The following is a 43,494-nucleotide window of genomic DNA, read 5'->3' on the forward strand; positions in this document are numbered from 1 at the left end:
AGCCTCCTGTTTCTTGGACTTTAGTTTTGTTGTCCAAGAAACGGGAGGCAGTTCATTTTTCAGCGGGGGCTTTTCGTGAACAGAACGCTGCTGCATTCGGTGCTGCAGCTTGTTTCTCCCACCCACCCTCACGACTGACGGGTGGGAGAAATCTTGGGGTACGCCCCCAGCGAGCTGGACGCTCGGGTAGACGAGCTAGGGGCGTACCTGGGAGGCGCGCACACCGGTACGGATACCGGCTACCTCCATGCGAGCAGACTCGTAGCTCACCGCACGCAAACCCGAAGGTGCGTTGGTGGCAATTTCCTTCGCTCGCGGCTTTTCCTGACTCTGGGCGGGTAGAAAAACCCAGCGGCGCTGGACCGCGAAGCTGACCGGAATAAGGATCAGCTCGGTCAGGATCTTGGCGACCAGCAGGGATACTCCCAAGCCGGTCAGGGTTTCCATCAGAGCCGCGTTGGCTGCGAGGATACCCACCGCCAGCACGGCGTACCGTACCAGCGAGGAGGATGCCGAGGGGCGTGCGCCTCCGTCGTGCATGAGCATTCGGTTGACGGTGAAGTTCGTCAGCGCCGAGATGACGCGCGCACCGACCACGGCTGCCAGTAGCGGAGCACCCAGGCCCACCAGGACGAAGAGGGCGATAGCATCCACGAGGAAGCCGGTCAGGAAAGACGATGCCAGGAAGGCGAGCAGCGGTGCGTAGATGAGCGCAGAGTCCTGCAGGGGCCTAAAGTGGCTGGTCGGGTTGCCCGGCTCGTAGACCTTCACGATGGGTACCTGCACCAGGTCCACGTCTGCGCGGGTTGCACGCAGCAGCATGGAGAACTCGTACTCGTACTTATCACCGGGAATCTGCAGCAGCCAGTCCAGGATCTGCGGGGTGAAGCCGCGCAGACCGGTCTGGGTGTCTGCCACGCGGGCGCCGGTCGCCAGAGCGAAGAAGCCTACGGTTGCGCTGTTACCAATCTTGGAGCGCAGCGGCACCCTAGTACCTTCTTCGCCGGCGTTGGGGTCGGGCTTGGTCCGCACACCGAGCACGATGCTCTTCTGGCCTGCCGCCGCCGCGGTTTCGGTGCGCACACCCACACGGAAGATGTCCTGGGGTAGGTGCTGGTCGTCCGCATCGGCGGTGACGATGACCTCGCCGGGGCGGTTTGCTTTCGCCCAGGCGATGCCGGTGCGCAGTGCCGCACCCTTGCCCCTATTGGCGGGGTGGGTCTGCACGGTCACGCCGTCGATACGCAGTTCGGTAAAGATCGGTGCGTAGGTGCTGCCGGATCCGTCGTCAATGACGAGGATTTCGGCGCTAGGGTCCTGTTCGCGCAGGGCCCGGGCAAGGCGGACCAGTGATTGGTCCGGCTTATAGGCGGGTATCAGGATTATCATGATGCGCTCCCTGCAATGTAGAGAATGTCACTGGTGCCACGCTCCTTAGTGCCACCCTGCGGGCGGTTGACCAGCTCGTTGTTGAAGACCATGGCGGAGGAGCCACCACCGTCGAGGTTGTATGCGCTGACGCAGCCGAGGTCCTTGAACATCTGGGCGAACTCGGGCATGGTCACGCCGCGCGAGTAGTTGGTGGAGCGGCCGTCAACCACGATGAAGACCAGGTGGTTGGTGCCGAGCACGCCCACGCCGGTTCGCGGCTGGTTGCCCTGGATGGAGTGGTTACCGAAGTTGGTGTCCACCTCGACGCTGTCGATACCGTCGACGACCGCGGAGTCCTTGACCAGTGCGGGGCCGAAGGAGAGGGTGTTCCATACGCCCTCGTTGACGAGGGTCTGGGCGTTGGTTGCGGTTTCGTCGTAGAGCTTGACGGAGCCGTCGCGGTAGAAAGCCAAACCCTCGCGAGCGCCGGCGTCACGGTAGACAACACCGTTTCGGATCACGATGCCGGTGGTACGGAAGCCGTAGTAGTCACCGTTGATTGCCCAGATGCCGTTGTGCTCCGAGGCAATGTTCGAGGGGGTGTCGATGATGTTCTGGCCAAACTTGTTGTTGGCGAAGGCGCTACGTAGCAGGGTTGCGTTGTCGAGCTTGATGTCTGCTACGAAGGAGACGACCGCGTCGGAACCGCTACCGGTGGTGGTGGAGGTGATGGTAATCGAGCCTTCGTTAGCGGTGAGGCTCTGGCCGTTAACCTTCACGCCGGTCAGTTCGGTGGGGTCTGCCGTGGCGGAGCCGGAGGCGCTTGCGTTTGCCTGGGCTGCTGCCGCCTCGTAGGCGGTGGTGTCTTCGATTTCGGTGTGCTCTGCCAGGTAGCGGTTGTATGCCCAGCCTGCGCCGCCGCCGACTACAGCGAGTGCGCCGAGGCCGCCGCCGATGAAGATTCGACGGGTGAGCTTCTTCTTGGCTAGCTTCTGCTCTGCTGCGGTTTGTGCGGCGGTTGCTTGTTCTGCCGCGGTCTGGGTGGTCTGGTCAATGTTCTGAGTCATGTTCTGTTCGTTGTTCATGTCTCTAGAATGCCGGGCTATTCTCTGTGCCAGGCATGACTAAGCTGTGCAGAAGCTATGTATGCTTATTCATTTCAAACTTTTTTATTACTGCCTATGCTTTATTACCAGAAGATGCTATGCACACCCATGTATAAACATGTGCATTGGCTTTGTGTACCAAGCATCTGAGGGCGCCAGATACCCCCATTCCTCCCCCGACCCACAGGCCACCTCAGAGGGCACGAAAAAACCGGCTGAGCACCCCGTGCGGGGCCTCAAGCCGGTTCATCGTCTATACAATACGCTCGGTCGCTATGCACCGAATCATTCCGCGTATTCTTTATGCCTCATCCTCGTAGGACGCGTACTTTTCTGCGTATGCCGAGTAGTCGTCCTCATCGTCATAGCGACGGCGGGACGAATCGGAGGACTTCGTTTTCTTGGCACTGCTGAGCTCGCGCTCGAGTGCGCTGTAGTCGGTCTCGGGGCTGAAGTACTTCATCTCCCGAGCCTGCCTTGTTGCTTTAGCCTTCTGACGGCCGCGCCCCATGGCGTGACCCCCTCTTTCATCCTGTCCGAGGCGATCAGCGCGCGGCGCATCGCTCTCGGATCGTTCAACAGTCTTTACTACACTATAGAGTACCCTGTTTCAGCCCTGAATGTCTCGCTCAGCGGCACCTATTTTGCGTATCAAAGCACTTCTTCGCACCGGAACAACCGTTTTATTTTGCACCGATAGCCTTTTATACCCCAGACGCCACATTCCTTAGATAACAACTCCCTATATAACATGTAGCCCCGCACCGGACGTATCGCTACATCCGATGCGGGGCGAGTGTCTCTCCTACCGGCTCACTCACAAGACCGGGTTCGGAGAGGGTACCGTGCAGGTCATGACATCCCGCACGGAGCTTAGGGGGGCAGCTCCTACCGCTTAGCTTGCAGTAAAGGAGCTGCTAGCTTGCGGTGAATGAACCGAGCGAGGTGGCGTTAGAAGCCAGGGTGGTGCTGGAGGCATCCAGGCTATCGGTCGTGGTGTACACCGTGTAGCTCTGGCCCTTGGTGATCTTGGCACTGGAAACCAGGATCAGTGCAGTGTTGGAGTTGGTCACCTTGTAGTTCGCCACCACGTTACCGGAGGAGTCGGCCACCTGTACGGTGGTGCCGGCACTCAGGTTCGAGACGTTGCTAATCTTCACGTAGCCGCTGGTGGAGGAGGTTGCGGGTGCCTCGAACATGTCACCGGAGTTCGCCGCGGTCACGGTCGTACCGTTGAGCAGCAGGTCGCCGTTGGTGTCCAGGGAGGTGTTACCGCCGGTGAAGGGGCCGTTCACGACCAGGGTGCCGCCCGAGAGGGTTGCCGTACCGTTGGAGTCGATGCCGTCGCCGTTCGCGTTCACGGTGACGGTGCCGCCGGTGATGTTGATGGTTGCGTCGACGACCTCGAAGGTGCCACCACCACCGCCCATACCGCCACCTGCGCCACCGCCAGCCGGGGGCTGGCCCATGGTACCGGAGGGTGCCTGGCCGCCCGAGGGAGCCTGACCAGCCTGACCGCCCTGTGCAGCATTACCCTGCGCTGCCTGGCCGCTCTGGGTATTCTGCGCAGTCTGGGTGCTCTGCGTGGTGGAGGTCGAAGCCGACTCAGTACCGGTCGAGGTGGTGCTGGTCGAGTCGGTGGTAGTCGTAGTGCTGTACGAGGCGTTGATACCGTCATCGGAGCTGGTCACGTTCACGGTGCCGTCCAGGATGTTGATGTACTGCGCCTCAATACCCTCGTTCGCCTTGGTAATGTTCAGGGTACCGCCGGAGATTTCAAGCACGCGCTCAGCCTTGAAACCGTCATCACCTGCAGAGATGTTCACGGTACCGCCGCTCAGGCGTACCCAACCGCGGTTGCCGTCGGTGTCGTTAGTTGCCTTGATGCCGTCCTTGGTTGCGGTCACGGTGATGGTGCCGTCCAGGATATCAACGTAGTCCTTACCCTTGATGCCGGTGTTTGCCGCGTTCACTTCCAGGGTGCCGGAGGCAATGACCAGACCGTCAGAGGTGTGGATACCCTCTTCGTACTTACCTTCAACCTTCAGGGTGCCTTCGCCCGCCAGGGTCAGGTCACTCTTGGAGTAGATAGCTGCGTCGGGGCTGCCGCTGGCGGTATCCGAGTAGGAGGAGCCGTCAGAGACGGTGTTGGTGGTACCCGAAGCGGTGTAGATAACGACCTCGTCCGCCTCAACAACGTTGATAGCAGCACCGGTGGAGTTGGTGACCGTCGCGTTGTTCAGAATCAGGCGGACCATGTCGCTGTCGGCTGCCTCAACCTTGATCTGGCCCTCGTAGGTACCGGTGAGCTTGTAGTTGCCCGCCTTGGTGATGGTGATGACGCCGTCGCTGACGGTCACGCCGTCGGTCGCGGTCGGGTTAGAAAGATCGATAGTAACTTCGCTGGAGGAATCCCAGGTCAGATCCTTCGCGGAGTAGTGGGTGTCCTCGGCGAGCTTCGCGCCGCTCTTCACGTCGGTGGAGAAGGAGCCTGCCACCTTCGACGTGGTGCCCGAAGTGCTCGAAGCGGAAGTGCTGGTTGCGCTCGAAGCGCTAGCGTTCGAGGTCGAGGTTGCCGAGCAACCGGTCAACGCCAGGGCTGCCAGGAGGGTAATGGAGGTTGCGCTCTTGATCATATTGCTCTTTTTCACGGGTTTTCCTTTGTGTTTTAGTGACTACTCGCGGAGAGCTCGCGCCACAGGTGGGGGGGTACAGGTTGTATGTGAAATGTGAATATGTGTGAGAGCGGTTATTGCCTATGTGGGGCAAATAAAGCCAGTGTTGTGTTTGGTTCGGAGGGTTATCGGTTAGGGGGCTGGGGGTGCGGGTAAGGTAGGTGCGCTACCCTACCCGCGCATCCCAGGTTGCCGTTTTGGGCTGGTTGCCGTTTTAGGCGGCTACGAAACGCTCGGTCAGCAGCTTCTGGTAGTCCTCTTCGGTCATCTCATCCACGTTGAGGCGGGTGCCGTTGACCGGTTCCAGGTGCATCCAGTTCTTCAGGGTTTCTTCCCACTTGTTGCTTGCCAGCTGCGGGTTCAGCGCCGCCATGCCGGTTGCAAACTTGGAAATCTTCGCGGGGGTGATGCCCGCATCCCAAAGGTGCTGATCTGCTACGGAGGGCTCCACGCCAGACTTGGTTTCGATGATGACCGCATTCGGTAGACCGTAGGTGGTGCCAACCAGGTTGCCGTGGAAGTTACCGTAGTTCACACCCGCCATGAGGATGTTCTCGGACATGGGGGTCCAGGTCAGGTTGGTGTCCACCGTCATACGGGAGGCGACCGGGTTCTTCTCGCTCTGCGGCAGGAAGACCGTGGTACGGCGGTAACCGGTGGTCAGGACCGCCTCCAGCTTGTGCACGGGGCCCGCGAGGATGTCACCGAGTGCTGCGGTGATGTACTCGTGGCCTTCCGCGGTGAGCTGGTCACGGTTCTCGAAGGTGTAGGGGATACGCTTCTTGACGGTCATATCCTGCTCACCGTCGGTCTTGACCTCCAGGAAGGTCAGCTTCGAGTCCAGGTAGCTACGGGTACGAATCTTGAAGGTATCGTCGCGGCTGTAGGCTGCCGAGTGGTAGCTCTGCATCTGCGGGGTGTCGAAGTAGACCGAGTCGTAGGCGAAGTCGCGCTGGCCCTTGATGTCCATGACGGAGGCGTCTGCTTTGAGCGTGGAGAGTACCTTCGCAGCGGTTTCTGCGTCGACAATGTACTTGCGGTCCACACGGGTCTGCATGGCTGCCTTTTCGTTCATGGCTTCGAGGCTGATGCTCTTCCACTCTGCGGGGATGATGTTTGCGGCTGCGTTAGTCATGGGTCTTGTCCTTCTTGGGTGCTACCCCGTGCGTTGGGTTGTGCGTTGGGCTGTACGCTAGGGGCTGCGTGTCGTGGGTATCGGGGTTGTCGTGCGGTTGGAGTGAATCGGAGGCTTTTATACCGGCGCTCTTACTTGCCTACCGGGGTGCGCTGGAGGGGAATCATCCGAGTATCCAGCGTGGCATGCGCCTCGGCGGTGGCTGCTACCGGCTGAGTTGCCGCGGGCTGGCGGGTCATCTGCGGTGCCACCTGCTGAGTTGCTACAGGCTGGCGGGTTGCGGTTACCTGCGGTGCTGCCGCCTCCACCGCTGCGGGGGTGCCGCTCTCGGTGGTCTCCTTGGGCTGGTAGGTGACGGTTGCGCGGGTCAGGTTGTTCACCATGTCCAGCTCGGTGACCTTGACCGAGGTGACGGTGTAACCCAGGCGAGCGGTCAGGTAGTTCTTGAGCTCCTCCTCGTCGCTGATCGCACGATCGGCGGTGACGGTCTGAGTCAATTCCGTAGAAATCGGGGCGCTGCGCGAGTCAAGAATCGCGATCAGGGCGACCAGGGTAGCCATCAGGGCGAAGGCGATGTACGCCGGGCTGATGTTCACACCTGCGATCATGCCGACCGAGAGGGCTACGAAGTAGTAGCCGACCTCGCGCTGGCTCAGGGCGGTGGAACGCAGTCGGATAATCGACAGGACACCGAAGAGGCCCATACCCATAGCGGATGCGTTCGATCCGGCGGATACCAGCGCCACCGAGACGGTGAAGATACCGGCGTTGATGACCGCGTAGGAAATCATCAGTTCGCGGTTGCGGTGCCGCACCATGTAGAGGGTGCAGAGCGCTGCGATGGCTATGGCGTCGGCGAGTGCCATGGTCAAAATGTTCATTGGGTGCTCCAGGTATCGTGTCGTGATGTTCGCTGTGCTCGTCGCTGTCTGTTCTTCAGCTCCGGGCTGTGCGTTCTTGGTAGTATCTAGATTCCCGTGCGAGTCTGTGTTTGCCCTGTGCTCACCTTAACTTAGAGATAAGTGTTATGTATCTCTGATAAATAGCCTTGTCAGTAGCGCTATTCGTTCGTAATTTTTTGCTTTTTTCGCGTCTTTCCCAGCATCCCCCACAGCCTCAAAAGGCACAAAAAATGGGCCCCCTCCGATATGGAGGGAGCCCATCAAAGTAGCTAAAAGCTTAGCGACTAGGCGTTATTAAGCCTTCTTGCGCATGCGGGTTGCAACGATGGTTGCGCCACCTGCACCCAGAGCAATCAGACCCAGGCCAGCAGCAGTCATTGCACCGGATGCACCGGTCTTAGCCAGGGAAGAAGAGCTCTTGGAGGATGCGTTGGAGGAACCGGAGTCCAGGTTATCGCCGGAGCCGGAGCTCAGCGAAACACTGTCAGACTTCTTGGAGTTCTCGTAGTTAGGCTGCTCTTCGCAACCTTCACCGTCACCATCAGCGTCGAATTTCTCGCGGAAGTCCGGATCACCCTTGAAGATGGAGGTACCACGGTCTGCCCACACGTCAGCGCAGTTCTGGTACTTGTAAGCCTTCTCGTCCTTTGCGGAGGAGTCGGAAGCCTGGTCAGACTTCTGCTCTTCGGCAGGCTTCTGATCCTCAGCGGGCTTGGTTTCCTTAGCGTCCTCAACTGCGGGAGCGGAGGTCTCGTCAGCAGGCTTGGGGGCCTCGGTGGTCGGCTCAGCGGTTGCGTCCTTGGACGGCTCGGGAGTGGGATCCTGGGTGGGTTCCGGAGTCGGGTCCTGAGAAGGAGCGGGAGTCGAGTCCTCGGTGGGAGCCGGTGCAGGCTGCTCTGCAACCTTAATGGTCACGGTAGCTGCCTTACCGCCGCGGGGAACGTCGCCGTCCTTCAGGGAGCCGGACAGCAGGTAAATGTCAACGGAAACGCTGCCGTGCAGCTCTTCCTGCCAGGGGATGGTAACGGAGAAGTTGCCAGCCTCGTCAGCGTGGATTTCCAGATAGTCCTGGCCGTTGATCTTGACGGCGCCCTTGTTCAGCTTCAGTGCCAGAACAGAACCGGAGGTGCCGTCAGCGGTCTTGAAGCCTTCGCCGCCAATGTTCAGGCCCTGACCCTCAATCCATACGTCGGGAGCAAGGAACTGTGCAGAGTCTGCGTAGGTGTGAACGGTCTGAGGCGCGCCTTCAACAGCGAAGGTTGCGGGGACGGAAGTAGCAATGAGGCCACAGCCAATCAGGGCGGTGGCACCGATGCGTGCGATGTTGTTTCGAATGTTCATGCCCCCCATTCTAACGAGCGAAGCTTGGGATACCGGCTCCCAAGACGCCAATTTGCCATGACCTGACTCACAAATCGGGGTTATCTTGAGGGTTTATTGAAGGCGTGGTTGAACTATAGAGACCTTTTGCACCGCCGTGCACACCTAAAGTCTCAATTGAGACTTGAAGAAACCAGCAAGTACACGCACCACCCTACCGACACAACACGCCAACAAAAACCACCCCGTTAAACGCAAGAATCCCCTCCGCCCAAACGCTCAAAAGCATTCAGGAGAGGGAACTCTCACGCACCGCACAGGGCGGCAATAGTTTTAGGAGTTCTTGCGGTTGCGCACAGCGGTCACGCCTGCAACGCCCAGACCCAGAGCTACCAGGCCCAGACCAGCAATGGTGAAGGCGTTGGAAGCACCGGTGTTCGCCAGGGAAGAGCGCTGAGCGCGGCTCGAAGTGGAATTGCTCGAAGAGGAGCCGCCGCCACCCAGGTTGTCCAGGCCGCCGGAGTTGCGGGAGGAAGAACCCGAGGAAATATTGGAGGAGGAACCGTCGGTCACCTCGCTGTTGATAACCTCGCAGCCCAGGCCGTTACCATCATTGTCGAACTTCTTGCGGAAGTCCGGGTGGCTCGAGGGCATGGGTGCCAGGCCAGCAGCCGCAACCTCTGCACAGTTCGCAAAGCGGGTGCTCTCAGCCGAAGCGCTCACCTGCTCGGTAGCGGAGGTCGAATCGCCCAGCTGATCCTTCGCTTCGTTTGCTACAGATGCGTTCTGCTCAGTAGTAGCCGAAGCGGAAGCAGAAGCCGAAGCGGAGGGGGTCGCCACCACAGAAGCGGAAGCCGACGCGGTAGCCGAGGGGCTCACCGAGGTTGCCGGGCGGTTCTTAATCTCAGCATCTACGGAGGCAACAACCTCATCAGCGGCAGTAGCCGAAGCCGAGGGGGTAGCGGATGCAGAGGGTGCAACAGAAGCGGAGGGGGTAGCCACCACGGAAGCCGAAGCGCTCGCGGTCGCCGAGGGGCTCACCGAAGCGGTTGCGGAGGGGGTTGCTTCCTGAACGGAACGAGCCTCAATCTTCACGGTCGCAGCCTTACCGCCGCGGGAGGTGTCGTTATCCTTCAGGGAGCCGGAGAGCAGGTACACGTCCACGGAGATGCGGTTCTCCAGGTCGTCCTGCCAGGGAATAGAAACGGAGAAGTTGCCCTTCTCGTCAGCCTTAACTTCCAGGTAGTCCTTGCCGTCAATCTTGACGGAGCCCTTGTTCAGCTTAATGGCGATGATGGAGCCGGAGGTGCCGTCCTGAGTCAGGAAGCCCTCACCGGTAACCTTCAGGGTTTCACCCTTGTACCAGACCTCAGAAATGTGGGAAGTAGCCTTGTCGGAGTAGACGTGAGTGACGGACTCTTCGCCGTTCTGAGCGAACGTTGCGGGGATTGCGGTAACCACCAGGCCGCAGCCAATCAGGGCGGTGGCACCGAAGCGAGTGATAGTGTGTCGAATGTCCATCCCATCATTTTATCCCCGCATGGTGGGTATATCCGCCTGTCCAGGGGCTATTTGCAATGACTTGCAACACAAAATAGCACTTTCGTGCAGATAACGACGGGCCAGCTACGGGTCAGTGCACGCGCGGCAAAATTCGCCGGGTGCCAGTGTTACCTAGTCGTGTCAGTGCTACCTAGTCGTCAATCTCGTCGAGCATGAGTTCCAGCGCCTCACCCACGCCGCTGCGCCACAGGTAGGTTGCCTTCGCATCCGCGCGGCCCGGGCCGCCGTTAATCACGGCAACCGGCCTGCCCGCGCGCAAAGCCTCCAACACAATCTTGTAACTGCTCATGACCGCCACCGAAGAGCCGACCACCAGTAGCGCCGAGCACTCGGCGAGCATGGCGTCCTTGAGTGCCTTACGCTCGGCGGGCACGGATTCGCCAAAGTACACCACATCCGGCTTGAGGCGGGTCGAACCGCAGGCGATACAGGGCACCATCTGAAAATCGCGGATATAGCGCTCGTCCAGCTCCACGTCACCGTCAGGGTTCACGCGCAGCTCTTCGCCTTCTAGGCGTGCCAGGTAGCCGGGGTTCGCCGCGTCCAGGCGCGCATCCAGGCTTTCGCGGCTCTCGTCCTGCCCGCAGTCCAGGCACACAATACGGGAGAGGTCGCCGTGCAGCGCCAGCAGGCGGGAGCTTCCAGCGCGGGCGTGCAGCCCATCCACGTTCTGCGTAATCACACCACTCACGGCACCCAGCTGCTCCAGTTCGGCGAGCGCATAGTGGGCGCGGTTCGGTTCGGCGCGACGCATGCGGCGCCAACCCACGTAGGAGCGCGCCCAGTAGCGTTGGCGGGCGGCGTCATCGTAACGGAATTCCTGGTAGGTCATGGGGCGGTGGTCGTGCAGGGAGCCGCCGGGTCCACGGTAGTCGGGGATGCCGGATTCGGTGCTCACGCCCGCGCCGGTGAGCACGAGGACCTTACCGGCCTTGAGTAGCTCGGCAATACCCGCGGAGGCGTATTCTTCGTCGTGCGGGGTGGCGTTCTCAGAGACAACGCGCTGAATCGAGCGGATTGCGGCACGGTGCACGGAGGCGATTTCTTCGCGCTGCTCACCGGCGGCGGCGAAGTTCTGGTGGTCAGTCCAGCGGTCCATTCTTCTCCTCAATGCTCTGTGTACTAGTGCGGTCAGCGCGGTTCTAATGCGTTAAACGGCTGTGGGGCACCCCCTTTCGAGGGTACCCCACAGCCTATTTCTTATGGTTTCGAATGTGCAAACTCAGCCACAGGCTAAGTCCGCCCAGCCAACCGGTTGAGCTTAGTTCTCAGCCTTCTGCTCACGCTCGGAGGTCACCGACAGGCCGTCGCTGGCAACGTCCGGGTTCACGTCCACGGTCACGGTGTCGCCGTCGTGGATTGCACCGGAGAGGATGCCTCGAGCCAGGCGGTCGCCAATCTCGCGCTGTACCAGGCGGCGCAGCGGGCGGGCACCGAATGCCGGGTCGTAGCCGGTCTTGCCCAGCCACTCGAGGGCTGCCTCAGTCACGTTCAGGGTGAGGCGGCGGCCCTCCAGGCGCTTAGCCATGCTCTTGATCTGCAGGCCCACAATCTGGCCCAGGTTCTCAGCCGACAGGGGCTGGAACATGATGATGTCGTCCAGTCGGTTGAGGAACTCGGGGCGGAATGCCTGGTGCACAACCTCCAGAGCCTTCTCAGAGCGCTCCTCGAAGGGCAGGTCCTGGTTGACCAGGTACTGCGAACCGAGGTTCGAGGTCAGGATCAGGATGACATTGCGGAAGTCCACGGTGCGGCCCTGGCCGTCGGTCAGACGGCCGTCATCGAGTACCTGCAGCAGGATGTCGAAGACCTCGGGGTGTGCCTTCTCAACCTCGTCGAGCAGGACCACCGAGTAGGGGCGACGGCGTACAGCCTCGGTCAGCTGACCGCCCTCTTCGTGGCCGACGTATCCGGGAGGGGCACCGACCAGGCGGGAAACGGTGTGCTTCTCGGAGTACTCGCTCATGTCGATACGTACCAGGGCACGCTCGTCATCGAACTGGAACTCAGCCAGTGCCTTAGCCAGCTCGGTCTTACCAACACCGGTCGGGCCCAGGAACAGGAAGGAACCAATCGGGCGGTTCGGGTCGGAAATACCGGCGCGGGCGCGGCGCACAGCGTCAGAGACAGCGACCACTGCGGCTTCCTGTCCGATAAGGCGGGCACCGATGCGCTTCTCCATTTCGAGCAGCTTCTCGGACTCACCCTGCATCATGCGACCTGCGGGAATGCCGGTCCAGGAGGAAATCACCTCGGCGATATCGTCCGCGGTGACCTCTTCGGAGACCATGGATTCGCTCTTGGCGGTGTCCTCGGCGCGCTGTGCTTCTTCCAGCTCAGCCTGCTTTGCGGGAATCTCACCGTACAGCAGGCGGGATGCCTCAGCGAGGTTACCCTCGCGCTGTGCAACCTCTGCGCGGGAACGTAGCTCGTCAATCTGGGTCTTGATGTCACCCACACGGTTCAGACTAGCCTTCTCGGCCTCCCAACGAGCGTTGAGGGCGTCGAGCTGTTCCTTCTTGTCAGCCATGTCCTTGCGCAGCGCCTCCAGACGCTCAACCGATGCGGGATCGGTCTCGTCGGCAAGCGCCAGTTCCTCCATGGTGAGACGGTCCACGGCGCGGCGCAGCTGGTCGATTTCCTCCGGTGCGGAGTCAATTTCCATGCGCAGGCGGGATGCCGCCTCGTCAATCAGGTCAATTGCCTTGTCCGGCAGCTGACGGGAGGGAATGTAACGGTTGGACAGGGTTGCTGCGGCAACCAGCGCGGAGTCAGCGATCTGCACCTTGTGGTGTGCCTCGTAGCGTTCCTTCAGACCACGCAGAATACCGATGGTGTCATCTACGCTGGGCTCGCCCACGTACACCTGCTGGAAGCGGCGCTCCAGGGCGGGGTCCTTCTCGATGTTCTCGCGGTACTCGTCGAGGGTGGTAGCACCGATCAGGCGCAACTCGCCTCGGGCAAGCATGGGCTTGAGCATGTTGCCCGCATCCATGGAACCTTCGGATGCGCCAGCACCGACGACGGTGTGAATCTCATCGATGAAGGTCACGATCTGACCCTCGGACTTCTTGATTTCTTCGAGGACTGCCTTCAGGCGCTCCTCGAATTCACCGCGGTACTTTGCGCCTGCGACCATGGAGCCCAGGTCCAGGCTGATGAGGGTCTTGCCGCGCAGGGATTCGGGCACGTCGCCGGAAACCATGCGCTGTGCCAGGCCTTCCACGACGGCGGTCTTACCGACGCCGGGCTCACCAATCAGAACGGGGTTGTTCTTGGTGCGGCGGGAGAGCACCTGCACGACGCGGCGAATCTCAGAGTCACGGCCGATGACCGGGTCGAGCTTGCCTGCGCGAGCAATAGCGGTCAGGTCGGTGCCGTACTTTTCGAGCGCCTGGAAGGTGCCCTCGGGGTCGGGGGTGTCCACGGTGCGGTCTCCTCGGACGTTGGGGATGGTCTGTGCGATGAGCTCTGCGGTAGCGCCGAGCTTGTGCATTGCGGTTGCGGTGCTATCGGTTCCGCTGGCAATGCCCAGCAGAATCATTTCGGTAGAAACGTAGGTATCTCCGAAGCCCTGGGCACGGGTCTGTGCCGCCTGCAGAGCAGAAAGCGCTGCACGGCTGAGGGAGGCGTTCTGCACGGAGGCACCGGATGCCTTCGGCAGCTTCTTGATTTCAGCGGATGCCGCCTCAGAGATAGCGTCCACATCCAGGCCTGCAGCCTTGAGGACTGCTACGGCGACGCCTTCGCGCTGGTCCATGAGGGCCTTGAGGATGTGCGCGGTTTCAATAGTGGGGTTACCGGCGGTTTGAGCATTAGTATTTGCCGCCGAGATGACTTCTTGACTCTTGGTGGTGAACTTGTTGTCCATGGTGTTCCTTTCGCATTTCGAGGGGCTTATCCTATGCGCCCCTGCATTACATAACTTGAGTCTACTCCACTCAATTATGTTTCGCAAGCCTCCTGCAAAAATTTTTTCGATTTTTCACCCCGCCCCACACCCCTGACCCCCAAGCAAAAGCCCCCACCAAAACCCCCAGTCGAAGCCGCATTGCTATACTGACCGGATTGGGCGCTTGCAGGTTCCCATAACAACTAAAGATTAGGGACCCCACATGAAAATACTGGTTCTAGGCGCAACCGGCCGCACCGGTTACCTCTTTACCCGCAAAGCCTTAGAGGAGGGGCACACCGTCACCGCCTACGTGCGCAACCCCGATAAGGCACTAGCGCTTTTGGGCGCGCACCAAAATCTCACTATCGTTCCGGGAGCCCTGAACGATGCCGAGCAGCTCGCCGCAGCATCCTCCGGGCAGGACGTGATGGTCAGCATCCTGGGCCAGAAAGCCACGGTACGAGAGTTTCTCTCCTCCACGTTCATGCAGGAGCGCCTGCCCCTCATCATGGAGGCGGTCACGGGCGCAGGCGTGAAGCATTGCGTTCTGATGAGCGCCTACGGTGTGGGCGATACGGTACGGACCGCGTCCCTGCCCATGCGCCTGGTATGCAAGGTCATCATGCGCGGCATTTTTACCGACAAGGTTAAGGCGGACGCCCTGGTTGCCGAATATCAGCCGTATATTTCGCGTGCACATCCGGGCAGGCTGACCGATAAGCCAGGTAAGGGCGGGGTGAAGGTGTTTGATATGGCGAGTGTCGAGCGAACTCCGGGCATTCCGACGATTGCCCGTGAAGACGTCGCCGATGCGCTACTCACTATCGCCAAGAACCCCCAGAACGCGGGCACAGATTTTTTGGTGACGATTGGGGACGTTGCCCTACGCTCGCGCCAGAAATAAACCGGTAGGCTTAATGACATGACGACTACGAACACCTTCCCCGCCGCCATTCTCTTCGACCACGACGGAACCCTCGTCGATACTGAACCCGTATGGGCCGCCGCAAAGGTTGCTCTCACCGCAGAATTTGGCGGCACCTGGACTGAGCAGGACACCCTCGATTGCCTGGGCCTGTCCATGCAGTTCACCTTGGATCGCCTACGCGAGCGCGGCGTGAACCTGCCGGACGAGGAGATTAACGATCGACTGGTGGCGAAGGTGCGCGAGGCCCTGGCACAACAGCCGGTCGAGTTCCTGCCCGGCATTGAGCGCTTCCTCTCGGAGGTTCACGATGCGCAGATTCCGGCCGCCATCGTCACGAACGCCACCACCTCCGTGGCTCGCCGCACCGCGAACGCGGCACCCGAGGGCACATTCTCGGTGGTTATTGGCAACGATGAGACCACCAACCCCAAGCCGGACCCGCAGCCTTATCTTTTGGCGGCGGAGCGTCTGGGTGTTAATCCGACTCAGTGCGTGGCTCTTGAGGATTCCCCTTCGGGTGTGCGCAGTGCGACCGCGGCGGGTATGCGCGTCATTGTTGTGCCGGGCGAGCTGGAGGTTCCGGCGGAGCTGGGCACCGCGCGCCTCAAGCATGAGGAGCTGACCCTGCAGGCGGTTCGCGCGCTGGCGTAGCCGCGTAGTTTGCAGACTGAAAGCTCTACAGAAAACTGAATACACTTCACCGTAAAGGGTGGGATGCACAAGATGAGATATCGCGCATCCCACCCTTTGCGCATGCCTGGACGACGAGCGGGGGGTGAGCAGGGGCGTTTGGGCGGGGGCTTTTAAGTGCGGCGCGACACATAGATGACAATTTATTACGAATTACTCAAAATAACCTTGACAGCGGTTCCTTAAAATGATTTACTCATAATAACGATTCGGTGGGGCACACCAACCCCACCGAACCACAAGCATCACAGCATCATGAAGGAGACCATCATGGCATTCGCAAACTACACCGCACCCGGCCTGACCCTCGAAGAAGGCAAGGGCATTTCCGAGGTTCTCCAGGCACGTCTGCACGACCTGAACGACCTGCACCTGCTGCTGAAGCACGCTCACTGGAACGTGACCGGCCCCGGCTTCATCGCCGTTCACGAAATGATTGACCCCCAGGTCGACACCGTCCGCGAGTTCGTCGACGCCATCGCAGAGCGTATGGCAACCCTGGGTGCAACCCCCAACGGTCTGGCTGGCGCATTGGTCGCACAGCGCACCGTCGAGGACTACGCAGTTGGCCGCGCACCCGTCGCCGCTCACCTGCGCGCCCTGAACGACGTCTACACCCGCGTGATTGAGGCTCACCGCAAGGCGATTGAATTCGCTGGCGAGTCCGACCCCGTCACCGAGGACCTGCTGATCGGTCAGACCGCCGAGCTGGAGAAGTTCCAGTGGTTCATCCGCGCATTCCTGGAGAACGGCGAAGGCAACATCTAAGCCGCAACCATCTAAGTTGTAGCGTCTAAACTGCAGCCCACCCAGGCGGCACGTCATATAGGCGCAAGCTTTTAGAGCCGCGAAACCGGGCGGGTGCATCCTCCATAAGGAGGATGCACCCGCCCGGCTTTTTATACTCGAAGCTGCCCCGCCCCTTCCCTCCTACTTTCACTCTTCCCCGCCCTTGAGTCCTCGTCCGTGCGGTATCACAAAGTACGTTGAGGCGAACAATAACACCGGGTTAGGCCGTCCTAGATTTTCTGTTCGGAGTGCTCTACAGTGGTTCACTGATCAACTCAGAACACACAGATTGAACGCATGATTGCGCGCCCGGGAGATACCCGGCGCGGCCCGCATCCGGCGGAAAGAGAGATATGAGCACGCACGCCCCGAACGAGCACGGCGAAGACACGTACGGCGACCAAACCGAGAAGCTTCAAGCTGACGCGGCCGAGACTGAAAGGACCGCAGCTGAGGCGACCGAGCACAAGCCGACCCGCCACAGTGCGGTCACTTCCCCCTCCCCCGCGCAGATTAAGCGTTGGCGCCGCTACTTGGCTGATGAAGAGTCGGAGGCACGCATCTACCGCTACCTGGCTCGCCGCACCGAGGGTACCGACCGCGAGATCCTTTTGCAGGTTGCTGAGGCAGAGAAGCGTCACCAGCAGCATTGGCGTGACATGCTCGGCGAACACGCGAATGTGCACGTGCGCCCGTCCATGCAGTCTCTGGCGCTGCAGTTCTTGGCGAAGAACTTCGGTTCGGTGTTTATTCTGGCGATGGCTCAGCGCGCCGAGTCCCGTTCCCCCTACGCTGAGGATCCGGACGCTACCGAGGAAATGGCGGCTGACGAGGCAATTCACGAGGAAATTATCCGTGCCCTGGCGACCAGTGGCAGGGAGAAGCTTTCGGGTAATTTCCGTGCGGCGGTCTTTGGCGCTAACGACGGTTTGGTGTCAAACCTGGCGCTGACTATGGGTATTACCGCCTCGGGCGCATCCAGCTCGATGGTTCTGCTCTCAGGTATTGCGGGTCTGCTGGCGGGTGCGCTGTCGATGGCGGCGGGTGAGTTCGTGTCGGTGCGTTCTCAGCGTGAACTGCTGGATGCATCCCAGCCGACCCAGGTGACCCTGCGTGTTGCGCACGATTTGGATTTGGATTCGAACGAGCTGGAGCTGATTTACCGTGCCCGCGGTATGGAGCCGGACGCGGCGCATCACCGTGCGATGGAGCGTTTCGGCTACCTGGATTGTGACTGCGATCCGTCGCTGTCTCACCGCGAGGATGAGGATCGTGAGGAGAATGTGGCTTTGGGTACCGATATTGGTGCCGCCGCTGCGTCGTTCGCGTTCTTTGCTTCGGGTGCACTGGTTCCGATTCTGCCCTATATCTTTGGCTTGTCGGGTGTGTTCGCGATGGTGTTGTCCCTGCTGTTTGTGGCTGCGGCGCTGGGCTTCACCGGCGGCGTGGTGGGCCTGCTTTCGGGTGCTTCACCGCTCAGGCGCGGTGTTCGCCAGATTCTAATTGGCTTCGGCGCGGCGTTTGTGACCTACCTGCTGGGTCTGGCGTTCGGCACGACGGTCGGCTAATCAAGAACCCCATAAATAGGCTTTCAACAAGTGTATATAGCCGCTCTTGCATGTGCCGTAGCTTGAGCGCAAAGAAACCCCCGGCGGGTGATTTAAAATCACACGCCAAGGGTTTTCTATACGTCCGTCCCCTGCATGAGGGGTTGCCCTACTACGGGCTGAGCCCTATTACGGGCTGAGCCCTATTACGGGCTGAGCCCTATTACGGGTGAATCTCCGCGGTGGTGGCCTGACCGGAAACGCTCTCCGAGCCGGTCGCACCGTTGCCGGAGTAGGTCAGGTTTGCGACCTGCACGGTGGAGGTCTGCTTGTACGAAACCCAGCCGTTATCTGCCGGGAAGCGCAGCTGCGCCGGCATGAAGTTAGTCTGGCTGTAGTACTTGGTGCCGGACTGCTTCATGGTGTACGCCTTGCTGGTGGTGTAGACGATACGACCCTTGAAGGTGTAGGTGCCGTCAGAGTTTTTGGTGACGGTCGGTACTTCTGCGGTCCAGGTGCCGGCGGTCTGCGCGACGGACAGGTACTTTGCCTGGCCTGCGGAGGCTACCAGTTCGGTGGTCTTACCGGTCAGCTTGCGACCGGAGGGGGCCCATGCCTGGCCGTTGATCTTACCGAACTTAAGGAGCGACTGGGCGCTGGCGGAGACGGTGTACTCAACCTCGGTCACGAAGGTCGCGCCAGCTGCGAGGGTGACGCTGCTGCCGGAGATGTAGCCGGTGCCGGTTGCGGTGTCCTTGGTCGGTACGGACCACCAGAAGCCGCTGGAGGACATGTAGGCGCCGTTTGCGCCGGTCTGGGAGTTGGTGACGGGGGTGAACTTACCTTCGCCATTGACGTAGGTTGCGCTCTTGGGCTTGGAGGTTGCGTCGTCCCAGTTGATGTCGGAGTCGGGGGTGCCGGAGGCGGTGAAGTGCGCCTCGGGGGTTGCCGGGTTGATGGTGCCGGTGTTGTTGGAGGATGCGTAGCCGACGTAGCCGCCGTTGTTCTGCACGCTGACGTACACGCCGTACTGCACGCCGGGGGTTTCCTTGGATGCTGCGTAGGCGGGCACTGCTGCGGAGGCTGCGACGACGGGTGCGGACCAGACGCCTGCCTTGGCGACAGTGCGGCGAGAGATGGGCTGAGTCATGAGTGTGGTGATCTCCTGTGAGTGGTGGTGTTTCTTGAAACCTGGTTAGAGAATCATTCTGACTAGGCTCGATGTCCTCAAGTATACAAAGGTTATGGTCGTACTTACATCTTTTTGTGGCACTGTGTGCACAAGCTTACTTTCTAGTGCAATATTTGCGGGTGCCAGCGGGGGGCGTTAAAAGCACAGATGCCGGCAGTCTTTCGACTACCGGCATCTGCCGCAATACTATGCTGTTTACTTCACTGCGAAGATTTCGCGCATCAGGTTTGCAGCCTCGGAGGGGGTCTTACCGACCTTCACGCCTGCTGCTTCCAGAGCTTCCTTCTTCGCCTGAGCGGTACCGGAGGAACCGGAGACAATAGCGCCTGCGTGATTTATAACAAAACTATGGATACTAATTGGACCAAAAGTCACAACGACACTGTACCCTACCCCTAAAACAACAGAAAGACCAATAATCATTAGACAGATATTCTACATATAAAGAACCATCCTCTTCAGTTACAGGAATCTCGATAAATCCCATCCTCGCAATTACTTCCTTAGTCTCAGCATGAGGATGACGATATCCACCTCCAGGCTTAGAATGCACTATACATTCCACCCTAGGACGGGAAAAAATATCATAGAACTCATAATCAGAGTTATTCCTTGACCCGTGATGAGGAACCGTTATAACCCGTATACGATTTATTCTCATCTGCCCCAGATTAACTTTGATTTCATGAATATTTGCAGGATCCTTCAACAGAGCATCACCTGTGCCTAGCCAACCACCCATGTATTCAAAGTCATCACTCTTGGAATAATAACGAAAATCTTCTTCACGGCATGCATTTGTAATCCTATACCTATCTGCTACCTGCCGACCCTCGCTTACACGATTAATAAACCCCCAACCAGGCCCCAAAATATCCCTTGCAGGACCACTGTATAAAATTACTGAAGAGGCATTAAATATATCTTTAATACCAATTCTATTGTATTTTTTCTTCACCTTCTCACAGGTACTGCGATATATCTTCTTAAAAACAATTAATTTATTGTTTAAATCATGCATACCTATATTCTCAACATCTTTATTTAGAGCTTTATAAACTTCATCTCTGAAATTTTCAATATATTCATTTTTAACAGAATCATCCACTCCAGAAAACAATGGAAAATGACAGAATTCCCAAACCTGGAATGACTTTCCCCTCCCCTCTGACGTATTAGAATTTAGATCAAAGTACTCAATTGAAAATTCCTCAGTAGATTCAATGATTTCCACCCCTTCTAGAGAACCTAAAGTACCCAAATCATCACCCAGTGCACCGACTAGAGCACCCGCGAAAAAGTTTCCAGGGCTCCAGCTGTCTTGCAGCTCTGTTCCTTGAATGTTATACGGGTGACTTAAGGAAAATATAATTTTTTCAATTTTGCTCATATAAGGGATAACTATTTTTTTAATTTTAAATTTTTTAAGTAGCTCACCCACACCATTAAAGTGATCCTCATCAAAATGAGATATAACCAACAAATTAATTACACCATTTGTTCTTTGACGCAACTCCTTGACCCACCCAGAAAATTTATTTGCGCCAGGCTTATTTTTCATTTCTTTTTTATATGTACTTGACCCACAATCATACACACATACATATTCTTCCACATTTGCACGAATTATTTGGGCGCTAAAAGTACCTTGCCCAATCGGGTAATGATAACGTTCTACACTAATTTCCATTCCTGTACCCTTTATAACTAAAACTAATAGAGGATAAAACAACCCCGGCAAACAAACACTGAATGTTTATCTACCGGGGTCATTTATATAGCTAGGCTATAACTACTTCGCTGCGAAGATTTCGCGCATCAGGTTTGCAGCCTCGGAGGGGGTCTTACCGACCTTCACGCCTGCTGCTTCCAGAGCTTCCTTCTTCGCCTGAGCGGTACCGGAGGAACCGGAGACAATAGCGCCTGCGTGGCCCATGGTCTTACCCTCAGGAGCGGTGAAGCCCGCAATGTAACCAACGACGGGCTTGGTCACGTTAGCCTTGATGTACTCAGCGGCACGCTCCTCAGCGTCACCACCAATCTCACCAATCATGACGATTGCTTCGGTCTCGGGGTCAGCTTCGAAAGCTTCCAGAGCGTCGATGTGGGTGGTGCCGATGATGGGGTCGCCACCAATACCAATAGCGGTGGTGAAACCAATGTCGGACAGTTCGTACATCAGCTGGTAGGTCAGGGTACCGGACTTGGAAACCAGACCGATCTTGCCCTTGCCGGTGATGTTCGCCGGGATAATACCGACCAGGCACTCCTCGGGGGAGATGATGCCGGGGCAGTTGGGGCCGATGATGCGGGTGATCTGCTTGCCGTTCTCGTCCACGGATGCCTTAGCAGCTGCCCAGAACTCTGCGGAGTCCTGAACCGGAACGCCCTCGGTGATGACGACGACGAGGCCGATCTTAGCCTCGATAGCCTCGAGAACTGCTGCCTTGGTGAAGGCCGGGGGAACGAAGACGATGGAGACGTTCGCGCCGGTCTTCTCCATAGCCTCAGCTACGGAACCGAACACGTTCAGCTCGATGTCGGAGCCGTCCTTCGCCTTGTGGGTGACGGTGGTGCCAGCCTTGCGAGCGTTCACGCCGCCCACAATGTTGGTGCCTGCTGCGAGCATGCGTGCGGTGTGCTTGGTACCCTCGCCACCGGTGATGCCCTGAACGATGACCTTGGAGTCCTTGTTCACAAAGATAGACATATTACTTCCTTGAAATCCTTTGCTGGCGATTACGCCTTGTGAGCGAGCTCTGCTGCCTTGTCAGCGCCGGAGTCCATGGTCTCAGCCAGAACAACCAGCGGGTGGTTCGCCTCGGAGAGGATGCGGCGACCCTCAGCAACGTTGTTGCCGTCCAGGCGCACAACCAGGGGCTTGGTTGCTGCGTCGCCCAGAATCTCCAGAGCCTTCACAATGCCGTCTGCCACTGCGTCACATGCGGTGATGCCGCCGAAGACGTTCACGAAAACGCTCTTGACCTGCTCGTCGCCCAGAATGATTTCCAGGCCAGCAGCCATAACCTCAGCGGACGCGCCGCCACCAATATCAAGGAAGTTTGCGGGCTTGACGTTGCCGTGGTTCTCACCAGCGTATGCAACGACGTCCAGGGTGGACATAACCAGACCTGCACCGTTACCAACGATGCCGACCTCGCCGTCCAGCTTCACGTAGTTCAGGTCGAACTGCTTTGCCTTAGCTTCCAGCGGGTTCTCAGCGGACTTATCCACGAGAGCCTCGTGCTCGGGCTGGCGGAATTCTGCGTTGTCGTCCAGGGAGACCTTGCCGTCCAGGGCGAGGATGGTGCCCTCGGGGGTCAGAACGAGGGGGTTAACCTCAACCAGGGTTGCATCTTCCTTGGTGTAGACTTCGCCCAGCTTGACGAGAACGGGAACAACCTTCTCCTGCAGTTCTGCGGAGAAACCTGCTGCCTTAGCAATTTCCTCAGCCTTAGCCTGGTCCAGGCCGACCAGCGGGTCAACCTCGATCTTTGCCAGCGCCTCGGGGCGCTCAGCAGCGAGCTGCTCAATTTCCATACCGCCTTCTACCGAGCACATTGCCAGGTAGGAGCGGTTTGCGCGGTCCAGCAGGAGGGAGAAGTAGTATTCTTCGGCGATGTCTGCGCCGTCAGCGACCAGCACGCGGTGAACGGTGTGGCCCTTGATGTCCATGCCGAGAATTGCCTTAGCGTGCTCGTAAGCTTCTTCGGGGGACTTTGCGAGCTTAACGCCGCCAGCCTTACCGCGGCCGCCGGTCTTAACCTGAGCCTTAATGACGGTCAGGCCGCCAATTTCCTCAGCTGCTGCCTTTGCTTCTTCAGGGGTGGTCGCAACAATGCCCTTGAGCACGGGTACACCGTGCTTTGCGAAGAGCTCGCGCGCCTGGTATTCGAAAAGGTCCACAGGTGTCCTTCTTCTTCGAAGTGGTGCCGAGTACTGGTGCACTCGGCCTGGTCTCATTAGAGGAGGTTCCCCCGTGTGGTCAGTACGGTGCGATAGGGGTCTCTCGCACCCGGCGCACACGCATCATTGACGCGGGGAATTTCTCTCGTCTCTACTCTATCGGATTCGGCGTGAGCTCGCACTCACAGAGCCCCAAATCTGAGATTTTAGCGACTCAGCTCACACATATTTTGGGTACGTTTTACCTAAAGGTTGCGTACCGGGTAACTAACCCGAGCACGCGGCGCCCCATCCGCCGCGAAATACCGGCGAAAATGCGGCGTTTACCGCCGTGCTCTGCAAAGCCCCGGCCTCCTTCTCAGCAGGCGGACAACACGCCCGGCACAGCACACAAAAGAGGGGCGGGCACCCTCAGGTACCCGCCCCTCTAACAGCTCAAGCAGGTTCGCACGCCTGACGCGTTAGCTCACCTTCTCCAGCGGCGCGTAACGCAGCAGCAGACGCTTCTCCTCCGAGCCGAAACGCACCTTCGCCACGGTCTTATCGCCGCTACCCTCAACGGCGAGCACACGACCCTCACCGAACTTGGTGTGGCGCACGGTATCGCCAACCGCCAGGGTCGGGATTTCCTTGCTCTGGTGCACGCGGGAACGGTTCGTCACCTTCGAGGAGGCGGCAGCCGCCGCCAGCCCGTAGCTCGCCGAACCGTTAATATCCGCGGTGGACGGCTCAGAACGGCGGGCGGGGCGGGACTCGTAGGGGTCAGAGTAGGAGCCACGCGAGCTATAGCTGCCGGAGCGCGAACCGCCCGAGTAGCCACCGGAACCGTAGCCGGAACTGTATCCGGAGCGCGAACCACCCGAGTAGCCGCCACCGTAGGAACCGCGAGCGCCGTAGGCACCCATGCCGGAGGCACCAAATCCCGAGAAACCGGCGGTGCGCTTCCACTCGATGAGCTCCTCCGGAATCTCCTCCAGGAAGGGCGAGGGCGGGTTGAACTGGCTCTTACCCCACATCGTGCGAGTCTCGGAGCGGGTCAGGTACAGGCGTTCCATGGCGCGGGTCAGGCCCACGTACGCCAGGCGGCGCTCCTCGCTCATTTCCTTCTCGTCGGTCAGGGCGCGCTGGTGCGGGAACAGGCCGTGTTCCATGCCGGTCAGGAACACCACGGGGAACTCCAGGCCCTTGGCGGTGTGCAGGGTCATGAGGGTGACCATGCCCTGCGCCTTCGCCTCGGCGGCTTCGGCGGCAATCTGCGCGGCGGAGGCGTTCTCACCCTCCGCGCTGGCGGGGCGGTTCGGGATCGAATCAGCGTCAGCAACCAGAGCCACGTGCTCGAGGAACTGCTCCAGGTCGGCGCCGGGATTCTCGGTCTCGAACTCGACCATGGCGTCCAGCAGCTCGGAGAGGTTCTCCACGCGCGACTCGTCCTGAATGTCCTTGGAGGCGCGCAGAGCCGCCAGGTAGCCGGTCTGCTCGAGGACCGCCTCCAGGCAGGTTGCGGCGGGTTCGGTGCGGGCAATTTGCGCCAGGTCGTCCATGAGGCGCACGAACTCGGCGTACTTCTTGACCGCGGCGGCACCCAGACCTGGGATTTCGGCTGCCTGGCGGGCGGCGGCGTAGAAGGAGATGCGGTTCGCACTCGCGTACTCAGCCACCACGGACTCAGACTTGGCACCGATACCGCGCTTGGGCTCATTGAGGATACGGCGCACGTTCACGTCGTCATCCGGGTTGCTCAGGGCGCGCAGGTAGGCGAGCGCATCCTTGATTTCCTTACGCTCGTAGAAGCGGGTACCACCGACCACGCGATAGGGCAGGCCGGCACGCATGAGCATGTCCTCGAGGGTTCGGGACTGCGCGTTGGTGCGGTAGAAGATAGCAACGTCACCGGGCTGCACGCCGTGCTCATCCGCTAGGCGGTCAATTTCGCGGGTGATGTAGCGTGCCTCGGCGTGCTCAGATTCGGCGACGTAACCGATAATCTTCGCACCCGCGCCGGAGGCGGTCCACAGCTTCTTGGGGCGGCGGTCGGGGTTGCGTTCAATGACCGCGTTCGCCGCCGAGAGGATGTTCTGCGTGGAGCGGTAGTTCTGCTCGAGCAGAATCGTGTGGGCGTTCGGGTAGTCCTTCTCGAAGTCCGTGATATTGCGGATATCCGCGCCGCGGAAGGCGTAAATAGACTGGTCGGAGTCACCCACAACGGTCAGCTCGGCAGGGGGCACAGCGTCCGGGTAGGGGCCGCGGTCAGCCGGCGCCTTCGCGTGGGCGCCGACCAGTTCACGCACCAGCTGGTACTGGGCGTGGTTCGTGTCCTGGTACTCGTCCACGAGGATGTGGCGGAACTTGCGGCGGTAGTAGTTCGCGATTTCGGGGAACTTCTTCAGTAGGAAGACGGTGCGGCCAATCAGGTCGTCAAAGTCGAGGGAGTTGGCGGCGCGCAGACGCTGCGTGTAGACGGTGTAAATCTGCGAGACGGTCTTCTCGTACGGGTTATCGCTAGCCACGCGGGATGCGTACGCTTCGGCGCTGACCAGCTCGTTCTTCAGCGCGGAGATGCGGTTGCCCACGGCCTTGGCGGTGAACTTCTTGGTATCCAGGTTGAGCTCTTTGATGATGAGGCTCAGCAGGCGTTGCGAGTCGGTCGAATCGTAGATGGTGAAGGTGGACTTCAACCCGAGAGCGGCGGCCTCACGGCGCAGCACGCGCACGCAGAAGCTGTGGAAGGTCGAAATCCACATGTGCTTGGCGCGCGGACCGACCAGCGCCTCGATACGTTCACGCATCTCGGCGGCTGCCTTGTTGGTGAAGGTGATAGCGAGAATCTGGCCGGGGGTCGCGCGGTGGGTTGCGAGCAGGTAGGCGATGCGGTGGGTCAGCACGCGGGTCTTGCCGGAGCCAGCGCCGGCGACGATGAGCAGGGGCGAGCCGGAGTGCAGTACGGCTTCTTCCTGGCGTTCGTTGAGCCCTGTGGTGAGGGAGGCGGGGTCCACGGCGCTCAGGCTGTGGGTGCGTTCGTTGTAGGGGTCGGCGGGGTCGAAGTCCTCGCCGTAGCCGCCGACGCGGTAGGCGGGCGGCATGAAGTCACCGAGCGGGTCTGCGGCAGTGAAAGCTGCAGGCACACCGGGTTCAGGCGCGCTGGTAGCGGAGGCACTGTACGCGGGCATGCCGGTGGGCAGGGCGGCGGGCACGCCCTGTGCGGGCGCTTCCATCACCGGAGCGTCCATCACTGCGGCGTCCATGGGAGGGGCGTAGTAGTCGTCCTCGGCAGGGGGTACGTCGTAGTAGGGATCGAAGGGCGGCTCGTCAGCCGGTGCAAGGTCAGCCGGTGCGGGTGCTGCGGGGGTGACGAGTTCGGCAGCAAAGAGGCCGTCCTGTTCGGTGAAGGGCTGCTTCTGCTGTTCGGGCTTGTCGCTCATCGTCTACCTCGCTGCCTAGAATACACGTTCGATATTCCATGCTACCGCATTTACTCCGCGGCTCCCACCCGTTCGGTCACCCGGCCGCCCATCTCTCACAGGTAGCGGTGCCTCTGTATCCGAGGTTCCCCGTGCTAGGATGACCGCATGACTCAGACCGCAACCCCCACCCTGTCATGCGCCCTGTGGTGCAACGGCACCGCTGATGAAGCCGCGCAATTCTACACCGAGGTTTTCCGCAACGCCTCCATTACCGAGCAGGTTCCCGGGCTCACGGCGACTATCAGCATTCACGGTTTCAAGCTCACGCTCATCAACGGTGACGACCGGTACACCCCGAACCAGTCCATCAGCTGCATTCTGAACTTTGACCCGCTCCTGTTCGGTGGCGAGGAGCAAGCGCGCGCCTACCTTGATGAGCTCTATGAAAAGCTGAGCGATGGCGGTGTACTCATGGAGCTGGGCGAGTACCCTTTCTCTCCTCGCTACGCCTGGGTTCGTGACCGTTTTGGCATGACCTGGCAGCTGATGCTCACCAACCCCGAGGGTGACCCGCGCCCCTTCATCATCCCCTCGTTCATGTTTGGCGGTACGAATCACGGCAATGCAGAAGAAGCCACCAACAGTTGGCTTTCTATCTTTGACGATGCCCGCCGCGGAACCCTGTATCACTATCCAGAGGGCACCCCCTTCGAATCGGATGCAGTCATGTTCACTGACTTTAACCTGCAGGGCACATGGCTTGCGGCTGCTGATTCTGGCGCTTTCCACGATTTCACGTTCACACCGGGGGTTTCGGTCGTTGTTTCCTGCCGCGGCCAGGAGGAAATTGACCGTTACTGGGAACGGCTCTCCGCGGTGCCTGAGGCGGAGCGTTGCGGCTGGTGTGTAGATCGCTGGGGTATTTCTTGGCAGGTTGTCCCGCACAATATTGCTGAGCTGATGGCGGATAAGGCCACTCGTGAGAAGATCCTGCTGATGGGCAAGATTGACCTGTCTCAGCTATAACATGTTTTTGTAGGGGCTCGTTCCCCATAGAAACAGAGAAACCGCCCGCGCCTGCTAGTGCAAGCGACGGGCGGTTTTCTCGTACCGGCACACTACCGGTTCTGTGTGCCCCCGAGACGATTCGAACGTCCGACACCTTCTTTAGGAGAGAAGTGCTCTATCCCCTGAGCTACGAGGGCGTACCTATCCAGTATAAAGCACCCCGCACCGCCCGTTGGAACAGCGCGTCGGCACAGCCCACGACAAGCCGCCATCATCCGCGCTGTGTCTATGTTCCCGCCCGCGCCCTGCCCGTCCGGCGTCCCAACCCGTGTTCACCGTCTGTGTTCACCGCTCGAAGACACCCGCACCCGGCGACAGAACCGCTCCTACAATGTACGAATGAGCATCTACATTGACCCGCCCACCTGGCCCGCACACGGCACCGTCTTCTCACACCTTATCTCTGATGTGTCCCTGGCGGAACTGCACGGTTTCGCCGCGGCGGCGGGTATCAGTGAGCGTGCTTTCGACCGCGACCACTACGATGTGCCGGCGCACCTCTACGATGAGCTGGTGCAGGCGGGCGCAATTGAGCTCAGCGGCGCGCAGCTAACTCGCACGCTCATTGCGAGCGGTCTGCGGATTCCGTTGAAGGAGCGCCCCGAGAAGATCCGCCCGCGCCTGCTGCGCGCCTGGGAGGTGGCGTTCGCGCCTCGTCTCGAGGACGCGGAGGTGCCCTCCAAGCTGCGTGCTCAGGTAGCTGAGCTGGGTGAGAGCCTGCTGCAGGCGTGGGAGCAGCCGCACCGTGCCTACCACCACAGCGGGCACCTTTCGCAGATGCTCGCCGACCTGGACCGCCTGTACGCACACCGCGCGCAGGGTGCTACTCCCCTGGCGTCGGTTCTGGCGGCGTGGTTCCACGACGCAGTCTACGAGGGCGCGCCGGGTGAGGATGAGCGCCGCAGCGAACAACTGGCGGGCGCCTCCCTGGAGCCGCTGGTTGCCGCGGGTCTGCTGACCGACCACGAGCTGCAGATGGTGCGCTGTCTGGTGCGCTCCACGGCAACCCACGAACTTCCCGAGTCCGCCGAACTACCGGCGGTCTACGAGGTAACGGATATTGAGTTCTTCCTTGACGCCGACATGGCAATTCTTGCGGCTGATTCGGCGCGTTACCGCCGCTATCTGCGCGGGGTGCGTAGCGAGTACTCCCATTTTGACGATGAGGCGTTCCGTACCGGCCGCACGACCTTCCTGCGTTCCATCCTGGAGCGCGAGCGCATCTTCCTCTCGGAGCAGGCTCTGCCGCTCTGGGAGGAGCCCGCACGGACTAACCTGCGGTCTGAGTTGGCCGAGTGGGAGCAGGACCCTCAGAAGCTTCTGCAGGTTCTCGCGTCCTAGCCACATACACCTAAAACACATACCGCCGAGAATGCACCCGTACTAAGGTGCGCTCTCGGCGGTATTTTTGCGGAACTTCTTGGGTACGCAAAAGGCGCCTACCCCGTGCGGGGTGGGCGCCTTTTGTGAAGTATGTTGGGCTAGACCCAGCTCTTATGCGCTAAGGCTTAGAGAGCGGTGTAGTAGCCGTCAACGGACATCCAGGAGGTGGGGTGCACCATGGTACCGTTGGTGGGGTTCAGAGCGGAGATCATCTTGCCGTCGCCCAGGTAGATACCAACGTGGCTGTAGCCGTTCTGGAAGACGATGTCGCCGGGCTGGGGGTTAGCGGTCGGGCGCAGCTCGTTCTTCATTGCGTAGGTGAAAGCGGTCAGCTTGATGCCGTGCTGAGCGAAAACCCAAGAGGTGAAGCCGGAGCAGTCCCATGCACCGAAGGTCTTGCCGCCCCAAACGTATGCGCCACCCAGGCCGCTCATTGCGGTTGCAACGATTGCGTCGCGGGATGCGTTACCGGTGGAAGCGGAGGAAGCTGCGGGAGCAGCGGGTGCCTGAGTTGCTACGGGAGCAACGTAAGCCTGCTGTGCCTCAGCCTGGGGTGCTACGTAGGAGGTCTCAACTGCGGGTGCAGCGGGTGCCTCGGTTGCTGCGGGAGCAACGTAGGTCTGCTGTGCCTGAGCCTGGGGTGCAACGTAGGTGGTTGCGGGGGTGTTGTAGCTGGTGTAGTCGAACTCGTAGTTGGTGTAGTCGTAGGACAGATCAGCAGCAGCGGGGATCTGTGCAAATGCGTTCGCGGGAACGGTCGAGCCGAGCAGGATTGCGCCTGCTGCGAGGGTTGCACCTGCGGTACGTACGATCTTGTTAGCCATTGGTAATTCCTCCATTGCCTGACGAGGTGAGCTGTCGGGCTCGAGCATGGATTCGCTCGGCCACCGAAGTGACTTAGCCCCGAGGCTTCTCGGTTGAGAAGCCGTATCCCAGCTTGGGGATTGGGTCCCCCGCTTCTGCCATATTGGGTAGACGTTCATCGAAGCGTTGGCAGAACTCAGCGGAACCGCTTCGACGGTGCCCTCTTACGATTAGGATTTGGGCACAGAAAAGAGAATACACAGAAAACTCCCAGTTGTCACCTCTTTCAGCCTTAAATTTTGGACTTTCACCCCCGGCGGAACAGAGCGGATTGGACTGACTAGACACCCGTTTATTTGTGGGAGCTTAAGCGACTTAAGGCGCTTGACTAGGCATTTCACAAGGATGCACATTCGCTTTTAAGGCACCACCACCCCTTAAGGACAGGGTTCAAAACTCTTAAAAATGAGCCTCGTCTCTTAAGCGTCCACTCTCAGAGATTACTCAAATACCGGCGCTTCCCTCAGTTTCAACCTCAGATTTAAGCGAAAAACACGAAAAATGCACTGAAGCGCAGTTGATAAAACTTTGAGAGAGGAGTATATGCGCCCGCGCACGCGACCAAACTCTGAAACGCCCCGCCCGCTAGGCACCTCAACCCGAATCCCAGCGTAAGACCATATAAACCGCCGCAGACACAAAAACGGTGGCACCGCCTCCACCAAGGGAGGCGATACCACCGTTTAAAGCGTGAACTGGGTTAGCGGACTCTCAGAACTAGAGCTTAGAGGTTGCCGCCGCGCTTGACCACAATCGCGTTTGCCACGTCCATGTCCAGGGAGAGAGTGTCCTCTTCACCATCGGCGTGAACAATCACATCATCGTTCTGACCAGCAACCACGGACACCGAAGCGCCGTAGACAATGCCTGCGTCAGCCAGCAGCTTCAGCAGCTCAACATCAGTCTGAATGGACTCGGGGAAGCGAGAAATGGTGAAGCGGTCCTCGGGACCGGAGTCGCGCGCAGCCAGGGACATGGGCACGGTGCGCTCGTCGTTCTTCTCGCTGGTGTGACCCAGATCTTCCAGGCCGGGGATTGCGTTGCCGTACGGGGAGAACTTGGGGTCCTTGAGCATCTCCAGGATGCGCTTCTCCACCTTGTCACTCATGACGTGCTCCCAGCGGCATGCCTCTTCGTGCACGTACTCGAGTTCCAGACCAATAATGTCGGAGAGCAGGCGCTCAGCCAGGCGGTGCTTACGCATCACCTCGACCGCCTTGTGGCGGCCTTCCTCGGTCAGTTCGAGGTGGCGGTCCGGCTCAACGGTGAGCAGGCCGTGCTTCTCCATGCGTGCCACGGTCTGGGAGACGGTCGGGCCGGAGTGCTCGAGTCGTTCAGCGATGCGCGCACGCATGGGGACGATACCCTCTTCCTCCAGTTCGAGGATGGTGCGCAAATACATCTCTGTGGTATCGATGAGGTCTGTCATGTATCTCTCCCAGCTTTCACCGCAACAGTACTTAGATAGCACTGCCTAAGTCGTTACTTAATTCAATAATCTATTATGTACTTTTTTAGCGGCTTTTGCCACGGCTTAAGTCATTGAGTCGCCCAATGAAAACTCATTGGACGACTCAATAACACCTTATATATACGCTTTTGCTAGCCTACCCCTTATTAAGAGGAGTGGCACGTAGGCTTACTCTGCGGACTCAGCCTCAGCAGTTTCTTCTACAGCGGATTCGTTCTCTGCAGATTCGTTCTCAGCGGACTCGACAGACTCAGCAGATTCCTCTGCCTCAGTATCCTCAGCAAAGTCTGCGTTTTCCTCCACGGCGTTCTCCTGCAGGTCCTCGGGGCGAACACGGTCAGCCCACGGCACCCAATCCGGCGCAATCAATGCATCGTCACCGGGTAGCAGACCGACCTCGCAAATCGTTGCCACGCGGGAGCGAGGCGCACGCGAGAGGGTCGCAAACCAGAACCAGCCGCGGTAACCAGGCAGGGTGCACTCGAAGAGGTGAGTGCTCAGGCGCTCCTCCTCGGCGCGTACGTGGTGTACCAGTCCGATAGCGTGCGCCGGGGCGATCTCCTGAACGCCCTGCAGCGCCACGTCCTTGGCGGCGGCAAGAATCTCATCCACCTTGGAGGTGCGGCGCAGCTTGTGCGGAACACCCAGGGAGGGGGCGCCCACCTCTTCATCCAGCGGGGTGAAAGGGTCGGGGGTGGAGTCTTCGGTCTTCTCCGCGTTCTCTGCCGGCGCTTCCTCAGCGGCTGCTTCTTCAGCGGCCGCAGGTTCCTCGGCGTTCACGGAGGGCTGAGTCTCAGCAGGTACAGCGCTACCCTCGTTAGTGCTCTCAGGCGCGGCAGAAGGCGCAACGGACTCTGCGGGCGCGTCAGTAGCGGGCGTAGTTTCGGGGAGCAGTTCAATAACCTGTTCAGACATACCCCTATTAAAGCATCTCGCGTGCACAAACAGTGCGGTCGCTCCCCTAAGCTTCACATACGCTGTGAATTTGGGTCTCAAACCGCTAAATCTGGGGCTTCGCCCACGAACAGCTGTGTGTGAGCTGATACCGTTAAATTCATGAGTAATGAACCCGTACAGGACATGCGCAGCACCGCAGACCAGGCGCCCGCGCCCCTTCCCTACGCTGGAGCCATCCGCTGGCTCGGCGCAGGCGGTGCGCTTCTCGCCCTGATTTGCCTGCTCACCGGAGTCGCCATGCTCGTGATGAAGTGGGTTGGGGCAGCGCCGCCCGCCCTCATGAGCCAGATTCCGCTGGTCCTCCTCCCCGTTGCCTTTATTGCCCTCATGGCCGCACTTATTCTGTCGGTCATGCGCCGCAACAAGGCATAAAAATTTGAGCCGCAAGCTCACACACACATCATTCACTTATCAAGTACAGCCTGCCATTCAGAGAGAAAGATAGAGTATGTCTGCTGAAGCAAAACTCCTAGTCGTCGATGACGAGTTCAACATTCTTGAACTGCTCGCCACCTCCCTGCGTTTCGCCGGTTTTGAAGTAGTCACCGCCGGCAACGGCCGCGAAGCCCTCGAAAAGGCACACGCCGAAAACCCCGACCTCATCGTCTTGGACGTCATGATGCCCGGCATGGACGGCTTCGAGGTAACCCGCCGCCTGCGCGAAAACGGCACCACCACCCCCGTGCTCTTCCTGACCGCGAAGGACGCCACCGAGGACAAGGTCACCGGTCTGGGCGCTGGCGGCGACGACTACGTCACCAAGCCCTTCTCCCTCGACGAGGTTATTGCCCGCATCCGCGCCATTCTGCGCCGTAGCCGTAGCGTCCAGGAAGAGGACGACGCCGTACTGCGCGTTGACGCCCTCACCCTGAACGTGGACACCCACGAGGTGTTCCTCGGTGACGAAGAGATTGACCTCTCCCCCACCGAGTTCAACCTGCTGCACTACCTGATGCTCAACGCCAACCGCGTGCTGTCCAAGGCACAGATCCTCGACCATGTGTGGGAGTACGACTTCAACGGCGACTCCTCCATCGTCGAGTCCTACATTTCGTACCTGCGCCGCAAGATTGACAACAACCGCGAAAACCACGAGCCGCTCATCCACACCAAGCGCGGTGTGGGCTACATGATTCGCGGTTCTCGAGGCTAACGTGGCGCTCAAACCCCTCGACCGGATCCCTCAGTCTCTCTCCCTTCGCACCCAGCTAGTGCTCATCACCTCCATGCTCATCGCCCTCTCCATCGCGGTGACGAGCCTGGTGGCAATTTCCGCTCTGCGCGCCCAGATGGTGCACCAGCTGGACGAAGAGATGAAGAACAGCGCCCCCTCGCTCGTGCAGTTGGCGACCGTGCGCCCCTCCGGCAATCAGGAGCAATCCCTGAGCACCTACCGCCTGTACCTGCTCGATAAGGACGGCAACGTACTGTACTCGCTCAAGTCCGAGGACAGTGAACAGTTCAGCGAGCCGGCGCTGCAGGGCTGGACCGAAGAGAAGGTTCGCAAGCAAAACGAGGAGGCGGTCACCGTCAATTCGGTGGGTAGTTCCTCCGATTGGCGTGTGCTCGCCGTACCCATCGAGTCGAATGATTCCTCCGGGCTGACGGAGGCGGCATCCCTGATTATTGCCATGCCGTTGAAGCAGACCAACCAGGTGGTTGCCCTCGTGGGCGTGCTGACCTTCGCGTTTGGTTTGGCGACTCTTGCCTCCGCCATCGCGATGACCTGGGTGATTGTGACCCGCACTTTCGAACCGCTCGCACGTGTGGAGCAGACCGCCGCCAAGATTGCCGCCGGCGACCTCTCACAGCGTATTGAGGACTACAACCCCAGCAACGAGATCGGTAACCTCGCGGTCTCGCTGAACACGATGCTCGCCCAAATTGAAGTGCTCTTCAAAGCCCGCGAGAAGAGCGAGGCGAAAATGCGCCGCTTCGTGGGTGACGCTTCGCATGAGTTGCGTACCCCACTGGTCAGTATTCGAGGCTACTCGGAGCTGTACCGTCAGGGCGCGTTACCGACCGATGAGGCTGTCGCTACCGCAATGAGCCGCATCGAATCAGAGTCCAAGCGTATGGGTCAGCTCGTGGAAGACCTGCTGACCCTGGCGCGTATTGATGAGCGCCGCGAATCCAAGCTGGCGCCCTTCGACCTGTTCAACCTGGCTGTGGACGCTAGTAACGACGCCTACGCTACGGCACCCGATCGTGCGGTGTCCCTGGTGGGTCTGAATGAAGAGGTGGCGCCGACCTCCGCAACCGTGCTCGGCGACGAATCACGCCTGCGTCAGGTCGTGGCGAACCTGCTGACCAACGCCATGCGTTACACCCCCGACGGCTCTCCCCTGGAGATTGCGGTGGGCGTGCGCGAAGAGGTTCCCGGCTTCCCGCTCTCCGTGCTGGAGGTGCGCGACCACGGCCCCGGCATTCACGGCGAGGACCGCGAGCGCGTGTTCGAGCGCTTCTACCGCACCGACACCTCGCGTTCGCGTGAGACCGGCGGTACGGGTCTGGGTCTGTCCATTGTGGCTGCGATTATTGAGCAGCACGAGGGGAGGATCCACATTGAAGAGACCGACGGTGGCGGCGCTACCTTCGTGATTTCTTTGCCGTTCTACCCGCCGCCCGTCTCGGACGATCAGCTGATGAAGTAGCACTGATGCATAAACCCCCGGATTGTGGAACTTGAGTGTTCTACGGTTCGGGGGTTTTGCTGTGCGCGTCATGGCGGCGTCATTTTCAGGCTGGTTTTCGATTTTTTCGAGATGGTGGAGCCAACCTGGCGGTTTTATCCACAGATTTATCAATTCATCATTTTTTAGCTTATTTGATGCATTTTGAAAGATATAGTGATAACAAGCTTCCGGTCAGGAACTCAACCCTTCCCGAGATCCAAACCCCAAGCGCCACCCGGGGCAACCGCCCCACCTCACCTAATCTCAAAGGAGAAAAACCATGGCACAGTTCAATGTCGATTCCGAAGTCATCGCAGCCAAGAGCGCACAGGCACGATCCTACGTCGCATCCATCACCGCAGACGTCAACGGTATGACCGCCTCCCTGCACGACCTGCAGAGCTCCTGGACCGGCTCCGCATCCGCGAACTTCCAGGGCGTGCTGGACCAGTGGCACGCAACCCAGCGCCAGGTCGAAGCATCCATCACCCAGATCAACGAGGCGCTCACCCGCGCTGGTGTGAACTACGCAGACACCGAGCAGGCTAACGCCTCCATGTTCGTCGGCTAAGGAGTCAGGGCAGCAAGCCCAGAACCCCACCCGCAGGCAGGCGGCAGACCGGGCGGTAAAGGTCCCGGCCGCACGGCATACCGCCTGCCAGGCTCGCCAGAAGGCGGCGAACATCTATTGAGAAAAACCCCGCCGCATCCTTGAATTTCAAGGATGCGGCGGGGTTTATTGCATGAGAATTTTGAGAGCTCGGAAGCCCGTGAATCAGGCGATTGAACCTTATACTGCGGGGGTCTCCTGGCGGAAACGCAGACGCCACAGGCCGCGCTCAGCGTCGTAATGCCAGATGCTCGAACGGCTCACGCGACCGCGTGCGGTGGCAACCGCCGCCATGACCAGCACGCTGGAGGAATCCAGCACCTGCACGCCCTGCTTGAGCGGGGCGCCCTGCTGCGTGAAGGCGCGTTCGCGGTACTGCAGTACCGAGGAGCGCGACACCGACTTGCCGGTGGCGGTCACCCACACCAGACGCTCGTGCAGCATGGATTCCAGCTGCGCCGCTTCCATGACGGAGCCGCGGCTCTCCAGCAGCTGCTCAGCGGAGGCGGCTTCCTCGGGGTTCAGGGAAGGTGCGGCAGGCGCGGGTGCCACCGGTGCAGGTTCAGCGGGCTGGGTAGGCGTAGCAGTCTGAACAGGTGCAACAGGCTGAGCGGGCGCTTCCTCCACGGGTGCTACAGCGGGTTCTGTCACCTGCTCTTCTGCGTGTTCTTCCGTCTCACCCAGCAGTTCCGCCGGGTCAACATCGTTCGGGTCCAGACCCGCGAACTCTTCCAGACCGATCAGGTCATCCTCTTCTTCCGCCTGTGCGGCGCTGGATGCCTGCTGAGCGGTCTCCTGCTGGCGTGCCAGCGCCTTTGCATCACGCTCGGCGGCGCGCTCCGCCGCGAGCGCCAGCTGCTCCTTGCGGGTGCGAACCGCCTCCGGGTCGGGGGCGTTCACCGCGGAGGCGGGGCGCAGCAGACCGGCCAGGCGCAGGCTCTCCACGCCGCGCTGGGCGTTCTCAATCTCGGCGGCGGTAAATTCCTGCACGGGCAGGTGGGTATCCGCGGAAGACTCAGAGAGTGCCGGTTCAGCCGCGGGAGCGTTCACAATCGGCGCCTCAACAACCGGAGCCGCCGCAGGCTCAGCGACAGGTTCAGCAGAGACACCGAAGCCGGGACCGTGCGCGGGCTCGCGACCCTCCTGGTAGGCGCGCGCAGCACCATTCGCCAGGGAGTCCGCCTTCTCGTTGAGCTCGTGACCCGCGTGGCCCTTGACCCAAATAAACTCGTAGTCGCGGCCGGTCAGCGCCTTATCTAGCGCCTCCAGCAGGTCGCGGTTGAGCACGGGCTTGCCGTCGGACTTCTTCCAGCCCTTCTTCTTCCAGCCGGGCATCCACTTGGTCAGCGAGTTAATGACGTACTGGCTATCGCAGTACACGCGCAGCTTCGCCTCCGGGCGCGATGCGGTCGCCTCGAACAGATCCAGGACAGCCTTGAGCTCACCCATGTTGTTAGTGCCGTGCGCCCAGCCCCCGCTCGCCCAGTGGTCGTCGTCGATATACCATGCCCAGCCCGCCGGTCCGGGGTTGCCCAGCGCCGAGCCGTCTGCGGCGGCAATAATCTCTTGCGTGCTGTTCACGGTACCTTCTTTCTGCGCCGCCCCTCTAGCGGGCGGCAGTCCGTAATGATGTCTGTGATGACTTTACCGCACCGGCGGCGAGGGTGCGTAGCGGGCAGTCACGCCTGTGGACAACCTCAAGTAGCCTCGTAGCGCCAATTGCCCTAATGCGGGGCAGGTACACTAAACCTATGAGCTATTCTGCCCCCGAAACACCCAGCGCACAGCGCCCGGAGCACCCTACCGCCCGCCCGAGCGAGCGCGTGCAGATTTTCGCTCTTCCCACCCGCACCATGTACGGTTCCCTGCGTTTTAGCTGGTTGAGCTACCTGGGGCTTGCTGAGCAGCAGCATGCGGCGCAGTTGCCGACCTCCACGGCGGCGGTCAGCTACCTGAGCACTCAGGCGCTCATGCGTGCCATGGCGGCGGCTCGTTTAGATGTGCCTTCCAGTGCCGCTTCTGAGATTGAGGTAGATCGCTCCTGCACCCTGTGCACCAGCGGCAAGAAGCACGGTAAGCCGCGTATTGCGGGCGTGAATTTCAATATGTCGCAGGTGAATCCGCTGGTGGTGGGGGCTTTTAGCCGCAACCCTTCGGCGGTGCTCGGGGTGGATGTTGAGACCCTGGATGCGCGCCTGTTCTCCGGTTTTGCGCGTCTGGCGCTCTCCAATGAAGAACGTGCATTCTATGAGCGGGTGGCGCAGGAACGCCCCGCACCCGTACTGCACCTGCTCTCGGTGGCGCTATGGACCGCTAAGGAGGCGGTGCTTAAGGCGACCGGTCACGGTCTGAGCGTGGTGCCGTCCCTGGTTCGGGTGCAGTTTAGCGAGCAGCTGCTGGACGCCCTCGAACTCGCCATGACCGAGGAACCACTGGGCGAGATTGCCGACGATGAGGCTCTGAGCGGGGGTACTTCGCACACCCCCGACCCGACCGCCCTGCGTGTACTGACTCAGGACAGTTTGACCACCAGCGCGTCCTTTAGCGCACCCGCGGCTCAGGGCGGTGAGGCTATTGAGCGTAGCTTTAGCCTGCAGTGGGTACCCGTGGCGCTACCCGACACTGAGAACCCCGAGCAGGCACAGAAGATGCTCATCGCTCTGGCTGTGGAGAACCCTGCCGAGGGTGAGCCAGCCCAGATTGAGCCAGCCCAGGGCGAGCCCGCGCAGCTTGAGGTCGAGCTTCTGCCCGTTGCCACTCCCCTGGAACTCAAGCGCCTACTCACCGATTAGCCACGCCCCCTAACAGCTCATACAACGACTGAACGCGCCCGCCATGGTAGCGAGCGCGTTCAGTCGTTTTATTCTGCTGTTTTATTCAGCCGTTGCATTCCACCTCATCAAAGCGTTCAAGCCAGTACCTACACAGCGCCTATGGGGTATCCTCACCCAGGGTATCCACGCCCAGGGCGCGACCAAAGCTACCGAGCTTCGTGCCGGTCTCCGTGTGCTCCAGCTCCGGGTCAGACTCAGCCACAATACCCGCGCCCGCGTACAGCACCGCCTCGTCCGGGCTGACCTGGGCGCAACGCAGCACCAGCGCCCACTCGCCGTTACCCTCGGCGTCCATGTAGCCGACCAGGCCGCCAAAGTAGCGGCGCTCGAAAGACTCCAGCTGGCGAATCAGCTCCAGCGCCTTCTCAGTGGGGGCACCGCAAATCGCGGGAGTCGGGTGGATTGCGCGGGCACCGTCCAGGCAGGTCAAACCCTCCTTCAGCACACCGTCGATGGGGGTCGCCAGGTGCCAAAGCTGCGGGGTCTGCAGCAGCGAGGGCACCTGCGGCACGTTCAGCTCCTCGGCGATGGGTGCCAGGCGCTCGGCAATATCGTTGATGACGTAGGCGTGCTCGTGGCGGTCCTTCGGCGAGGCGAACAGGCGGTCACGAATCGCCTCGTCCTCGGCGCTACCGGGCTCGGCAATGCGCGGGGCGCTACCGGCAAGCGGGTGGGTCTTGAAGGCGCGGCCCTCGGTGCGAAACACCAGCTCCGGGGAGGCACCCATCAGGTAGCTTCCGTTCATGCCGCGCTCGCCCTCGGGCAGGCGCACCGCAAAGTTGAATGCGGAACGCTGCTGGGCGCGCAGGTTGTTGTACAGCGCCTCCAGGTTGAGGGCGCCGGGAGCATAGCGGGCGGTCAGCACGCGCGAAAGCACAATCTTGCTCAGCTCACCCGCCTTCATGCGCTCCACTGCGGTCGCCACGGCGGCACGGAACCGGTCGTTCTGGCGGCCGGTTACCGACACGGGCTCGGCCAGCTTCACGGTGTGCTCGGGGACGGGCACCTCCTCTTCCTCAAAGCGCTCGGGGACGAAGAGGTAGGCGGGGGCCCCCGGGTCGAAGGGGATGAGGCCCACGACGGCGGTGCCGGCGCGTTTTGCCTCGTCCAGGGCGTTATCAAAGGTGACAGGGGTCATCGCACCGGCGGCGCGGAGTACGCGGGTGCCGGTGGCAAAGATAAAGTCAGGAAGGTTCGTCATCGTACTTCTATCAGTGGTGTGTAGGTTCGCGCCGGGCATCTAAACGCCGGACGCGGAGTGCCGTTAGAGGGTCGCGCCGCCGTCGGCGACGATCTCCTGCATGGTGATGTGGCGTGCCGCCTCCGAAATGAGGAAAGCGTTCACCGAAGCGATATCCTCCGGGTCGGCAATACGGCGCAGCGGAATGCCCAGGCGGAAGGTTTCCGGGTTACCGGCAACCGGCAGGGCGGAGCGGTCCTCGCCCTCCCAGGCGTCGGTCACCATGGGGGTTCGGGTGGTGCCGGGGCAGACCGAGTTCACGCGAATACCGTGCGCGGCAAGCTGCAGACCGAAGCTGGAACTCACGCGTGCCGCCGACGCCTTGGACGCACCGTAGGCGCCGAACTCCGCGCGGGGCACACGCGCCGCATTGGAGGCAACCGTCACCAGGGAGCGGCTGTTGGTCGGGTCGGACTCCTGCTGGTCAATCATGATGCGGGCGAATTCGCGCAGGCACAGGAACACGCCGTCGGAGTTGACCGCGTGCAGGCGCTTCCAGGTGGCGAAGCTGGTTTCCAGCAGCGGCTGACTGTGGGCGATACCCGCGGCGAGCACCGCGCCGGTGATGGGTTCGTCAAGCGCCGCAACGGCTTCTGCGAGGGCGGTGACGGACTCTTCGCTCGTAACGTCTACAGCGCGGTAGCGGAAGATGGCGTCCCCGTAGGTGCCGAAGGAGGCAATGGGCTGTTCCGCCAGGTCAGCCGCAAATACCGAATAGCCGTTCTTAATGAGCTGGTGGACGGTAGCCTCACCAATACCACCGTTCGCGCCGGTCACAATCACCCAGCTCATGCGCGCGTCTCCTCAGCAGCCTCAGCCGTTTCAGCACCTTCTTCAGCATGCAGGTCGGCGAGTACATCGGCGGTGTTCAGCACGCGGGCGCAACGACCCGAAGCGTACTCGCACGCCATGCGGTGCTCCTCCTCCGAGAAGTCAGCGAGTGCGTCCGCGACCATGAACGGCTGAATATCGCGCATGAACGCCTCCAGGGCGGTGGTCAGGCAACCAATGTGCGCGTACACGCCGCCGATAATGAGCTGGTCGCGGCCGGATTCCTTGAGCAGATCCTCGAAGGGGCTGCGCACGAACGCGGAGTAGCGCCACTTGGTCAGCACGGTGTCACGGTCAGTCGGTGCGAGGTCGTCGAGCACGCGGGCGGACTCGTCGTTCTGCAGGCCGTCGCCCCAGAAGTCGATGAGCAGGCGGCGATCTTCGGGATCCTGGCGCGGCGGCTGCGCGGTGTAGTAGACCGGGATTCCGGCGGCGTGGGCGGCGTCGATGAGGCGGCGCAGGTTCTTGATGGCGACGTTAATCTGGGCGTCCGGGTTGCCGTTGCTCTCACCCAGATTGGCGCCTTCGAAAGCCTGGACGAAGTGTACCTGCATGTCGTGCACGAGCAGTACGGCTCGGCCGGGGTCTACGGGCCAGCTCACGCGGTTGCTGTGCTCACGGTCAATGTAGGTGTAGGGCTTGATTTTGGGCAGTGCCATGATTCTCCCGATTCGTGCCTATGATGTTCGGTTGTATGTGTGGCGCAGGTGGCGCACTGCGGTGGGCGTAGCGGTGAGTGGGGCTCTCCTCCGAGCCCCTCGCATCGACCACTCGGTCAGTGAGCTTGCGCTTATCTCATAACCATCTTAGGGCATGCTTAGCTAAAGGGTATATCTGCGCCTTAACAAAAATGCTTCCCCACCCGCACCCCCGTTGACAGCACAACGGGTGGAACGGGCAGGGAAGCACTCAGACAAGCAGAAACGCTACACGAACCGCGAATTCAGGCGCGATTCTAGTTCAACTAGTTCACGGGCACCGCGACGGCAAGAACCTCATTCAGACCCTCAGTAATCGAGGGGTGAGTGTAAATCTCATCGCGCAGCTGCGAAGCAGTAATGCCGTGGCGCATCGCCAGCGCCACCAGGTTAATAACCTCCATGGACTCCACCACCAGCAGCTGGGCACCCAGAATCTGGTCGCTCTGCGCATCAATCACGAACTTCATGATGCCGCGCGGGTTCTCCTGGGTCTTCGCACGCGGCATCGCGGCAACCGCAGCAACCGGCTTCGAAGCAACCTTGACCTTGTGGCCAGCCTCGATTGCCTCACGCTCGGTCAGACCCACGGAAGACAGCGGCGGGTTCATGTAAATGGTCGAAGCCACAGCCTTACGGTCCTTAGTGGAGCGGGAACCGTCACCAACCAGCTGAGAGAGCACCACACGGTAGTCATCCATGGAAATGTAGGTGAACTGCGGGCCGCCGTTCACGTCACCGAGCGCGAAAATATTCGGCACGGTGCTGCGCAGGTGCTCATCCACGACAATTGCGCCGCGGTCGGTGGTTTCGATGCTGGTGTTCTCCAGGCCCAGACCCTCGGTGGCGGGCTTGCGGCCGGTCGCAACCATCACGTAGTCCACCTCCAGCTCCCGAGTAGCACCCTCAGAGTCGAGGTAGGTCACGGTCACCGAGTCAGCGCCGTCCTTGAAGGACTGCACGCGCACGCCGGTGTGAGCGGTAATGTCCTGGTCTGCGATAATCTCGCGGGCAACCTGGGCAACGTCCTCATCGTAGCGGCCGAAGAGGGCGGGCGCGCCGTCCAGAATGGTCACCTCAGTGCCGTAGGAGGAGAAAATACCGGCGAACTCAACACCGATGGGGCCGCCACCGATAATGCCCAGACGCTTGGGGCGCGGGGTGAGCTTCTGCAGCTCGGTGGAGGTGAGCACACGCTCAGATTCGCGGATACCCTCAATCGGCGGGATCACCGACACGGCACCGGTGTTGATGATGAAGTAGTCGGCGGTAACGCGCAGGGTGTCCTCGCCCGCGGTGACCTCAACCTCGGTGTCAGAGATGAAACGGGCGTGACCGTCAATGAGCTTGGCGGTCTCGTTGGAGAGCAGGATCTCGCGGTTCTTGGCGCGCATCATGCCGGTCAGCTTGTCACGGAAGACCACGGCGGATTCGTAGGCGGCGTTTGCTTCTTCAAGGCTGCGCTCGCCGCTGGCGCGGAACTCGTCGGCACGGTGTACGAGTGCCTTGGTGGGTACGCAACCGATGTTGATGCAGGTGCCGCCGTACATGCCGGTGGACTGTTCGATAAGGGCGACGTTCTTGCCGGTCTTGGCGTAGGCGCCGGCGAGGGTCTTGCCGCCCTTGCCGAAACCGATGACGACCATGTCAAAGTGCAGCTGAGCGGGGGTGGTCATAATGTTCTCCTACGGAATTTAGATGATGATGTCTTCGCAGGGTTCAACGGGAAGAAATAAGTATTATTCCCGCGCGCCACATTTTTCTTTCAAACAGACTCTTTCAAGGCAACTCGTTCAAGGTGGCGAACACGCGGGCGTAGACTGAAACCACCCGGCGCCCTAAGAGGAGCCAGCATCTTCAGGAGGATTCCATGAAAACCCACGACATTCTGCGTGACGCCGCCAGCCGCCCCGGCATCGAAGCCGCCGTGGCCGTCAAGGGGCTGTCAGCCGAGGCTTTGAACGCGCATCCGGGCGGGCACCCGAACTCTATTGCGTGGCTACTCTGGCACGCCGGACGGCAGATGGACATGCAGCTCTCCGCCCTGAACAGTCAGCCGCAGGTCTGGGAGACTCAGGGCTTCAGGGAGCGTTTCAACCTGGGCGAGCTCGGCGACACCATGGGCTACGGCCACACCGCCGAGCAGGCACGCTCCATCGTGGTTGAAGATTCTGTGCTACTGGTGGAGTACCTTGTGGCGACCGGCGAGGCGCTCGCGGACTACGCGGAGACGCTGAGCGAAGCTGATTTGAGCGAGATTATTGACCGTTCGTGGACTCCGCCGGTGACTCGCGGCGTGCGCCTGGTCAGCATGATTGACGACGCGGCGCAGCACGTGGGTCAGGCGGCGTACGTGGCGGGTATCCTCGCGGCGCAGGGCTAGAAAATTCACACCCGCTAGAAGGCACGAAAAAGCGGTGGCGCCTCGGAAATAATCATCCGA

General features: G+C 60.4%; 35 protein-coding genes, 1 tRNA gene, 1 pseudogene and 1 riboswitch. Of the genes and pseudogenes, 12 read left to right on the forward strand and 25 right to left on the reverse strand.

The window, feature by feature from the left end; genetic code table 11:
• Positions 1-195 precede the first annotated feature (195 nt).
• The 10 genes from QZ822_RS08045 to clpB all read right to left on the reverse strand — a co-directional run bounded on the left by QZ822_RS08045 (position 196) and on the right by clpB (position 13,943).
• On the reverse strand, positions 196-1,389 hold the full coding sequence (locus tag QZ822_RS08045) for a bifunctional glycosyltransferase family 2/GtrA family protein (protein ID WP_294643846.1): 1,194 nt from the start codon (positions 1,387-1,389) through the stop codon (positions 196-198).
• Positions 1,386-2,456 (reverse strand): phosphodiester glycosidase family protein, encoded by a 1,071-nt coding sequence (locus QZ822_RS08050; protein WP_294643848.1) that lies wholly within the window; start codon positions 2,454-2,456, stop codon positions 1,386-1,388. Before QZ822_RS08050 ends, QZ822_RS08045 begins: the two co-directional genes overlap by 4 nt.
• A 322-nt stretch (positions 2,457-2,778) precedes the next feature.
• Positions 2,779-2,988: a DUF3073 domain-containing protein gene (locus QZ822_RS08055; protein ID WP_005504588.1), complete on the reverse strand. Its 210-nt coding sequence runs from the start codon at positions 2,986-2,988 to the stop codon at positions 2,779-2,781.
• A gap of 406 nt (positions 2,989-3,394) precedes the next feature.
• Positions 3,395-5,128 (reverse strand): carbohydrate-binding domain-containing protein, encoded by a 1,734-nt coding sequence (locus QZ822_RS08060; protein ID WP_294643850.1) that lies wholly within the window; start codon positions 5,126-5,128, stop codon positions 3,395-3,397.
• A gap of 238 nt (positions 5,129-5,366) precedes the next feature.
• Positions 5,367-6,287 carry a polyphosphate polymerase domain-containing protein gene (locus tag QZ822_RS08065; protein WP_294643851.1) on the reverse strand — a complete coding sequence of 307 codons (921 nt, stop codon included), beginning with the start codon at positions 6,285-6,287 and terminating at the stop codon, positions 5,367-5,369.
• A 131-nt stretch (positions 6,288-6,418) separates the two neighbouring features.
• Positions 6,419-7,168, reverse strand: coding sequence for a DUF4956 domain-containing protein (locus tag QZ822_RS08070; RefSeq protein ID WP_294643853.1), 750 nt, complete (start codon positions 7,166-7,168; stop codon positions 6,419-6,421).
• A gap of 315 nt (positions 7,169-7,483) precedes the next feature.
• Positions 7,484-8,530, reverse strand: a complete 1,047-nt coding sequence (locus tag QZ822_RS08075; protein WP_294628278.1) for an excalibur calcium-binding domain-containing protein — start codon at positions 8,528-8,530, stop codon at positions 7,484-7,486.
• Between the two features lie 312 nt (positions 8,531-8,842).
• Positions 8,843-10,030 (reverse strand): excalibur calcium-binding domain-containing protein, encoded by a 1,188-nt coding sequence (locus QZ822_RS08080; protein WP_294643854.1) that lies wholly within the window; start codon positions 10,028-10,030, stop codon positions 8,843-8,845.
• A 172-nt stretch (positions 10,031-10,202) separates the two neighbouring features.
• The gene (locus tag QZ822_RS08085) at positions 10,203-11,171 is read right to left on the reverse strand and encodes a Sir2 family NAD-dependent protein deacetylase (RefSeq protein ID WP_294643857.1); all 969 of its coding nucleotides are present in this window, start codon (positions 11,169-11,171) and stop codon (positions 10,203-10,205) included.
• A gap of 162 nt (positions 11,172-11,333) precedes the next feature.
• On the reverse strand, positions 11,334-13,943 hold the full coding sequence (gene clpB, locus QZ822_RS08090; RefSeq protein WP_294643859.1) for an ATP-dependent chaperone ClpB: 2,610 nt from the start codon (positions 13,941-13,943) through the stop codon (positions 11,334-11,336).
• Between the two features lie 244 nt (positions 13,944-14,187).
• Between clpB and QZ822_RS08095 the strand changes: the two genes are divergently transcribed.
• The 4 genes from QZ822_RS08095 (at position 14,188) to QZ822_RS08110 (ending at position 17,942) form a co-directional block, all read left to right on the forward strand.
• The gene (locus tag QZ822_RS08095) at positions 14,188-14,871 is read left to right on the forward strand and encodes an NAD(P)-dependent oxidoreductase (protein ID WP_294643860.1); all 684 of its coding nucleotides are present in this window, start codon (positions 14,188-14,190) and stop codon (positions 14,869-14,871) included.
• A gap of 18 nt (positions 14,872-14,889) precedes the next feature.
• The gene (locus QZ822_RS08100; protein ID WP_294643862.1) at positions 14,890-15,546 is read left to right on the forward strand and encodes an HAD family phosphatase; all 657 of its coding nucleotides are present in this window, start codon (positions 14,890-14,892) and stop codon (positions 15,544-15,546) included.
• Positions 15,547-15,855: 309 nt separating this feature from the next.
• Positions 15,856-16,353: a Dps family protein gene (locus tag QZ822_RS08105; protein WP_049346089.1), complete on the forward strand. Its 498-nt coding sequence runs from the start codon at positions 15,856-15,858 to the stop codon at positions 16,351-16,353.
• A 374-nt stretch (positions 16,354-16,727) separates the two neighbouring features.
• The gene (locus QZ822_RS08110; RefSeq protein WP_294643864.1) at positions 16,728-17,942 is read left to right on the forward strand and encodes a VIT1/CCC1 family protein; all 1,215 of its coding nucleotides are present in this window, start codon (positions 16,728-16,730) and stop codon (positions 17,940-17,942) included.
• A 202-nt stretch (positions 17,943-18,144) separates the two neighbouring features.
• Here QZ822_RS08110 and QZ822_RS08115 read toward each other — a convergent pair whose 3' ends face one another.
• From QZ822_RS08115 to QZ822_RS08140, 6 genes and pseudogenes are all read right to left on the reverse strand, one after another.
• Entirely contained in the window at positions 18,145-19,071 is a 927-nt protein-coding gene (locus QZ822_RS08115) for an amino acid oxidase (RefSeq protein WP_294643866.1), read from the reverse strand.
• Between the two features lie 237 nt (positions 19,072-19,308).
• Positions 19,309-19,446: pseudogene (locus QZ822_RS08120) on the reverse strand (succinate--CoA ligase subunit alpha); the annotation flags it as partial.
• Positions 19,447-19,468: 22 nt separating this feature from the next.
• A complete protein-coding gene (locus tag QZ822_RS08125; RefSeq protein ID WP_294643868.1) occupies positions 19,469-20,803 on the reverse strand; it encodes an MBL fold metallo-hydrolase in 1,335 nt (444 codons plus the stop codon).
• Between the two features lie 102 nt (positions 20,804-20,905).
• Complete coding sequence (sucD, locus tag QZ822_RS08130) at positions 20,906-21,823, reverse strand: succinate--CoA ligase subunit alpha (RefSeq protein WP_005504562.1); 918 nt, start codon at positions 21,821-21,823, stop codon at positions 20,906-20,908.
• A gap of 29 nt (positions 21,824-21,852) precedes the next feature.
• The gene (sucC, locus tag QZ822_RS08135; protein WP_005504561.1) at positions 21,853-23,019 is read right to left on the reverse strand and encodes an ADP-forming succinate--CoA ligase subunit beta; all 1,167 of its coding nucleotides are present in this window, start codon (positions 23,017-23,019) and stop codon (positions 21,853-21,855) included.
• A gap of 461 nt (positions 23,020-23,480) precedes the next feature.
• Positions 23,481-26,438, reverse strand: coding sequence for a UvrD-helicase domain-containing protein (locus tag QZ822_RS08140; RefSeq protein ID WP_294643871.1), 2,958 nt, complete (start codon positions 26,436-26,438; stop codon positions 23,481-23,483).
• A 147-nt stretch (positions 26,439-26,585) separates the two neighbouring features.
• Between QZ822_RS08140 and QZ822_RS08145 the strand changes: the two genes are divergently transcribed.
• Positions 26,586-27,446: a VOC family protein gene (locus QZ822_RS08145; RefSeq protein ID WP_294643873.1), complete on the forward strand. Its 861-nt coding sequence runs from the start codon at positions 26,586-26,588 to the stop codon at positions 27,444-27,446.
• A 106-nt stretch (positions 27,447-27,552) separates the two neighbouring features.
• Here the strand turns inward: QZ822_RS08145 and QZ822_RS08150 are convergent.
• Positions 27,553-27,625, reverse strand: a tRNA-Arg gene (locus QZ822_RS08150).
• Between the two features lie 202 nt (positions 27,626-27,827).
• On the opposite strand from QZ822_RS08150, the gene QZ822_RS08155 reads away from it, so the two are divergent.
• Positions 27,828-28,829, forward strand: a complete 1,002-nt coding sequence (locus tag QZ822_RS08155; RefSeq protein ID WP_294643875.1) for a DUF4031 domain-containing protein — start codon at positions 27,828-27,830, stop codon at positions 28,827-28,829.
• A gap of 167 nt (positions 28,830-28,996) precedes the next feature.
• On the opposite strand, the gene QZ822_RS08160 is transcribed toward QZ822_RS08155, so the two are convergent.
• The 3 genes from QZ822_RS08160 to QZ822_RS08170 all read right to left on the reverse strand — a co-directional run bounded on the left by QZ822_RS08160 (position 28,997) and on the right by QZ822_RS08170 (position 32,121).
• Positions 28,997-29,695, reverse strand: a complete 699-nt coding sequence (locus QZ822_RS08160) for a C40 family peptidase (protein WP_049326985.1) — start codon at positions 29,693-29,695, stop codon at positions 28,997-28,999.
• Positions 29,696-29,855: riboswitch (cyclic di-AMP (ydaO/yuaA leader) on the reverse strand.
• 604 nt (positions 29,856-30,459) lie between these two features.
• Positions 30,460-31,164 (reverse strand): metal-dependent transcriptional regulator, encoded by a 705-nt coding sequence (locus tag QZ822_RS08165; RefSeq protein ID WP_005504532.1) that lies wholly within the window; start codon positions 31,162-31,164, stop codon positions 30,460-30,462.
• Between the two features lie 210 nt (positions 31,165-31,374).
• The gene (locus QZ822_RS08170; RefSeq protein WP_294643879.1) at positions 31,375-32,121 is read right to left on the reverse strand and encodes a DUF3027 domain-containing protein; all 747 of its coding nucleotides are present in this window, start codon (positions 32,119-32,121) and stop codon (positions 31,375-31,377) included.
• A 141-nt stretch (positions 32,122-32,262) separates the two neighbouring features.
• On the opposite strand from QZ822_RS08170, the gene QZ822_RS08175 reads away from it, so the two are divergent.
• The 4 genes from QZ822_RS08175 (at position 32,263) to QZ822_RS08190 (ending at position 35,409) form a co-directional block, all read left to right on the forward strand.
• Positions 32,263-32,535, forward strand: coding sequence for a hypothetical protein (locus QZ822_RS08175; RefSeq protein WP_102033530.1), 273 nt, complete (start codon positions 32,263-32,265; stop codon positions 32,533-32,535).
• Between the two features lie 76 nt (positions 32,536-32,611).
• A complete protein-coding gene (locus QZ822_RS08180; RefSeq protein ID WP_005504528.1) occupies positions 32,612-33,316 on the forward strand; it encodes a response regulator transcription factor in 705 nt (234 codons plus the stop codon).
• Position 33,317: 1 nt separating this feature from the next.
• Positions 33,318-34,817 (forward strand): sensor histidine kinase, encoded by a 1,500-nt coding sequence (locus QZ822_RS08185; RefSeq protein ID WP_294458811.1) that lies wholly within the window; start codon positions 33,318-33,320, stop codon positions 34,815-34,817.
• Positions 34,818-35,118: 301 nt separating this feature from the next.
• Positions 35,119-35,409, forward strand: a complete 291-nt coding sequence (locus QZ822_RS08190; protein ID WP_005504526.1) for a WXG100 family type VII secretion target — start codon at positions 35,119-35,121, stop codon at positions 35,407-35,409.
• Positions 35,410-35,628: 219 nt separating this feature from the next.
• Here QZ822_RS08190 and QZ822_RS08195 read toward each other — a convergent pair whose 3' ends face one another.
• Entirely contained in the window at positions 35,629-37,029 is a 1,401-nt protein-coding gene (locus QZ822_RS08195; protein WP_294643881.1) for an RNase H family protein, read from the reverse strand.
• Between the two features lie 170 nt (positions 37,030-37,199).
• On the opposite strand from QZ822_RS08195, the gene QZ822_RS08200 reads away from it, so the two are divergent.
• Positions 37,200-38,240: a 4'-phosphopantetheinyl transferase superfamily protein gene (locus QZ822_RS08200; RefSeq protein WP_294643883.1), complete on the forward strand. Its 1,041-nt coding sequence runs from the start codon at positions 37,200-37,202 to the stop codon at positions 38,238-38,240.
• 139 nt (positions 38,241-38,379) lie between these two features.
• On the opposite strand, the gene QZ822_RS08205 is transcribed toward QZ822_RS08200, so the two are convergent.
• The 4 genes from QZ822_RS08205 to QZ822_RS08220 form a co-directional block, all read right to left on the reverse strand.
• Entirely contained in the window at positions 38,380-39,483 is a 1,104-nt protein-coding gene (locus tag QZ822_RS08205; protein WP_294643885.1) for an isochorismate synthase MenF, read from the reverse strand.
• A gap of 63 nt (positions 39,484-39,546) precedes the next feature.
• Positions 39,547-40,314 carry an SDR family oxidoreductase gene (locus tag QZ822_RS08210; RefSeq protein WP_294643887.1) on the reverse strand — a complete coding sequence of 256 codons (768 nt, stop codon included), beginning with the start codon at positions 40,312-40,314 and terminating at the stop codon, positions 39,547-39,549.
• The gene (locus QZ822_RS08215) at positions 40,311-41,012 is read right to left on the reverse strand and encodes an isochorismatase family protein (protein ID WP_294643888.1); all 702 of its coding nucleotides are present in this window, start codon (positions 41,010-41,012) and stop codon (positions 40,311-40,313) included. The genes QZ822_RS08210 and QZ822_RS08215 overlap by 4 nt, the downstream gene beginning before the upstream one ends.
• Before the next feature lie 305 nt (positions 41,013-41,317).
• Positions 41,318-42,727, reverse strand: coding sequence for an FAD-dependent oxidoreductase (locus QZ822_RS08220; protein ID WP_294643890.1), 1,410 nt, complete (start codon positions 42,725-42,727; stop codon positions 41,318-41,320).
• Between the two features lie 194 nt (positions 42,728-42,921).
• Between QZ822_RS08220 and QZ822_RS08225 the strand changes: the two genes are divergently transcribed.
• Positions 42,922-43,434, forward strand: a complete 513-nt coding sequence (locus tag QZ822_RS08225; protein WP_294643892.1) for a DinB family protein — start codon at positions 42,922-42,924, stop codon at positions 43,432-43,434.
• Positions 43,435-43,494 lie beyond the last annotated feature (60 nt).

The organism is uncultured Rothia sp., assembly GCF_916715725.1.
Classification (GTDB): Bacteria; Actinomycetota; Actinomycetes; order Actinomycetales; family Micrococcaceae; genus Rothia.

Coding starts and splice junctions, on each gene's coding strand:
- QZ822_RS08045 (WP_294643846.1), bottom strand. CDS start 1,389: ATGATAATCCTGATACCCGCCTATAAGCCGGACCAATCACTGGTCCGC.
- QZ822_RS08050 (WP_294643848.1), bottom strand. CDS start 2,456: ATGAACAACGAACAGAACATGACTCAGAACATTGACCAGACCACCCAG.
- QZ822_RS08055 (WP_005504588.1), bottom strand. CDS start 2,988: ATGGGGCGCGGCCGTCAGAAGGCTAAAGCAACAAGGCAGGCTCGGGAG.
- QZ822_RS08065 (WP_294643851.1), bottom strand. CDS start 6,287: ATGACTAACGCAGCCGCAAACATCATCCCCGCAGAGTGGAAGAGCATC.
- QZ822_RS08070 (WP_294643853.1), bottom strand. CDS start 7,168: ATGAACATTTTGACCATGGCACTCGCCGACGCCATAGCCATCGCAGCG.
- QZ822_RS08075 (WP_294628278.1), bottom strand. CDS start 8,530: ATGAACATTCGAAACAACATCGCACGCATCGGTGCCACCGCCCTGATT.
- QZ822_RS08080 (WP_294643854.1), bottom strand. CDS start 10,030: ATGGACATTCGACACACTATCACTCGCTTCGGTGCCACCGCCCTGATT.
- QZ822_RS08085 (WP_294643857.1), bottom strand. CDS start 11,171: ATGGACCGCTGGACTGACCACCAGAACTTCGCCGCCGCCGGTGAGCAG.
- clpB (WP_294643859.1), bottom strand. CDS start 13,943: ATGGACAACAAGTTCACCACCAAGAGTCAAGAAGTCATCTCGGCGGCA.
- QZ822_RS08095 (WP_294643860.1), top strand. CDS start 14,188: ATGAAAATACTGGTTCTAGGCGCAACCGGCCGCACCGGTTACCTCTTT.
- QZ822_RS08100 (WP_294643862.1), top strand. CDS start 14,890: ATGACGACTACGAACACCTTCCCCGCCGCCATTCTCTTCGACCACGAC.
- QZ822_RS08105 (WP_049346089.1), top strand. CDS start 15,856: ATGGCATTCGCAAACTACACCGCACCCGGCCTGACCCTCGAAGAAGGC.
- QZ822_RS08110 (WP_294643864.1), top strand. CDS start 16,728: ATGAGCACGCACGCCCCGAACGAGCACGGCGAAGACACGTACGGCGAC.
- QZ822_RS08115 (WP_294643866.1), bottom strand. CDS start 19,071: ATGACTCAGCCCATCTCTCGCCGCACTGTCGCCAAGGCAGGCGTCTGG.
- QZ822_RS08125 (WP_294643868.1), bottom strand. CDS start 20,803: ATGGAAATTAGTGTAGAACGTTATCATTACCCGATTGGGCAAGGTACT.
- sucD (WP_005504562.1), bottom strand. CDS start 21,823: ATGTCTATCTTTGTGAACAAGGACTCCAAGGTCATCGTTCAGGGCATC.
- QZ822_RS08140 (WP_294643871.1), bottom strand. CDS start 26,438: ATGAGCGACAAGCCCGAACAGCAGAAGCAGCCCTTCACCGAACAGGAC.
- QZ822_RS08145 (WP_294643873.1), top strand. CDS start 26,586: ATGACTCAGACCGCAACCCCCACCCTGTCATGCGCCCTGTGGTGCAAC.
- QZ822_RS08155 (WP_294643875.1), top strand. CDS start 27,828: ATGAGCATCTACATTGACCCGCCCACCTGGCCCGCACACGGCACCGTC.
- QZ822_RS08160 (WP_049326985.1), bottom strand. CDS start 29,695: ATGGCTAACAAGATCGTACGTACCGCAGGTGCAACCCTCGCAGCAGGC.
- QZ822_RS08165 (WP_005504532.1), bottom strand. CDS start 31,164: ATGACAGACCTCATCGATACCACAGAGATGTATTTGCGCACCATCCTC.
- QZ822_RS08170 (WP_294643879.1), bottom strand. CDS start 32,121: ATGTCTGAACAGGTTATTGAACTGCTCCCCGAAACTACGCCCGCTACT.
- QZ822_RS08175 (WP_102033530.1), top strand. CDS start 32,263: ATGAGTAATGAACCCGTACAGGACATGCGCAGCACCGCAGACCAGGCG.
- QZ822_RS08180 (WP_005504528.1), top strand. CDS start 32,612: ATGTCTGCTGAAGCAAAACTCCTAGTCGTCGATGACGAGTTCAACATT.
- QZ822_RS08190 (WP_005504526.1), top strand. CDS start 35,119: ATGGCACAGTTCAATGTCGATTCCGAAGTCATCGCAGCCAAGAGCGCA.
- QZ822_RS08200 (WP_294643883.1), top strand. CDS start 37,200: ATGAGCTATTCTGCCCCCGAAACACCCAGCGCACAGCGCCCGGAGCAC.
- QZ822_RS08205 (WP_294643885.1), bottom strand. CDS start 39,483: ATGACGAACCTTCCTGACTTTATCTTTGCCACCGGCACCCGCGTACTC.
- QZ822_RS08210 (WP_294643887.1), bottom strand. CDS start 40,314: ATGAGCTGGGTGATTGTGACCGGCGCGAACGGTGGTATTGGTGAGGCT.
- QZ822_RS08215 (WP_294643888.1), bottom strand. CDS start 41,012: ATGGCACTGCCCAAAATCAAGCCCTACACCTACATTGACCGTGAGCAC.
- QZ822_RS08220 (WP_294643890.1), bottom strand. CDS start 42,727: ATGACCACCCCCGCTCAGCTGCACTTTGACATGGTCGTCATCGGTTTC.
- QZ822_RS08225 (WP_294643892.1), top strand. CDS start 42,922: ATGAAAACCCACGACATTCTGCGTGACGCCGCCAGCCGCCCCGGCATC.